The sequence below is a fragment of the Streptomyces sp. NPDC088817 genome (assembly GCF_044750345.1).
GTDB lineage: Bacteria > Actinomycetota > Actinomycetes > Streptomycetales > Streptomycetaceae > Streptomyces.
The window spans coordinates 279,790-336,994 of record NZ_JBIVJN010000005.1; the positions used below are offsets into that span (position 1 = coordinate 279,790).

Here is a 57,205-nt window from a genome sequence, read left to right on the forward strand (position 1 = left end):
GCGGGGTCGAGCGAGGTGACGGCATGGCCGAGCGCCGGACCGCTGATCTTGACGAGCATCAGGCCCAGGCGGTCGGCGACGTACTCCATCAGCGTGGTCTTGCCGTAGCCGGGCGGCGAGACGAGCAGCAGCAGGCCGCCGGTGTCGGTGCGCTTGGTCTCGCCCGCGGTGCCGAGCTGGCGGGCGAGGCTGTCGCCGACGAGGGGCAGGTAGACCTCGTCGATGAGGCGGTTGCGGACGAAGGCCGCCATGGAGCGCGGGCGGTGGTCGTCCAGGCGCAGCCGGGCGCGTTCGGCGTCGACCAGGGCGGTGCGGCGGCGCTGGTAGGCGCGGAAGGCGGGGGCGTCCCACGTCTCGAAGCGTTCGGTACGGGCCAGGAACTCGTCGATGCGCAGGGTGAGGGTGCGGTTCTCGATGCGCGGGTGGGTGCCGAGCAGGCCCTCGACCGTGGTCACCGGGGAGACCTCGGACTCGTAGCGGGGCAGGTCCGGGCACAGCTCGGCGGCGACCGCCTCGGCCAGGTCGGCGGCGGTGATCTCGGTACCGGTGGAGGTGACGTACGCCGACAGCCACGCCTCGGCGAGCTGGCGGCGCGCGGCGAGGTCGTCGAGCGCGGCCAGGTCCTCGTCGTAGGCGGAACTGCCCACGGTGTGGCGGAACTTGTCGAGCAGGGTGCGGGTGGCGACGCTGATGACGAACCCGTCGGACCCGCTCGTCAACTCCTCGAAGAGGTACGCGGCGGCGGCAGGCGCGAGCTCGCCCGCGCCGAGGGGGGCGGGCCCCCGGCGGCCCGGGGCGGCTGCCCCACGGCCGCCCACCAGGGCCGGCCCGTGGCCGCCGGCGGAGCCCGCCTGGCGGCCGCCGCCGGCCGACGCGGTCCGGTGATCGCCGGACGCCGACCCGAAGCCGCCCGCCCAGGCCGCCCCGCGGCCGGCTCCGGACCCCGGCCCATAGCCGGCCGCCCCTGCCGCGTGGCCATCCCCTGACGCCGTACCGAAGCCGCCGGCCGAGGTCGCCCCGCGGCCGGTTCCGGCCCCCGGCCCATAGCCGTTCGCCGCTGCCGCGTGGCCTTCCCCGGACGCCGGGCCGAAGCCGCCCGTCGGGGCGGGAGCGCCGGTGGGCGGCGGCCAGGTTTCCAGGGATGTCGCGAGTTCCGCGATGAGTTCGGGGATGGCGGGGGACGGGCCGAAGGTGTCGCGGGCGCGGGCCAGGGAGGCGGCGCGGCGGGTCCAGGCCGTGCGGGCCTCGGGGGTCGTGCCGTGCGCCCAGAACAGCTGGGCGGCGGCACGCGCCGCGGGCTCGTGGCGCAGGGGTCCGGCCTGCTCGTACAGGGGAAGCAGGGCGGCGAGGATCGCCGTCGCGTCGTGGTCGTGGACTCCGCGCTCGTAGCCCTCGTCGTACGCCTCCTCCGCGGCCCCCCGCACCAGGGCCGGCAGGTCGGCCAGGGCGGGCGCGGCCGCGCCGTGGCGGCGCAGCAGGCGGGCGGCGAGGTGTTCGGCGCGGTAGACCTCGGGCGACTCGGACGGCAGCCGCCGGTCCCAGTACGGGCGGGTGTCCCCGAAGGCCGGGTCGGTGACGGGGGCACGGTAGTCGGTGCCGGACAGGGCGAAGGCGAGGCCGTCGCCATGCGGGACCAGGGTGAGGTCGAGCGGCCGGGTGGTGACGGCGAAGCGGTGGGTGCCCAGGCGGAGGGTGCGGCCGCCGTCGGCGTACAGGTCGGTGCGGTCGCGCAGCGCGCGGGCCGCCTCCTGGCGGGCGGACTTCAGCCGGCCGTCCAGTTCCTCGGCCCGTACGGGGTCGCCGAGTTCGCGCAGTTCCTCGGCGGTGCGGCGGGCCTTGGCGACCAGCGGGTCGGAGGCGAAGAAGGTGCTGACGGCGTCGGTGTCGGCGAGCGTGGCCGCGCGCCGGGCGATCGTCTCCAGCACCCGCCCGGCGGAGGCGGCGAGTTGTTCGGCGCGGCGGGCGCGGGCGTCCAGGAGGCCCTGCTTGCGGCCGGAGAAGGCCTCGTAGATCTCGGTGCGCCGGTCGGCCAGTTCGCCGAGGAAGTCGTCGAACTCCGCGAAGCGGGACTCCAGGTTCTCCAGCCGCACCAGCAGGGAGGCGAGTTGCTCGTCGCAGGCGTCCGGGTCGTCCGCGGCCGCGAGCGCGCCGGTGACGGCCTGGCCGAGCAGCGCGAACTCGGCGGCGAACTCGGCGCGTCCCTCCCGGTCGCGCAGTTCGCGGCGGCGGGCGTCGAGCAGGGCGCGGGCGCGGTTGACGCCGCCGAGCACCTCGGCGATGCGTTCCAGGACGGAGGTGCGCACGGTGGCGTCGCCGATGTCGAGGCCGGCGACGACCTCGGTGACCGTGCGCAGCGTGCCGGCGAGGTCGTCGAGCCGGCCGGCGACCGGCGCCGACTCGGCGACGCTGCCGATCGCCTCGGCGTCGGCGGCGAGGGCTTCGACCTCCTCGTGGTGGTCGGCGAAGGCGTCCTCGCGGGCCAGGAAGGCGACCGCCCGCTGCCCGAACGTGACGAGGTCGGCCTCCGCCTCGGCGGCGAGTTCGTCGATACGGGCGGTGTCCGCGTACCGCATCTCCTTCAGGGTCAGCAAGTGGCCCTGGGCCTGCCGCAGTTCGCTGAGGCCACCGACCCAGGCGGCGGCGCCGCGCGGTGCCTCGCCGCGCAGCCGGCGCACCACCGCGGCGAGCCGGCCCGCGGCCGCTTCGAGCGCGTCGGCGGCCTGCCGGGTCAGCGTCTGTACGGTACGGAACTCCTCCAGCACCTGCTCGGCGGTGGCCCGTACGGCGTCCAGCGGGGTGCGCAGGTCGCCCAGTTCCTCCTCGCCCAGCCAGTGGTGGGTGTCGAGGGCGCGGACGCAGGCGGCGGCCAGCGCCTCGTACACCTCGACGGTCGGTGTGGTCTCGGCGACGGCGCGGCCGATGGACAGGCAGTCGGAGATGCCGCGTACGAGGTCGGCGTTGCCGATCCGCCCGAGGGGCCCGGTGCCCGTGGCGCCGGCGTGGGTGTCGGAGACGTAGGGGGAGCTCCACAGCTGGAGGGGGTGCACGCGGCCCGGCTCGTCGGGTCCGGCCGAGGGGTCCGTGCGCAGCGCCATCAGCGTGCCGTCGTCGAACAGCGCCCAGCCGTGGCAGGACAGCGGGGTGGCGACCTCCTCGCGGATGGTGTTGTACGACAGCAGCAGGCTGCGTCCCTCGGCGGGCGCGTGGAAGGCGTACAGCACGTCCTCGCCGTAGGGCGAACGCACCTCACGCTCGAACTCCATGCTTGAGCTGTCGAGTTCGTAGGTCTTGTGGGCGCCGGTGGCCAGGCAGTAGCCGCCGGGGAACACGATGCCCTGGTCGTCGGGCAGGCGGCGGCAGGCCTGCCCGACGCCGTCGACGCGGATCACGGTCCTCGTGAGGGTGTGGAAGACGAGGTGGCGGTGGGCCTGCTCCTTGTAGGGGCGGATCCGCAGCAGGATCAGCGGGCCCACGCTCGCGTACGCGATGTCGGCGTCGGCGAGGGCCTGCAACGGCTCGTCGACCGGCTCGCTGTGGATGCCCTCGCCGGTCTCGGTGTCGTCCTCCGTCTTGACGGTGAGGCGGCCGCCGACGGTGGAGACGAAGACCTCGCCGCGCACGGAGACGTGCGGGTGGCGGCCCAGGACGTGGTCCTCGCGGCCGGTCGCGGTCCACTCGAAGCCGTGGGAGGGCGGCGGGACGTGGTCGCGTTCGCCGCGCCCGTCCAGGAACGCCGCCCGGCCGTCGGCGGTGAGCGTCCAGCGCAGCACCCGGATGTCGGCGGCCTTCTCACCGGTCCGGAAGACGGCGAGGAGGCGGCCCTCGACGCGGCGCAGGCTCAGCAGCCGGGCCTGCCGGTAGTAGCGGTGCAGGGCCTCGAACTCCCGCACGAAGGCGGGGTCGTCGAGGAGTCCGGGCACCGCGTCCTCGGGGAGCCGGTTCAGCTCCCGGTCGTGCAGTGCGAGGACGTCGCCGACCCGGGGTTCGGGCAGGTGGCCGTTGTATCCGAACAGCAGGCGGTCGCCGACGGCCACGACGTCGCGGGGCACGCTGGGGTGCTCGGTGCGCAGCCGGCCGGTGCCGGTGAGGTCCAGGCGCGTGGCGCCGAACTCCTCGGCCCGTCGGGCGTTGAGTCGCTCGGCACCGCGGGCGAGCTCGGCGGCCTGCGCGGTCAGCCGGTCGCGCAGCACCTCGTACGTTCCGGTGTCCACGGAGTCGTACGAACCCGTCTCCAGGGCGGTGGCCATGGGTGGTGCGTCCCTTCGCGAAGAGGTGGGCCCGGGGCCGGCCCGTCCGGTGGATCAGGCCGGGCCCCGTCGGCGGGGCCGGGTTCCCGGCCCCGCGGTTGCGGCGTGAGCCGCGGGGGTGAGTCGCAGGGGTGAGCCCCAACCGCCCTTTGACGGCGTTTGCTTGGGGCCATCCCGCGAGTCGTCAGGCCCGGGCGGTGCCGTTGAGGGCGGTGCCGTTGAGGGCGGTGCCGTTGAGAGCGGTGAGCGGGATGTCGGCGAGGCCCAGCTCACCGGCGCGGTCGAGGAGTTGCTGGAGCTGACCGGCGTTCGTGCCGCCCGTCTGCATCATCTTCATCAGCAGCGCGGAGACCGTCAGGTTCTTGACGTCGGCCGAGCCCAACTGGCCGAGGATCCGCCCGAGGTCGTCGGTGAAGTTCGACGAGCCGTCCAGCCAGGGCGCGGCAAGCGCCTGCGCGGTGCGGGAGTTCTCCACGAACCCGTCGACGCCCTTGCCGAACGAGATCGCGCTCATCAGCCGGTCGAAGAAGATCGACTCACCGCCGACGATGTCGATGTCGGCGTGCTCCAGACCGGTCGCGAGGACCGTGGCCTGCGCCTCGGCGACCTGCCGCTGCGCCTCCAGGCCGGCCAGCCGGATCTCCTTCTCCGCCTGGAGCCGCAGCCGGTACTCCTCGTGCTCGCGGGAGGCCTCGTCCAGCGCGGCCATCGCCGCCGCCTTCTCGGTCAGACCCGCCGCCTCGGCCTTCAGCTTCTCGCCGATCGCGGCAGCCTCCGCCAGCGCCTTGGCCTGGGCGCCCTCGGCCTCCGCGCGCAGCCGGGCCTCGGTGCCCTGGGCCTCGGCCAGTGCCCTGGCCTGCAGCGCCTCGGCCTCGGCGCGGCCGGCCTTCTCGATGACCTCGGCCTCCTGCTCGCGGACCTTGACGGCGGCCAGGCCCTCCGCGGCGGCCTCGGCCTGGATGGCCTCCGCCAGGCGCAGCTTGGCGCGGGCGTCGAGGTCGGCGGTCTTCAACCGGGCCTCGGCGAGGGTGAGTTCCTCGGCGGCGCGGTGGGTGGCGGCCTGCTCGGCGGCCTCGGCGGCCTTGATGTCCTTGACCAGCTTCTCCTGCGCCTCCGCCTCGGCGGCGATGATCACGGCCTGGCGCTCGCGCTCCGCCTCCTCCACGGCGCGCAGCTTCTTGATGGACTCCTCCTGCTCGGCGACCGTGCGGTCCACCGCGACCCGCTCGCGGACGACCTCGGCGATCTCCCGCTTCTCCGCCTCGACCTCCTTGTCGGCGGAGATCCGGGTGAGCTGGGTCTCCCGCTCCCGGGCGATGACCTCGAGGAGGCGGTCCTTCTCGATGCGCTCGTTCTCGATGGCGATGACCCGCTCGCGGTTCTTCGCGGCGACCGCGACCTCACGGGCCTGGTTCTCGCGCTGGACACCGAGCTCCTCCTCGGTGCGCAGGAAGGCGCTCTGCGCGCGCAGCCGCTCCTCCTCCACCACGCGGGCGGTCTCGGCCTCCTCGCGGGCGCGGGAGGTGTCGATCTCCCGCCTCTGCTTGATCTCGGCGTCCGCCTGGCGGCGCTCCAGCTCCAGGATGGCCTCGCGCGCGTCCACGTTCTGCCGGGTGATCTCCTTCTGCTCGGTGCGCTGCGCCTCGTTGGTGCGCACGTGCTCCACGGCCGTCAGCTCGGTGATCTTCCGGATGCCCTGGGCGTCGAGGACGTTGCCGGGGTCGAGCTGGGTCAGCGGCGTCTGCTCCAGGTAGTCGATCGCCGCGTCCTCGAGGTGGTAGCCGTTGAGGTCGACACCGATGACCTCGATGATCTGGAACCGCAGTTCCTCACGCTTGGTGTAGAGGTCGGTGAAGTCCATCTGCTTGCCGACGGTCTTCAGCGCCTCGGAGAACTTGGCGTGGAACAGCTCCTGCAACGTGTCCCGGTCGCTGGCGCGGGCGGTGCCGACGGCCTGGGCGACCCGGACGACGTCCTCGACGGTCTTGTTGACCCGTACGAAGAACGTGATGCGGATGTCGGCGCGGATGTTGTCCCGGCAGATGAGCCCCTCGCGGCCGGTGCGCGTGATCTCGATCGCCTTCACCGAGATGTCCATGACCTCGGCCTTGTGCAGCACCGGCAGGACGACCTGGCCGGTGAAGGTCACGTCGACCTTGCGCATCTTGGAGACGATCAGGGCCTTGCCCTGCTCCACCTTGCGGAACAGCCGGGAGAAGAGGAACAGCAGGAGGAGAACGACGAGCAGGCAGCCCGCGACAAGCGCGCCGATGACATCCATGGCATACGTCCTTGACGGTAAGGAACGGTGAGTAAGGGAGAGACCGGGTGGCCGGGTGCGGCCCCCCACGCCGTCCCGGCGGCTCGGGCGCCGGAAGACGGCGGGAGGCGGGTGCGCCGCGGATTCGTGAGCCCCCTGTTCCCCCTGCGACGCACCGGGCGGCGGTACTTCCCCCCTGCCGGTTCCGGGTACCGGACATCTGCCGGTGTCCGGCACCGGAACCGTCCGCGGTGCTCCCCTCACGAGATGATGCCCGACCGGTCCGACCTCGCACATTGCCGGTTTCCGGCAGTGTTCGGGGGTGCTTCCATGCCGGGGAGCTGACAGTGCATCATCAAGATCGGCCGGGCCTGGCGGCGGCACTCCGGGAGATCACGGGGAGGGCGTCCAGCCGGGTGCGGTGCGGGCCCAGGCGCTGTCCCAGGCGGCCAGGTTGCGACGGCGGAGCAGCAGCCCGGCGGCGCCGTACAGCGCGGCGCCGGTGACCGGTACGGCCAGGGCGGCGAGGATCGCCCAGCCCTTGCTGTGGCTGCGCACCTGGGCGGTGCTCAGGGGCGGCTCGGTGATCCGTCCGTCGGTGTCGGCCCACACGTCGACGGGGCTGCCCGCCGGCAGTCCGGGCTCGACGTCGGTGCTCGCGGTGCGGGCGAGCCCGCCCGGGTCGGTGAAGCGCACCGGTACCGGGTAGCGGGTGTTCCTCGCCTCCTCGGAGCCCGGCTCGGGATGGCGGGGAGCGTCGTGCAGGAGGACCGCGGTGGTCTGCCACCGTGTCCTCTCCTGGTGCTCGGCCGCGCGCTCGTAGTGGCGCAGGGCGGTGTCCCCGACGAGGAACAGGGCCACGGGCGTGCCGGCCAGTACGGCCAGCAGTATGCCGAGGCCGATCCAGGCCTGGGCCAGGTCGCTGGGGCGGCGCATCGGATTGCGGCGCAGGCGCCAGAACGTGCGGCGGGGGAGTTCGTCGGGGAACGGGTCGTCGGGTGACAGTCCTTCGGGGGGCGGCTGTGCCCGAGGAATGCCGCCGGCCATGGCGCGGCCCTCCTTCGTGTCCTCGTCGTCCTCGTGGCGGGGTGGGGACGGGGGCGGTTTCTACGGGGCGGGTGCTCGCCCGCTTCTACGAGGCGGGGGACTCGTCCGCTTCACGATGCGGGGTGCTCGTCCGCTTCTACGGTGCGGAGGACTCCTCCGCACCTACGAGGCGGGGTGCTCGTCCGCTTCTACGGTGCGGGCGGCTCGTCCGCCGGGTCCGCGGGGTGGTCGTGCGCGGAACGCAGCAGGGTGGCGGCCCCGCGGACGGCGGCGGTGTGCGGCGCCGCCACGGCCCTGAGGGGCGCGTGCAGCCTGCCGGTGAGGTGGTAGGTGATCTCCGGGCGCAGGGCACCGCCCCCGGCCAGCAGCGCGCCCCGGCGCAGCGCGTCCACGGTGAGCGACGTGCGGTCCTGCCGCAGCATCGCGGTCACCATGGTGGCCACCGCCTCGCAGATCTGCACCGGCGAGGCCGTGTCGAGGTCGCTGGTGCCCAGCGCGGTGCGGCGCGCGTCGACGACGGCGCCCTCCGACAGCAGCACCACCTCGGTCAGATGCGCGCCGATGTCCACCACGAGCAGCGGACGGGCCAGGTCCGCGCCCGCGGCCAGGGCGACGGCCCGCGCGCTGGGAATGGTCAGCACCTCGCGCGGGCGGAGCACCTCCACCGCCGTACGGGCGTCGTTGCGGAAGGCCACCCCGTCCAGGACCGGGGCGGTGAGGACGACCAGGGGGCGGGAGAAGCGGGGCAGGCGGTTGCCGAGCAGACGGTCGAGCATCCGGGCCGTGCCCGCGGTGTCGATGATCGTGCCGCGCTGGATCGGGTACACCGCCCCGGAGCCGGGGAACGTCACCGTGGGGACGTCGAGGACGAGTCCCCGCCCGGCGACCCAGGCGCGGGTGCGGGCGCTGCCCATGTCGAGGGCGACGCCCCAGCCCTGCCTGCCCAGCGGCCACGACCGGTGCCGGGTGGCCGCGGCGGCACGCGAACGCTGGGTGACGGTCATCGCCCCGCCTCCCTGACCTGCTGGCAGCGCGCGCAGTAGCGGGCCTGCGGCACTATCTCGAGGCGTTCCCGCGCGATGGGACGCCGGCACAGGTGGCAGGTGCCGTAGCCGCCCTCGTCCATGCGCGCCAGGGCCGCCTCGACGTCGGCGAGGACCATGCGGGCCGAGGCCGCGAGTTTCACGCGGACCTCCACCTGCGAGGCGGCCTGCTGCTGGAGCAGGTCGTCCGCGCGGGAGCTCGCGGCGGCCGAGATCTGCTCCAGCTGCTCCTGGCGGAACAGGCGCTGCTCGTCGAGGTTCGCGCGCAGCGCGGCGAGGTCCTCGGCCGTCAGGTGCGTGGCGCGGTCGCCGATGATCTGGTTGTTCACCGTTTCACCCCTCGGGCAGGGCGGAGGACGAAGGCAGGGACGGACGGGCGGACGGGGTCAGGCGGTACGGCGCCGGCAGCCGACGCAGTGCCCCGTGTACGGCAGGATCTCCAGGCGCTCCGCGGGCACCGGCTTGCCGCATTCCAGGCAGGACCCGTAGGTGCCGTCCTCGACGCGGGCGAACGCCTCGTCGATCTCCTTCAGCACCCGCAGGATGGCCTCACGCTGGGAGGACATCAGGTGGTCGTCCGCCGTCTGCCCGGTCTCACCGAGGGCTTCGAGCTGGACCAGCCGGGTGCCGCGGGCGTGTTCAAGGCGCCGGCGGGCCTCCTGAGCGGACAGGCGCTCGCGGGGTTCGGTCCGGGCGGCGTCGAGCGACATCGTCAGTGCCTTTCGTAGTGCAACGGGGGACGGGGGTCGGTCACACCTCCACCCTGGTCGAACCGGACGCGCTTTCCCATCGGGTCCAGAACCCATTTGCGGCCGGTCGGGGGATCCACTCGACCCGTGCATGGGTAGGCCGCACCGGGCGAAATGGGGACCGGGCCCCATCGCTCCCGGGGCCGGCGGACGGCACACTGGCGGCAGGCCCGGTCGGGACCACAGGGGCCGCGGCTCGTCCGGGATGCGCGATGCCCGACAGTAGAAGCAGACCGCATCGCGTAAGGAGGCGTGACCCTGGTGTCCCTGTTCTGGCGGATCTTCGGGCTCAACGCCGTGGTGCTGGGCTCGGCCACCGCGCTGCTGCTGTGGGCCCCGGTGACCGTCTCGGTGCCGGTCGTGCTGACCGAGGCCGTCATCCTGGTGGGCGGCCTGGCCGTCATGCTGGTCGCCAACGCCGCCCTGCTGCGCTGGGGACTGGCCCCGCTGGACCGGGTGACGAAGCTGATGACCACCGTGGACCTGCTGCGCCCCGGCCAGCGGCTGCCCGAGCAGGGCGGCGGCGAGGTGGCGGAGCTGATCCGCACGTTCAACGCCATGCTCGACCGGCTGGAGAACGAGCGGGCCACGAGCAGCGCCCGGGTCCTGCTCGCCCAGGAGGCCGAGCGGCGCCGTATCGCGCAGGAACTGCACGACGAGGTGGGCCAGAGCATGACCGCGATCCTGCTCGCGCTCAAGCGGGCCGCGGACGAGGCGGCCCCGCCGCTGCGCGACGAGCTGCACCAGGCGCAGGAGATCACCCGGTCGAGCCTGGACGAGGTCCGCCGGCTGGTGCGCCGGCTGCGGCCCGGCGTCCTGGACGACCTCGGTCTGGTCGCCGCGCTGACCTCGCTGACCCATGACTTCGCCACCCACACCGGGCTCCAGGTGGTACGGCGCTTCGACACCGACCTGCCCGCCCTGGAGCCGGAGACCGAGCTGGTCCTCTACCGTGTCGCCCAGGAGAGCCTGACCAACGTGGCCCGGCACGCGGACGCCGAGCGGATCGAGGTCAGCCTGCGGCGCACCGACGACGCCGTGGTGCTGGCCATCACCGACGACGGCCACGGCATCAAGGCCGCGTGCGAGGGCGCCGGCATACGCGGCATGCGCGAGCGGGCCCTGCTCATCGGGGCCGGTCTCGACGTCGCCCCCGCCCCCGCGGCCGGAACCGAGGTCCGGCTCACCGCGCCCGTCGTCCCCAGGAAGCAGACCTGACCATGTCCGACCCGACCCCGATCCGCATCCTGCTCGCCGACGACCACGCGCTGGTACGCCGGGGAGTGCGGCTGATCCTCGACCAGGAACCGGACCTGGAGGTGGTCGCCGAGGCCGGTGACGGCGCGGAGGCCATCGAGATGGCCCGCACCCACGACATCGACCTGGCCGTGCTGGACATCGCGATGCCCCGCCTGACCGGGCTCCAGGCCACCCGCGAACTGGTCGCGCTCAAGCCTGACCTGCGCATCCTGATGCTCACCATGCACGACAACGAGCAGTACTTCTTCCAGGCGCTCAAGGCCGGTGCCAGCGGGTACGTGCTGAAGTCCGTCGCCGACCAGGACCTCGTGGCCGCCTGCCGGGCGGCGATGCGGGACGAGCCGTTCCTGTACCCGGGCGCGGTGACCGCGCTCATCCGCAACTACCTGGACCGGGTCCGCCACGGCGAGGAGACCCCGGACCAGGTCCTGACGCCCCGCGAGGAGGAGGTCCTGAAGCTGGTCGCGGAGGGGCACTCCTCGAAGGAGATCGGCGAGATCCTCTTCATCAGCATCAAGACCGTCCAGCGGCACCGCGCCAACCTGCTCCAGAAGCTCGGGCTGCGCGACCGCCTGGAGCTCACCCGCTACGCCATCCGGGCCGGTCTGATCGAGCCCTGACCGCCCGCCCACGACCACCCGGGGTCCCGGCTGTCCACTCCCCGGCCGGGGTCCCGGGTACGACACCCGCGTCCGTTCAGTCCGTTCACGAGTGCCACACGAAAGGGGACGGTGCATGCACCCGGCGCCGAGCACCGCCCCCGCCTCCCGTGCCCTGGCCTTCCTGACGGCCGCGCTGCTCACCCTCCTGACGGTCTTCACCACCGGCAGCCCCCCGCCACTGCCCGCCCCCACGGCGGCGACCTCGGCCACGAGCCCCGCACCCACCGGCAACGGGAACCCCGGAACATCCGCGGACCGCGACCCCGGGGGTCGTCAGCCGGATGCTCCGTACGCCGGGCAGGGGTGCACCGTCGTGTGCTCGGCGCAGGACGGGACCCGGCAGCAGTTCCACGGGGAGCGGCCCGTCGCGCACGGGCAGTTCGCCACCACCGAGGACGTCACGGACGTCCCCCTCCCCGCCCCCGGGCGGACGCGTCCGGTCCCGGTGACCGTGGCCGCCCGCACGGTGCACGTGGTGCAGGACGGCGGCCGGGCGCCGCCGCGGGCCTTCGGCATCTGACGTCCCCCGTTCGCCCCTCGACCGCCGTGACCGCGTCGGCCGCAGTCGCGGCGTGCCTGCCGGAGGCCCCCTTTGACCCCCAAGACACGCACGAAACGCACCAACCGCACATCCCGGGTGAGAGCGCTGTTCGCCCTCGCCGTGATCGCCCTGTCCGTGTACATCACCGCCACCGTTCCCGTCCGGCTCGGACTCGACCTGCGGGGCGGCACCCAGATCGTCCTGGAGACCCGCTCCACCGCGACCACCAAGGCCGACCGCGAGGCCACCGACCGCTCCCTGGAAGTGCTGCGCGGCCGGGTCGACGCGCTCGGCGTCGCCGAACCGACCCTCGTCCGCTCCGGAAACAACCGGATCATCGTCGAACTGCCCGGCGTACAGGACCCGAAGAAGGCGGCCGACGTGCTCGGCCGTACCGCCCAGATGACCTTCCACCCGGTGCTCGGCGTGGCCGACGCCACCGAGGACACCGTCAAGCCCAAGCCCGGGGAGTCGAAGGAACCCGTTCTCCCCGACGAGTCGGGGCAGAAGCTGCGCCTGCAGAAGACCGCCATGACCGGCAAGGACGTCAAGGGCGCCGACGCCCGCTTCGACCAGGAGAGGGGCGCCGGCTGGCACGTCACCATCGACTTCACCAAGGAAGGACGCAACGGCTGGGCCAAGCTGACCGGTGAGGCCGCCTGCAAGCCGGTGGGCGACCCCGCGCGCCGCGTCGCCATCGTGCTCGACGACCGGATCATCTCCTCCCCGCAGGTCGACCCGTCGGTTCCCTGCGGAACGGGCATCGACGGCGGCTCCACGCAGATCACCGGCTCCTTCGGCGACGCCGAGGCCCGCGAGCTGGCCCTGCTGATCAGCGGCGGCGCCCTGCCCGTGCCGGTCGAGACGGTCGAACAGCACACCATCGGCCCGACCCTGGGCGCCGGCGCCATCAAGGCCACCGCCCTGGCGGCGGTGATCGGCACCGCGCTGACCGCGCTGTTCATCACCTCCGTCTACCGGCTCACCGGCTTCCTCGCGATCGTGGCCCTGGTCTGCTACGGCGTGATCTCCTACGCCGCCCTGGCCGGCCTCGGCGCCACCCTGACCCTGCCGGGCCTGGCCGGTTTCGTGCTGGCGATCGGCATGGCCGTGGACGCCAACGTGCTCGTCTTCGAACGAGCCCGCGAGGAGTACGCCTCCATGCACCGGCCCAGCACCCGCTCGGCCCTCACCGCCGGCTTCCGCAACGCCTTCAGCGCGATCGCCGACTCCAACATCACTACGCTGATCGCGGCCGGCCTGCTGTTCTTCCTGTCCACCGGCCCGGTGCGCGGCTTCGCCGTCACCCTCGCCATCGGTGTGATCGCCTCCATGTTCAGCGCCCTGGTGGTCACCCGTGTGCTCGCCGAGTTCGCCGTGTCCCGGGCGTCGGTGCGCCGCCGTCCTCTGATCACCGGCCTCGCGAACACCGGCTGGATCCGCAACCTCGTCTCGCGCCGCGACCCGCAGCTGATGCGCCACCCGCGCCGCTGGCTGGCCGCCGCCGCGGTCGTGCTCGTGCTCGCCGGATCGGGCATCGTGGCCCGGGGCCTGAACTTCGGCCTGGAGTTCACCGGCGGCCGGCTGATCGAGTACAGCACCAGCACCTCCGTGGACCCCGACCGGGCCCGCACCGCCCTCGCCGACGCCGGCTTCCCCGGCGCGCTCGTGCAGGCCTCCGGCGACAACGGACTGACCGTGCGCACCGAGGACCTGACTGACGCCGAGGCGGCCAGGGTCACCGACGCCGTCAGCGGTCTCGGCGGTGAGACGGAGAAGGTCCGCGACGAGCAGATCGGCCCGAGCATGGGCGAGGAACTGCGCCGCAACGCGCTCATCGCGCTCGCCATGGCCCTGGGCGCCCAGCTGCTGTACCTCGCCGCCCGCTTCCGCTGGCTGTGGGGCAGCGCCGCGGTCATCGCACTGGCGCACGACGTCGTCATCCTCGTCGGCGTCTTCGCGTGGCTGGGCAAGCCCATCGACGGTGTGTTCCTGGCCTCCCTGCTCACCGTCATCGGCTACTCGGTCAACGACTCGGTCGTCCTCTTCGACCGCATCAGGGAACTGCTCGGACGCGACCGCAGGACGCCGCTGCCGCAGCTCGCCAACCAGGGGATCCAGCAGACGCTGCCCCGTACGATCAACACCGGCATGGGCGCCCTGCTGATCCTCGTCTCCCTGGCGGTGTTCGGCGGGGACTCGCTGACCGACTTCGCACTCGCGCTGCTCATCGGTCTCGTGGTCGGCACCTACTCCTCGGTGTTCACCGCCACCCCGCTCGCCGTCGAGATGAACCGCCGGCGGAGCCGCGCCCCGAGCCGCCCGCAGCGCCGCAAGCCGACGGCCCGCCGGCCCGCACAGGGCGCGCAGGTCTGACGCGCCGTTTCCGGTGGGCGGTGCACCCCGCCGCCCGCCGGAAATGGGTACTGCGACCGATGGCCGCTGCTTCCGCGCGCGGCCACGCTGGAGGGTCAGGAGGGGGGCCGTACGTCACCGCGGCCCCCCTTGTCACCGGCTCTTTTGCCAGAAGGGACCGTATCGCCGATGTCGTGGGAGACCACCAGCAGTGCCTCCGCGGCCGAGCGCCTGAGCGCGCACGATGCCCGGCAGCACCTCGAACACGAGCGCAACGCCCGCCTCGCCCAGCTGCGGGCCGTCGAGGAGAGCGAGGACGGCGGTCAGGAGGCCGGCGACCTCCTGACCGCGCAGAAGAACGCCCTGAAGCGGGCGCTGAAGGACATCGAGGCCGCCTTCGCGCGGCTGGACGGCGGCTCCTACGGGAACTGCGAGGACTGCGCCAAGCCCATCCCGGTGGAGCGCCTGGAGATCCTCCCGTACGCACGCTGCTGCGTGCCCTGCCAGCAGCGCGCCGGCTGATCCGTCCCCCGCGCCGCCGTCCCGCACCGGGCCCGCCGCCGCCCCTGCCGCCGCCGTGAGGCCGTCTGTGGCAACGCGGCGGCCTGGATTACGGTCCATACGGTTGTGCGCACGGGGTGGGGGAACTGCTAAGGAGCCGGACAGCGGTGCAGCAGCACAGCGGTGTGAGGGACACGAGGGAACGGACGGGACGTCCGGAGCATCCGGGACGTCCGGGGAGACCAGAGCGTCCGGGGAGACCAGAAGTTCCGGGGAGACCAGAAGGTCCGGGGGGACCGGGGGACGGCGAGCGGCGGCACCGCGCGGAGCGGAACGCCCGGCCGCCGAACCGCGCACCGGCGGTGAGCGGGCCCGCGGTCGGCGCACCGGGCGGCGGCGGACCGGTGCGGGTGCGTGATGTGGTGGCGCGGTTCGCGCGGTTCACCGTGCGGACGCTGCGCGCCGAGTGGCACGGCATCGTCGTCGACCCCGTACGGCGGCTGGCGCACCGGGGACTGTCCGGCCTTGTGCTGGCCTTCGTGGCGGCCTTCGGCGTGGTCTTCTTCCACGCGGTGGCGCAGCGGCCGGCCGGGGAGGCGGTGGTACGGATCGCCGGCGGCGTCCAGGCCGACCTGCCGCTGTGGCTGGCCCTGCTGCGCACCCCGGTGTCCCTGTACGTCCCGGCGCTCGACCTGCCGGTGTGGGCCGGCATCACCCAGCTGTTCCTGGCCTTCGCGCTGGCCGAACTCACCCTGGGCCGGCGCCGGACGCTGTTCATCTCGTACGCGACCACCCTGGCCGGCACCCTCACCGTGCGGCTGATGATCGCGATCGGGCCCGGCTGGTGGGGGCTGGGGCTGCCGCCCGAGACCGGCCGGATCCTCGACACCGGGCCGTCGGCCGCGGTGGTGGGCCTGTTCACCTACCTGTCCGTGGTGCGGCGCGCCCCGGTCGTGTTCTTCCTGACCGGCGGCTCGATGGTGGTGGAGTCGGTGGTCAAGCCCAACCTGGCCGGGCGCGAGCACCTGATCGCGGTGGCCGCGGCGGTCGTCCTCGCGCTCTTCCACGGCCGCGGCCCGGGCTGGCTGCCGCGCCGGGCTGCCGCACTGGTCCCATGGCGGCGGATCCCGGCTCCGGCGGCCGCCCCGGCGGGTGCGGGTGAGGGTGCGGGCGCGGGTGCCGCGACGGGCCCGTATCCGCTCCCCCGGCCGCCGCGTCCGCGACGCCACCCGGCCCTGCCGGGCGCGAACGTCAGGGATTCCTCCTAAAATCACGAGGAACTCCACGGGGGGAAGGGTGAGGGCCGATGGGCTGGATCTGGTGGGTGCTGATCGTCTTCTGGACCGGCGGTTTCGCCTGGCTCGGGGACAACATCCGCACCGCGCTGCGCAACCGGCACGAGCGCAAGCTCGAACTGATGGAGGCGGCGAAGGCGGAGCGGCTGGCCGTCGAGGCGGCGCACAAGCCGCCGGAGCCGGTGTGCGGGTGCACCCACCATCTGGCCAAGCACGACAAGAGCGGCCGGTGCCACGAGCGCGTCGAGGTGCCGACGGCCTGGGACGAGAACAAGAAGCCGCTGCGCTTCGAGCCGGGGCAGTGCAACTGCCAGCAGTACGTGGGTCCGCAGCCGCTGTCGCAGGTGTACGCGGACGAGCTGACCGACCGGGCCTGACGGGCCGGCCGGTCGGGGTGCCGGGAATCCGTGCAGGAGCGTCACACAGGCTGCACACAGTCCGTCGCGGGCCTTGTTAGCGTGACTGGCCGCTCGGCAGGCCTAGTCAGGAAGACCGGATGGACTACTGCTCCACGTGCCGTAGGCACCTCAACGGCGCCCTGGTGTGCCCCGGCTGCGGTGCGTACGCGCCGGACATAGCACCGGACGTCACGGCGCCCCTCACGACCGACACAGCGACCGAAACCACGGCCGGTACAGCGGCCGGTACGGCGACCGGCGCCGCGGCCTTTTCCGCGCCGGCTCCCGGAGCCGGCGTCGCGGCGGGCGGGGCCGCGGGCTCCGTTCCGGGTGCCGCGCCCGTCGGCACCCCCGCCGACGGCCCCGGCGACACGCCCGCCGGCCTTCCCGCCGACGTGCCGGACGCGCCGTCACCCCGGCAGCGGCCCGGCCGGGCGGCGCGGCGCCGCCAGCTGGCCCGCTGGAAGAAGACCCAGCGCAGGGCCCTGGTGGCCACCGCCGTGGCCCTCGTCGGGGGCGGCCTCACCGTCGCCTCGATGGACCGGCACTCCACCGACCGCACGCAGGCGGCCCCGGCACCGGAGGCCCCGCACACGGGCACTGTGGGGGACAGCCGCCCCGCGCAGCCCGGCGACCCCACCGCGACGCCCTCGGACGCCGGGCAGACCTCGCCCGCGGCCGGTGCCCGGCACCAGCGGTCGGCTCCGCGCGGCACCACGCCGCAGGACGTACGCCCGGACGCCACCGTTCCCCGTACGGCGCAGGCCCCGTCGGCGCCCTCCGACGTGCCCGCGGCGCCGGCCCGGACGGAGCAGTCCGCCCCGCAGCAGGGCACCACGGCACCGGACGCCGGCAGCTCCGCCTCCGCCGACCGGTCGGCCCAGTCGGTTCCGGAAGACGGCTCGGCCCGGTCCGGCCGGTCGGCCTCCCGTTCCTCCTCGACGGCGACCCAGCGGACGGCACCGGGCTCCAGCGCGTCCACCCCGTCCGACGGCACCGCCCAGCAGACCCCGCAGACGAGCCCCACGAACACGCCCACGTCCCCGTCCCACCTCTGCCTGCTGGTGGTCTGCCTGGGCTAGGACTCTCCGGAGTCGTCGAAGCTCGCGAAGTACGCCGCGGCCATGTCCTCGTCGGCGTGGCCCCGCGCGGCGGCGCGAGCGAAGCGTTCGGCGCTCGCGGCGGCCACGTCGAGGCGGACGCCGTGGGCCTCGCCCGCCTGGACGATCAGGCGGGCGTCCTTCTCCGCGGTGGCCACCGCGAAGCTCGGGGGCAGGTACGCGTTGTCGAGGATGACGCCGGCCTTGGCGTGCAGGTAGCCCATGTCGAGCGGACCGTCGGCGATGAGGTCGAAGAAGCCCTGGGGGTCCACGCCGAGCCCCTTGGCCAGGGCGAGCGCCTCCCCGGTCGCCGTGGTCGCCGCGACGACCCAGCTGTTGGCCACCAGCTTCAGCCGGGTGGCGGTGGCCGCCGCGGCGTCCTCCCCGGTCCACACCGTGCGGGAGCCGACCGCCTCGAACACCGGCGTCACCGTCTCCCGGCCCTCGGCGGGCCCCGCCGCCAGCACGGTCAGCCGGCCCGCCTCGGCGGGCTGCCGGGTGCCGAGCACCGGGGCGTCGTAGAGGACCAGGCCGTGCTCGCGGGCGAGGGCGGCCAGCTCACCGGCCGCCTCCAGGCCGACCGTGGTCGACTGCGCCCAGACCGTGCCCCGGCCCAGCGCGGGGGCGGCCTCGCGCATGACCCGGAGCACCGTGCCGCCGTCGTAGAGCATCGTCAGGACCACGTCGGCGTCGCGGACCGCCTCGGCGGGGGTGCCGGCGACGTGCGCGCCGTCGGCGGCGAGGGGCTCGGCCTTGGCCCGGGTGCGGTTCCACACCCGGACGGTGTGTCCGGCCTTCGCGAGGTTGCGGGCCATCGCGGAGCCCATGATCCCGGTGCCCAGGACGCCCACGGTACGGGTGTCGGTCATGTCGTCCTCCTCCTGGCTCCTCCTGGTCGGCGCGGCGGGTGCCACGAAGGGGCGGGTACCCGTACCCGGCGGTTCGTTTCCGGCCACCGCCCGTACCCGTACGCCGCCGGGATCAGGCCATCCAGAAGAAGACCGCCGTCATGCGCTTGTCCTCCAGGCTCGCGCCGCAGTAGCCGGTCGCGCTGTGCACGAGGTTGGCGTGGTAGAGGAGCAGCCGGTTGGCCTTGTGCGGCACGCGGACGTCCTCCTCGAAGGCGTCCGGCGCGACGAACCGCGTGCCGAGGGCCTCGACGAGGTTCTGGTGCGGGGGCTGCACGACGTTGCCGCCGAGCCGGTCGCCGGGCAGACGCTGCCGGTAGAAGCTGGTCCCGCAGTCCTTGGGCACCGTGGGGTTGAGGTAGAGGACGGCGGCGTACCGGCACAGCGCCCGCGAGTCGGTGTGCGGCCTCGGTTCGCTCTCGCCCTCGCCCACCACCTGGACGCAGTTGTGGTTGAGGGTGCCGCCGCCCGGCGCCTGCTGCACCCACAGTTCCTTCGCCCCGGTCGCTTTCTTCACCAGCCGTTCGACGCGGGCGAGTTCGGACGGTTCGAGACCTGGCATGGTCCGCAGTCCGGGCCAGGTCTCGGAGGTGTACGGGTAGCCCTTCACCCAGTCGTCCTTGGCCAGGCAGCGCTGCCGCACGGCGTCCGCGTCGGGCAGGACGTCGTCCAGTACCCAGTAGTCACGGCCCTTGGTGGGCTTGCGGTAGGGCAGGACGGGGAGCGCGGCGGGCACACCGCGGGGCTGTGGGGGCATGCGGCCGAATGTAGGGCGGGCTTTCCCCAGGGCTCTCCCCGCAACGGGTCAACGTTTCGTCAACCTTGCGGTATGAAGGGGGCCTTGGCCACGACAGCCGTCGGTGGTGGCCGAACTGCTCACCCTCGTGAGCAGTCTCACGTCGTGTTCGATATTTTTTACCCAATCAAAAGGTTCTTCGGGCTTCCCGGCCCGTACATGTGGGTGTTCGAACCGCCCCACGGCGGGACCACGACCGGGCAGGAGGCACGGTGCGCTTTTCGCGGAACGCGACGGGAACTCTTTTCGTGGGCGGGGCGCTCAGTCTGACCCTGGTCGCGCTCGCCTACCCGAGCATGCTGGGCCTGGAGAAGGTCACCAGCGACGGCACCCGGGTCATCTCCCAGACCCAGTGGGGTCCGCTGACGGAGGCGGACCGGGACTTCGTGGTCAAGGTGCGCGCGGCCGGGCTGTGGGAGTACCCCGTCGGCGAGATGGCGGTGAAGAAGGGGACCACCAAGGAGGTCGTCAGGGCCGGCGAGCACCTGATCGACGGGCACGCGGCGCTGGACGTGAGCTGCCGCAGGATCGCGCCCCTGCTCAACATCACGCTGCCGAACGTGGCCAGCCCCCAGCAGCAGGGCTTCGTCACCCAGCTCGCCGGGGACGACGGCAAGCAGTTCGACTCCGACATGGCCAACATCCTGCGCGTGACGCACGGCGCGATCTTCAACACCATCGCGAAGATCCGCTCCACCACCAAGAACGACCTGGTCCGCGAGCTCGCCAACCAGGCCAACGCCACCGTCCTGGACCACATCACGGTCATGGAGGACACCGGCCTGGTCAACTTCGACCAGGTGCTCTTCATGCAGACGACCCCGCCCAAGCTGCCCAACTCGGACCTGACCCCGCCGCCCCCCTCCGGCGGACAGCCCGAGGTCGTGCTCACCCCGCCGCCGAACGCCACGTCGAGCCCGCTCGTGCTGCCCGGCGACCCGAGCCCCAGCCCGGCGGCGGGCTGAGCCGGAACCCGCGCGTGGGTGGAAGCCCGCGCGCGGGGACCTACGCGAGCCACACGGTGGTGTCCGGGTCCAGCCGGCGGCCCGTCAGGGGCGAACTGCTCAGCAGCACCTCCCCCGGCGGCAGCGGCACGGCCCGCTCCGACAGGTTGGTGACGCACCGCCGGCCGCCGGTACGGGCGAACGCCAGCACCCCGGCCGGGCCGTCCTCCACCCAGGTCAGCGACTCGCCCTCCAGCAGCTTGCGGCGCAGCCGCAGCGCCGAGCGGTACAGCTCCAGGGTCGAGCCCTCCACTCCGTCCTGCGCCTCGGCGGCGTACGCGGCGAACCCCGGCGGCTGCGGCAGCCAGGCGGCGCCGGGACCGAAACCGTACGACTGTCCGGTGCTGGTCCACGGCAGCGGCACCCGGCAGCCGTCGCGGCCCTTGCGGGCGTGGCCGGTCTGCTCCCACACCGGGTCCTGGAGGACCCCGGCGGGCAGGTCGGCGACCTCCGGCAGCCCCAGTTCCTCGCCCTGGTAGAGGTAGGCGGAGCCGGGCAGCGCCAGCATCAGCAGCGTCGCCGCGCGGGCGCGCCGCAGCCCCGCGGCCTCGTCGACGGCCGGGACGCGGCCGCCGGACAGCAGCCAGGCGTTCTCGTCGGTGCCGGGCGGGAGCATCAGGCGCGAGGTGTGCCGTACGACGTCGTGGTTGGACAGCACCCAGGTGGCCGAGGCCCCCGCGGCCCGCGCGGCGGCCAGGGACTCGGTGATGACCTGCCGCAGCTGCCCGGCGTCCCAGCCGGCTTGCAGGTACTCGAAGTTGAAGGCCTGGCCCAGTTCGTCGGGCCGGGCGTACAGCACGCGCCGGGCGCCCGGCACCCAGGCCTCGGCGACCGCCGTGCGCGGCGGGGAGTAGGAGTCGAGGATCCGCCGCCAGTCGCGGTAGATCTCGTGCACCTCGTCCCGGTCGTAGTACGGATGGCTGCCGGGCGGTACGAGCAGCAGCGCGTCCTCGCCGGTGGCGCCGATGTCCCCGACGTCCCGCAGCGGCTCGTCGAGGTCCTTGGCCAGGGCGTGCGCCACGTCGACGCGGAAGCCGTCGACGCCGCGGTCGGCCCAGAACCGCAGCGTGGCGCGGAAGTCGGCGCGCACCTCCTCCCTGCCCCAGTTCAGGTCCGGCTGCTCGGGCGCGAACAGATGCAGGTACCACTGGCCGTCCGGCACCCGCCGCCAGGCGCTGCCGCCGAAGACGGACGGCCAGTCGGTGGGCGGGAGTTCGCCGTGCGCGCCGCGGCCGTCGCGGAACACGTAGCGGTCGCGGGCCGGGGATCCCGGGCCGGACCGCAGCGCCTCCCGGAACCAGGGGTGCAGGTGGGAGGTGTGGTTGGGGACGAGGTCCACGATCACCTTCAGGCCCAGGCGGTGCGCCTCGGCGGTCAGGGCGGCGAAGTCGTCCAGGGTGCCCAGGCGCGGGTCGACGTCGCGGTGGTCGGCGATGTCGTAGCCCCCGTCGGCCAGTTCGGAGGGGTAGAAGGGGCTGAGCCAGACGGCGTCCACGCCGAGGGCGGCGAGGTGCGACAGCCGCCCGGTGATGCCGCGGAGGTCGCCCAGCCCGTCCCCGTCGGAGTCGGCGAAGCTGCGGGGGTAGACCTGGTGGACGACGGCCTGCCGCCACCAGTCCGGGTTCCTGGACGACAGGTCGGACGCGGTGTCCTGCGGGTTGTCCTGCGGGGAGTCGTGCGTGGTGGGGTGATCGGTCACGCGGTCTCCTCTTCGGTGCGTACGCGGACGTACGGACGACTGCGGGCGGACGAGAACTCTGTCCACAACTCTGCAAGTCTGTCCACATCACCCGAAAAGCGAACCCCCGGCCGCGCGACGGAACGAGTCGCCCCCTATGTGACACAAGCGTGATGAAGGCGTGAAGTCCCTTTGTGGAACCGGCAGATTGACAGGCTCAGTCGCACACACGAGCATGACCTCACACTGTGGCGCATGTGACCGATGGGCCCGCTGTCCTCTTCGGCCTTCCGTCGGCCCGTCCTGGTCCGTGCCGTTGCCCCGCGACCAGCCACCTCGCGCACGAGCAAGATGGGATCCGTATGTCCATAGCCAGTCGTGTCTCCGCCGCCCGCCTGCTGGGAACGGGCGTCGCGACGCTCGCCCTGTGCGCCGCCTCCGTCGCCGCCGCCTCCGGTGCCTGGGCCCACAGCGCGCCCGGCGGCGAGGGCTGGAAGGACGGCGGCCGCTACCAGCCCGGCACCGGCGCCGGCACGGTCACCGAGAGCGACCGCTGCCAGTTCTCGCTGGACGGCAAGAACTTCTTCGACGCCGTCAAGGTCGACGACCAGAACCTGCGGCCCACCGAGGACGGCAAGGTCCACATCAAGGTCCGCACCGCCCACGACGCCACGACCTGCACCGCCTCCCTGGCCTCCTACCTCGCCCACGGCGCGACCTTCGCCGGCTCCGGCGAGCAGGTGTTCGTCGACTTCGACACGGTGACGGTCAAGCGGGGCCAGACCGACTCCCTCGACATCGCCGTCCCGGACGCGGGCTGCTTCGCCCAGGTCGACCTGTACCGCGGCGCGGTCAAGTTCGACGGCAAGAAGGACGCGAACGACGGCTTCGAGCACGGCGACCTGCCCAAGGGCCCGGACCGCCCGGTCATCAAGGACAAGCTGATCGCGGCCTGGAACGGCGGCACCAAGGACTGCACGGCCGCCGAGGAGCAGCCCACGTCCACGCCGTCCACGCCGGCCCCGTCCGACACCGAGTCCGCCGAGCCGTCGTCCCCGGCCGAGGAGCCGACGACTCCGGCCACCGAGAGCCCCGCCGAGACGGAGAGCCCGTCGTCGGCCCCGGCGACGCCGTCGGACGAGGCCCCGGCCCCGTCGGCCTCCGAGTCCACCACCGCGCCGGCCCCGGCCCCGAACGGCGGCAGCGGCGACCTCGCCGAGACCGGCGGCGGCAGCGGCACCGGCCTCATCGCGGCGGGTGCGGCCGTGCTGCTGGCGGGCGGCGCGGCGCTCGTCGTCGTCACCCGGCGCCGGGCGGCGAAGCAGGCCTCCTGACCCCCGCACGACGGCTCGCCCGAGGCCGGCCACCATCGCTCGCCGACGGTGGCCGGCGTCAGGGCAGTCGATGACCTAGGCACCGTCCCCGGTGCCCTCGACGGTGGCCAGGTACAGCCGGACGTACCGCTCGGCGTCGATGTCCAACGCCACGTCCACCAGGGTCTGTTCGCGGGCCTCACCGTGCAGTTCCGCCTCGCCCGGACGCGGGCGGCGGTCGACGACCGTCTGTCCGCGGGCCGGGCCCGGCGCGAGGTTCACCTCCACCGGCAGCCGGTGCGTGGTCAGGCCCTCCGGGTCGGCCACCGCGCACACGGTGCCCGCGTCGCCGAGCCCGCCGAACGGGACGTCGTCGCCGGTGACCGGGTAGCGGTGGGACAGCAGCCGTCCGGCCAGCCGGGCGCCGGGCTCCTCGCGCCCGCACAGCCGCCGTACGTCCGCCTCCGGCACGAGCACCCGCTCGAACACGTCGAGCCCGTACATCGTGATCGGCACCCGCGCGGTGAGCAGGACGGCGGCGGCCTCCGGATCGTGCCAGACGTTGAACTCCGCGACGGGCGTGGCGTTTCCGGTGCCCACCGCGCCGCCCATGAACACGATCCGCTCGATGTTGCGGGTGACCTCCGGGTGGATGCGCAGCAGCAGGGCGATGTTCGTCAGCGGTGCCGTCGGGACCAGGGTGACCGGGCGGTCGCAGGCCAGGATCTCGCGGTGGAGCAGCGTCACGGCGTCCACGTCGACGGCCCGGCGGGTCGGCGCGGGCAGCCCGAGGTCGCCCATGCCGTCCTCGCCGTGAACATGGTGGGCGGTGCGCAGCGGTTCGAGCAGCGGCCGCTCGGCGCCCCGCGCGACCGGCACGTCGGGAGCGCCCGCCTGCTCCAGGACGGTCAGCGTGTTCCGCACCACCTGGTCGACGTCCGTGTTCCCGGCCACGCAGGAGACCGCGCGCAGGTCGAGACCCGGGTGGCGGACGGCGAACAGCAGGGCGAGCGCGTCGTCGACGCCGGTGTCGCAGTCGATGATCACGGGCACGGGCCGCGGGGTCACAGCGCGCTCCTTCCGTCGTACGGGCTGCGTCGTACGGGCTGCGTCGTACGGGCTGCGTCGCGCGGACTGCGTCGCACGTTCCCTCGCAACGGTCGGCCGTACGGGGCTTTCACCATCGTCACGTCTCCGGCCCGCCCCCGCGCGCCCGCCCCCGGTGACGCCGCTCACCCGGACGGACCGGCGCGCTGGTGGCCGGGGCCGCCCGGTGGTGCCGTGGGAGGAGCGCCGCCGCCCGGACGCCAGGTCCGCAGTGCGGGTCCCGTCCGTCTGGAGGCCTCCCCATGTCCCGTACCCCGGCCCGTGTCCTGGCCGCCTCCGCGCTCTGCGCGGCCGCCCTGCTGACCGGGGCCGCCTGCACCGCCGGGCAGTCCGGCCGGACCGTCCGCGTCCCCGCGCCGATGGCCACCCGTCAGCCCGGCGCCGCCGCGGCACCGGCCGCGGCGCTCACACCGGACCAGGCGCACACCGCGCTGCTGACCGAGGCCGACCTCGGAGCGGGCTGGGCGCCGACCCAGGGCGCGGCCACCTGGCGGGACGGCATGCTCAAGGCGCAGGCCGACAGCTCCGAGTGCGGGCGGCTCCTCGACGCCCTCTACACCGAGGAACCCCTCGGCGCCCCCTCGGGCGCGCACGCGGTGGCCGCCTACGACGACGGCGAGGCCAGGGCCCAGCTGCGCCACCAGGTGCTCGCGCTGCACGCCCCGGACGTGGACCGCGTCCTCGCCTGGCTCCGGACGATGCCGCAGACCTGCGCGGCCTTCTCCGCCACGACCGCCAACTCCGGCGTCCTGGACGTACGGGTCACGAACCTCGCCCTGCCGGACACCGGCGACGCCCGCCAGGGCCTGCGCGTCACCGTCACCGACGAGTCGCCCGACACGCTCACCCTGGACCTCGCCACGGTACGCGTCGGCGACGACGCGATCGTCCTCACCAACGGCACCCTCGGCATGCCCGTGCGGAACGCCACCGAACAGGCGGTCCAGCATGCCGTGGACCGCCTGACGGCGGTGCAGCGCAAGGCCCGGGCCCAGGCCTGAACCGCGGTCCCAAGCCCTTCTAGTCCTGGTCGAATCTCATCCGGTGCGTGATCACCTCGTGTGCCGCGTCGAGTGCCGTGCGGCCCTGCGCGAAGGCGTGGGCGCGCAGCAGCGCGAGCGCCTCGTCGGCGCCGACGCCGAGCTGGGCCATGATCATGCCGATGGCCTGGTAGACCTCGTCCTGCTCGGCGGCGACCACGCTCAGCCAGGACGCCTCCATGGCGGCGTCGGCGTCCTCGGCGTCCTCGTCGTCCGCGTCCAGGGGCAGGGACATCAGGGCCAGCGTCATCACACCGGCCACCAGCCGCGCGGTGTGCAGTTCCCGCCCGCTGAGCTCGTGCGGGGCGTCGCCGTACAGGTCGAGCGTGCCCACGCAGACGGCGTCGTCGCCCAGCGGAACGGAGTACACGGCCCGGACGCCGGCCTCGGCCGCCTGCTGGGCGAACACCGGCCAGCGCCGGGCGTCGCGGCCCGCGGTCAGGTCGGAGGCCAGCACGGGCGCACCGGCCCGGGCCGCGTACAGCGAGGGGCCGTCGCCCAGGGTGGCCTGGATCTCGGCCAGGCGGGCGGCCGCCGGGTCGCTGGCGCCCATCCGCACGGGCATGCCGTTGCCGCGCAGCGAGACGCTCGCGCCGGTCACCGGCAGCAGTTCCACCGCGACCGCGCACAGCCGGCGCGGGATCTCGACGGCCGGTACGCCCCGCACGCCCTCGGCGATCACGTCGGCGACATCCAGGGGGCCGCCCGTACGGTCCTGTTCGCGTGGCGTCCCGCCGGCGCGTTCCGGGTGGCCCTCGTCCCGGCCGGGTTCCTCGTCCGGGACGCCGAGGCCGTCGTCCCTGGACCGCACGGCCACCGCCTCCTCACGTCATCGGCGCGGCCGTAGACGTCCGTCCGCGCACCTCGCCAGGACCGGACGCACCCGCACGCGCCGAACGGGGAGAACCGCGCATACGCCGCGTCCCCGGCCCGGGCACGCGGCGGGTACCCCCGGCCCATACCGGGAAACCGCCCCGGAGTGCGCCCCCGGAAAGCACGCGTTCCTCCCGGCCAAGGCCGTCACAGCGGCGGCTGCGCCGGGGCCGGGCCCAGGGTCGTGGTGCCGGGAGCGGTGCGGTGGCCGAGGCCGGTGCGGTAGGCGTCCAGGGCCGCCTCCACACGGCCGGTGCGGCGCAGCAGGTCGCCGAGGAGGCGGCACAGGTCGGCCAGGTCTCCGGCGGCGCCCGCCCGCTCCAGCAGGCTCAGCGCCCGTACGTAGTGCTCCTCGGCGGCCTCGGTGTCGCGGGCGTCCTCGGCGATGATGCCGAGCAGCCGGTGCGCGGCGGCGGCGTGCACGGCGCCCCGCTCGGGGGAGAGGTCGCCCAGCACGTTCCGCAGGAGTTCGGCCGCCTCCTCCGACTTGCCGCGCCGGTGCAGCACGTCGGCCAGCTCGACCGCGACCTGGCTGGTGTAGAGCGCGGCCCGCTTGGCGGACAGCATGGCCTGGGCGGCTCTCAACTCCTGCTCGGCCCGCTCCAGTTCGCCGTTCTGGGCGCAGACGTAGCCGCGCATCCAGTGGCAGTTGGCGAGTTCCGTGCGCAGCTGGAGGGTCCGGTACATCTCGGCGGCCTTGGCGAGCGAGGCGTCGGCCTCGGCTATGCGGCCCTCGGCGAGCAGGGTGCGGGCCACCGACCGGTGCATCCGGGCCACCAGCGCGGGATCGCCGGCCTGCGGGGCCAGCGCGAGCGCGAACTCCGCGGCCTGGGCCGCCCGCGCGTGCGCCCCCATGTCCATGTACGGCCCGATGACACCGGCGTAGAGCAGCAGCAGGGCGTCCGGGTCGTGCAGTCCGCCCCGGTTGAGTTCGTCGAGGGCGGACTCCATCAGGTAGACGGCGTACCGCAGCTCCCCCGCCAGGTAGTGGGAGACGGCGCGGCCGCGCAGGGCGGGGACGCGGGCGGGCAGCGGCGCGTCGGCGAGGGCCTGCTCGGAGCGTTCGAAGAACTGGCGGCCGCTCTCCAGCTCGCCGGTCTCCAGGGCGCATTCGCCGAGCCCGAGCAGCGCCTCGGCCTGGACGTCGACGAGTTCGTGCTCCTCGGCCTCCCCCAGCAGCAGGGTGTACTGCTCGGCCGCCTTCTCGGACTCCCCGGTGGCCAGCGTGCGCCGGGCCTCGGTCAGCCTCAGACGCAGGTCGGTGGCGAGATGGGCGGGGCGTCCGGTGGCGAGCTCGTCGAAGGCGATCCCGAGCCGCTCGGCGACGTGCTTGAGCGCCTCGTCGGAGGGCCGGACCCGGCCCGCCTCAAGCGTGGAGATGTACGCGGGGGTGTACGCCGGCTCCGCCAACTGCCGCTGGGTCAGTCCCTGTTCTCGCCGTAGCCGCTGCACCCTGCGCCCGATGGTCTCCGGGTCGTCCCGCTTCGCCATGCGCTTCATCATGCCAGTAAGCGGCCTGATGACGAGCCGTGTCGGACTGACCCGGGGTCAGCACCGGACCTTACGCCCAGCGGCCCCCAACTCACCCTGACGGCCTTTTCGTTCGGCCTTCTCACCCCCTACGTTGGAGACAGCGTTAAACGCGCTTAATCCATCACTGTCGTTGCGAGGTCGGTTGCCGTGCTCGGACGCACTGTCGCGCGCCAAGGACACTTCTCCGCACGTTGCGCCAGGGGATTCGGCGCGGCCCTCATCGCGGTGGCCGCCCTGATCGCGGCGGCCAACGCCGGACCGGTGGCCTCGACGACCGACCCGGTCCCGGCCCCGCAGGCCGTGCAGAGCCGCTAGTGCCCCAGGCGGGCGGTTTGCTCGCGCTCAGCCCGGCAGCGCCCGGCGCAAGGCCTCGTCCAGCCGGCCGGCCAGCACCGCGTCACTGGGCGGATCGTCGGTGAACAGGGCGCCCAGCTCGGCCGTGAAGGTCTGCGTGAACGCCCCGTAGAGCGGGGTGCGCGGGCGGGAGACCGCCCGCTGGAGGGCGGGCAGCAGGATGCCGCGGGCGTAGCCGGGACGGCCGGCCGTGTCGCGGGGCACGCGGTCGGTGCTCTCACCGGTGGGCGAAGCCGACGGCGCACCGCCCGAGCCCGAGGAGGCCTCGCAGCGGACGCGGTCGTCGGTGTACGCCGAGGTACGGGTCGCGGCGAAGCCCGCGTCCAGCAGGCAGCGTTCGCTCTGGGGGCTGGTGAGGAACGTGATCAGCTCGGCCGCCTTCCCGGCCCGCTGCGAGGACCGGGTCACCGCCAGGTTCTGCCCGCCGAGCACCGCCCGGCCGGGCAGCCGGGCCACGCCGAGCTGCGCCTCGGTGAAACTCTGGTGCAGCGTGCCGTAGGCGTACGGCCACTGCCGCAGGAAGGCGGTGCGGCCGTCCTCGAAGTCGCTGAGCGAGGACGCCTCGTCGGAGCTCAGGGCGCTGTCCAGGGTGTACGGCTTGTCGGTGCGCCGGCGCAGCTCCGCGATGCCGTCGGTCAGCTCCCGCAGATCGCCGGTGTAGCGGCCGGAGCCGTCGGTGAGCGCGAAGTCGTCGGTCGCCGAGGCGAACGCCTCCACGGCGTTGACCGTACGGCCCTCGTAGGGGGCCAGTTGCGTGGTCCAGAGCTTCTCGTACCCCTTGGGCGGGCGCGCGTCGAGGGTGTCGCCGAGCCCGAGCAGGTCGTGCCAGGTGCGGATCGCGTCCGGGCCGGTGCGCTGGACGCCCGCCCCGCTCAGATAGTCGCGCCGGTAGTAGAGCAGCCCGACGTCGCTGTTGAACGGCACCGCGTACACCTTGTCCTTCCAGCGGGCGGTGCCGGCCACGGACGCGATGACGTCGCCGTCGACGGCCTCGTCGGGCAACTGCCTGACCAACTCCGCCTCGGCGAACTCCGGCACCCAGGTGACGTCCAGGTTGACCACGTCGTAATGGGCGCTGCCCGACTGGAGCGCGCCCAGCAGCTGGCTGCGCTGCTGGTCGGCGGAGCCCGGCAGTTCCACGAGGCGGGCGTGGTAGCCGGAGTCCTGCTGCTCCTGCTGCCGGTTCCAGGCGTCGATGAGCTGCTGGCGGACGCCGTTCTTGCCGGTCACGTCCCGCCCGCTGGCCACCACGATGTCCCCGGGCACGTCGGCGGCCGGCGTCTGCCCGTCCCGTGGCCCGCCCCCGGTGCAGGCGGTGGCCGCGAGCAGCGGCGGCACCAGCAGCCGGGCGAGCGTCACGGCCGGTCGTCGTGCCATCAGTGCTCCCCCGTCCCCACTCGGGCGACCTCGTCGCGCAGGCCCCGGCCGGGATCGTCGCCCGCGTCCAGGCAGCGGCCGCCGCTCGCCTCGGCGATCCGGGCGTCCGCCCGGTCCGCGTCGCAGGAGCCGCTGATCAGGGACACCATGTCCACCGGCACCTTCGTCTTCCGCGCCCGGGCCAGCACCTCGTCCAGGTTCTTGCCGGTCAGCCGGTTGTTGTCCTCGTCGTCGGTGATGTAGACGATCAGCTGCGGCCGCTGGTCGTCGGCGCCGCGCCCGGCCATGTGGTCCAGCGCGTCGAGCAGCGCCGCGTGCGGGTCGGCCTCGGCGTCGCGCACCCGCGCCCCGGCGTCGACGACGTGCTCGGCATCGGCGCGGCGGTGGTGCCCGTAGGGAAGCAGCTCCTGGTGGGACCCGTCGCCGTCGGTGCCGTAGACCGCCCACACCCCGTAGTCGTCCTGGGCGCCGAGCCCGCCCAGCGACTGCTTCAGGATGCCGGGGCCGCCGCTGGGCCCCAGCCACCGCGTGTTCATCGAACCGGAGCTGTCGAGGAGGTAGAGGACCCGGCCGGGGCCGTGGGCGCTGCGGTACCGCGTGAGGGCCTCCTCCATCGCCGTCCGGCGGGCCGCGCCGGGCAGCGGGCTGGGGCCCCGCAGCACGCCCGTGCCGACATGGTCCGTGTCGAGCAGCCGGTGGCCGGATTCCGTCGCCGACCGGAAGCCGGCGGCGGCGAACGCGGCCAGGCCCTCCTCTCCGCCGAGCCAGGCGCGGAAGCGGCCGACGGCGTCGTCCCGCGCCGCCGCGTCCCGGTCGCCGCCCTCCCAGCGGACCCGCACGAAGGTGGGCGTCAGCGCCGGTACGTCGACGGGGTACTCGGCGGTCCGCGGCACACGGGTCGTCCGCGCGCAGCCCACCCCGCTCCTGAGCAGGAACTCCGGGACGAGCACGGCGATGCGGTCGTCCGCGGCGCGGTCGGCCGGCAGCGCGCACAGCAGCGCGGCGGCGGTCGGCGAGGGCGGTCCCGCGGGGCGTACGCGCTGCTCGGCGGCGCGCGAGTCGGTGGAGGAGCCGTACAGGCCGATGGTCGCCAGCAGCGCGGAGTCGGTGAACTCCGGGTCGGGCCGCAGCACTCCGGCGTTCCGGTCCTGCTCCGTCAGGTTCTCGGTCAGCCGGGACAGCGGCAGCCCGACCCGCTCGTCCAGTCCGGCCCCGGCGAGGTTCTGCGGAACGGCCAGCACGACGGGCGAGTAGACGAACGGCGCGCCGTCCGGCTGGAGTTCGACGTAGCTGCGGGTGGTCCAGTCGGTGGTGACCCGGGCCGCGTCGGTGCCCGAGGCGGGGATCCACATGTCCGGCTGCGGCCCGACGTCCCGCTGCGGGTTGGTGTCCTCCACGCGCGGCTCCTGCCAGGCGTCGCTCTGCCGGCGCAGCGCGGTGACCGCGGCGGTGGCGCCCGCGCTGTAGACGGTGATGCCGCTGCGGCGGCAGCCGTGCCCGGTGGTGTTGGCCCCCGAGGTCAGATAGGCGTCCGCGGCGGCCCGGACCGTCGGCTCCAGGTCGGGGTCGGTCAGCAGGCGCAGTTCGAGCGGCGGCGCGCAGGCGTGACCGCCGCCGGGGCCCGCGAGTTCGTAGCCGCCGGCGCCGAGCCCTGAGAGCGCGAGCGCCAGCAGCGCGCACACCAGGATCCGGGCCCTGACGCGCAGCCCGAGGAACCAGTCGATCACGGCACGCGCCCGGGCGCGCAGCGCGGCGAGCAGGGCCACCAGGAAGCGGACCGGGCTCCCCGCACCGTCCGCCGGCCCGGAGCCGGACCGCCCGCCCGGCGGCTCGGTGCGCGGCGGCTGTTCGGAGGACTGCGCCGACGGCGCGGGCTGCTCGGACGACTGCGCCGGGTCCGATGGGAGCGGGGACGGCTCCTCCGGCCCGTCCTCCTGTTCCCGCTCGCCCTTCTGCCCGTCCTCCCGCGCCGTCAGCAGCACGTCCGCACCCGGCTCGGCGGCGGACTGCGGCTCCCACAGGTCCCCGAGCGGGGTCCTGCGGCCCGCTTCGGCCATCTGCCCGCGCAGCTGGTCGAACAGCTCCACAAAAGACAACTCCTCGTCGATGTCGAGGAGTTGCACGAGCTCTTCGGTGAACGGGGTGGCTCTCGTGCCGTCGCCGGAGTCGACGAGCCGGTTGGCCTGCACGCTCATCAGCAGCAGGATCCGGTGCCGGCGGTCGGCGAAGTCGTGCCACACCTTGGCGGCGTTACCCGCGTAGCAGCAGTCGAGGATCACCACGATCCGCTCGGCCTGGCTCCCGGCGAGCACGGTGAGCACCCCGGTGAACGCGTCCGCGCCCGGGAACACGGCCCGGCCGCCGGCGACCACGCGCGCGTTGCGCATCTGGAGGAACAGCTCGTTGCCCGCGCTCGGCACGGCGCCGTGCCCGGCGAAGTAGCACAGCAGCAGCCCCTCGGCGTCCTGGGCGGCGGTGCGCAGCGCCTCGCTGAACTGGTCCAGGGACGGCGAGCGCAGGACGGTGATCTCCTCGCGCCCGTCGGCGTCCTGCTGCCCGCCGCCGCACTGCCCGTCGCCGTCGCCGCCGCCGTTCCGCGTGCCGAAGATCCCGCCCCGGCGCAGCACGTCCTCCAGCCGTCTCAAGTTGTGCCGGACGGCGGGCAGCTGGCCGGGCACGCCCTCCGGATCGTCCGGCTGCGTGTGCTCGTACTCCTCCACACCGACCAGCAGCGCCCGGTTCACCCGCCCCCGCGGGTCGAAACGGTCCACGGGGCTACCCCTCGTCGTGGTGCACCGGATCGACGTGGGTCTCGGGTGGGTCGCCGGACTCCACCCGGCGGCGGTTCTCCAGCCAGGCCGCCACGGCCCGCCTGGTCTGCGCCACCAGCTCGTCGAACACGGCTTCGGCGCCCGCGCCGAGCAGGAACAGCAGGATCTCCATGCCGGCGCCCATGCGCCCGGGCGGCACGTCCGAGCGCGGCCGCTCGTCGATCCGCAGCCGCCCCTGCCGGACCAGCTCCTCCAGCGGTTTCTCCCGCTCCAGCCACGCCTTCAGCGCGCCGACGTCCTTGCTGCTCGCACTACCGTCCAGCCGGACCCGTACACCTCGGCCGGCCACGCCATCCCCCTCAGCCATAGCTCACTATTCTGACACCGGGGCACAACTCCCCGGGAGGGCGCATTTCGGCCACACCGGACCCGCCCCCTCCACGGCGGGTCCGGGGCCGGGACCGGACCGCGTCGCCCCGGGTACGAGAGCCGCCTCAGGCCTGCGTCTGCAACTGGCTGAGCTGACGGCGCACATGGTCGAGCGCGCCCTGCCGCCGGCCCGGCACCCGGCCGCGCAACTCGGCCAGCACCGAACCGAGTTCGCGGGCACGTCCGGGGTCGTGGATCAGCCCCCACTGGTGGTGGGCGCGGTCGACGGCAGTCTCGACCGCCACGGCGTCGGCGGCCTGGCCCATGTCCAGGCGGGTGGCGGCCACCGTCAGCCAGGCCCGGCAGCTGCGGGCGGCGTCGCCCGCGAACATCGCCAGGTCCGCGCGGACCTCGGCCCAGTGCAGCGCGTCCTCGGAGGCCGCTCCGTGCGCGAGGGCGGCGGCCCGCTCCCAGCGGGCGGCGAGCGCGTCGGCGTCGCCGTGCCGGCCGGACTGCACGCAGGCCGCGATGGCCGTGTGCGGGTCGGCCGGCGCCGGGCCGGGCGCGGTGATTACGAGGCCGGGGCGGCCGTCCTCCTCGGTGAGCCGCGACAGCGCCTGCTCGTGCAGCTCCGCAGGCGGCGGCCGGTGCCCGCTGCGCAGGATCGTCGCCACCGCCCTCATGTACGCCGGTGCCGCCACCGTGCGCCGGGCCGGCGGCGGTGCGACCCGGCCGTACAGGGCGATGTTGCGCCCGCAGTCCAGGGGGTGCCCGCGCAGCAGCGCCCAGCTCTCCGCGTCCGCGTGCAGATCGGCCACGACCGTGGTCGTGCCGTCCGGGCGCAGCCGCAGTTCCTCGCGCAGCCAGTGCCAGGGCAGGGCCGTGTAGCGGACGGTCGCCGGCGCGGTGCGGGCGAGCGCCAGATGGAGCAGGTGCTGGCGGCGGTCGAGCTGGAGCTGTCCTGCGAGGAACACGGTCAGCGGGCCGGGCGCCGCCGCGGCCGCGCGCAGCCGGGTGAGCACGGCCTGTGGCTCCAGCGGATCGGCGAGCTCCACCACGGTCGCGGTGTCCGTGCCGGACAGCACGGAGGGCGCCACGGCGGCCAGCACCGGCAGCACGGACGCGGCGTCCACCAGACGCCCCCGGCCCACGGGCGCGGCCGCGAGCAGCAGCACGGTTCCGGGCATCGTCCCCCCGTGTCGTGATCCGGTCGGTCGCTTACGCCAGCACGGTAACGGCTCCACCGACTTGCCAGGGCCCCTTCCCCGGTGTGCTCTGGTATGCGGGGGCGAGGAGAGAGAGGAGCGCTCTCATGGCTCACATGGCACCCGCGTCCGGCATCACCACCCGCACCACCCGCCCGCCCAACCTGTTCAGCGCCCGCGCCCATGCCGTCGGCCGGCTGGCGGGACCGCTCGCGCTGGGGCTCGTCTACGGCTACTGGACCGCGGCGGACCGTCGCCACGGCGGGCCGATCACGGGCTGGAACGTGCTGTTCGGCTTCGTGACCACGATCGTGTTCACGGTGCTCCTGGCGGCCGTCCTCATGGTGGGCCCCCGGTTGCGGCGGGAGCAGCACGCCGCACTGTGGTTCGCCTTCATCGGCGCGGCGTTCGGCTTTCTCTACAGCCAGAGCGGCCACGCGATCGTGTCGGTGGTCGGCCTGTCCCTGGGGATCGGCATCGTCGCGGGCCTCTTCTGCTTCTACTGGTTCTACACGCACGAGGACGCGGTGGGCCGTCGCGTCAGTTGACCCGCTGACCCGCTGACGCACGCCGGCCGGCGCCCGGCCGCCCGGCCCCGCCCTCCCTCCCGCTCACCCGAATGCCGCCCGTCCGCTCGCGGAGGCGCGGGCGACGGCCTTGGCTGAGAACGTGTCCCGACGTATGCGAAGCGGCCTGTCGGCCGTGCTCATCGCGCTCTCGTGCCTGCTCGTGCCGTTCGGCGCGCTGTCGGCCTGGGCGGCGTACGGGCTCTCCGACACCGGCCGCTACGTCACCACGATGGCGCCGCTCGCCGACGACCCGGACGTGCGCGACGCCGTCGCGGACACCGTCGGGAACGGGATCGTCCAGGAGTACGGACACCAACTGGACGCCTACGTGCGCCGCGGCACCATCACCCCCTTCGTGCACGACGCGGTGCGCTCGTTCACCCGGACCGAGGCCTTCCGCACGGCGTGGAACGAGGGCAACCGGGCCGCCCACGACGCCGTCCTGCGGGCCCTGCGCGACGAACGCGACCGACGCGAACGCCCGGTCACCGTCGATCTCGCGCCCGTCACCGCCCAGGTCAAGGCCCAGCTCGCCCAGGACCACGTACCGCTCGCGAACCGCATCCCCGTTCAGCACACCGAGGTCGACCTGCTTCCGGCCCAGCAACTGGGCCGCCTCCGGAAGGGGTTCCACGTGCTCGAAGTCGCCGGTTTCTGGCTGCCGATCGCGGCCGTCGCGTTCGCCGTGGCGGGCCTCGCCCTGGCCGCCCGCCGCCGTCGTGCGCTGACCGCCACCGCGCTCGGCACCGCCCTGGGCGGGGCGATGCTCGCCCTCGCTGTCGCCGTCGGGCGCAGCCTGACCCTCGCCGACCTGCCCGCCGAGGTCTCCCAGCCGGCCGTCGGCGCCGTCTACGACGCCCTCACCTCCACCCTGCGCACCGCCTCGTGGATCCTCGTCGCCCTCGGTCTGACGGTGGCCGCCCTGACCTGGCTCACCCGCCGCCCGCGCCTGCCCTTCCGCCGCCGGACGCCCACGCCCCCCACTACCCAGAGCCGCCCCGAGCAGCCGCCGCCGCGCGTACGCGTCTGACCCGGCGGACGGGCCCGCGAGCGGGACGCCCGGGGCCCGTGCCGACCCCGTAGGCTCGTCGTCGTGACCAAGCAGGGGGGACGGTTCGCGAGCTGGTGCGCCGGGCTGTTGTTCGCCGGGGTGAGCGTCGTCGTCGGGTGCCGGATCGCCGACAGCGACGGCATCACGCCCGTACCGCAGCTCCTCGCCTTCCTGCCGTGGCTGCTCGTGCCGACCGGACTCGGCCTGGCGTTCACGCTGCGCGGCCGCTGGTGGACGGGGGCGGTGTGGGGCGTGGCCCTGCTCGGGCTGCTGGCCTGGTACATCGAGCCGTACGGCAGGGTCTCCGCACCGGCCGGCCGGGCCGTGGCCGGGATTCGGGTGCTGACCTCGAACGTGCAGTTCGGGCGCGGTGCCCCGGCCCTCGTCACGGTCATCCGCCGCGAGCGGCCCGACATCGTCTTCGTCGAGGAGTGCGAGTACACCTGCCAGTCGACGCTGGAGCGGGAGGCCGGCGGCGACTACCCCTACCGGCAGGCGGTCCGGGCGGGCGGTTCGGAGGGGTCCCTGATCCTCAGCCGCTACGCCCTGCGCGGCACCGCCGGGGTGCGCGGCACGATGGGCATGCCGGGCGCGGTCGCCGACGTGCGCGGGCACGCGGTGCGCCTCCAGCTCGCCCACCCCATGCCGCCGCTGCCCGGTCAGGTCGCGCTCTGGCACCGGGAACTCGCCCGGCTGCGGGCCTTCGCGGCGGCGGACCGTACGACGCCGACCGTGCTGGCCGGCGACTTCAACGCCTCCCAGGACCACGCGGCCTTCCGCCGCGTCATCGACACCGGTCTGCGGGACGCGGCCCGGCTGTCCGGCGCGGAACGCGACCCGAGCTGGCCGTCTCGGACGACGCCCGTCCTCGGCGCGCAGATCGACCATGTGCTGGTCTCACCGGACTTCTCCGCGACCGGCGCCCGCTTCCTCGCCGTGGCCGGCACCGACCACCGCGCGCTGCTCGTCGACGTCACGCTGCACGACGGCCGAGGAGCGCATTGACAGAAGCCGCCCGCGGGTGCTTGCCCCTGCCCAAGATCACTACAGAGGGCCGCTAACCTTACGTGTCCGTCCTGGCCAGGGATTGACGGGCATCAACTCACGAAGGGTTGCGCACATGGGCATTCTCACTCTCCTGCGGAACGCGTTCGGCCGACCACGCAAGGGGCCCAAGGCCGAGGCAGAGGGTGCGGAACAGGCTCCCGCCCAGGAGCCGACACCCACCGCTGCCCAGCAGCCGGAACCGAAGGTCCCGGCCCAGCCGTCCGCGGACGACGAACACGAACTGGTCTCGGCCGCCTTCGACAACATCACGGTCCCCAAACCGGCGACCCCCGCGGAAGCCGAGCCGACCGCCGCGGAGCGGGAGTCGGAGCCCGAGGCGGCACCCGCCCCCGAGCCCACCCCGGAACCGGCGTCCGAGGAACCGACCCCGGAACCCGAACCGACGGCCGCCGCACCGGAGCCTGAGGCCGACCCGGCCAAGGAACCGGCAGCACAGGAGCCGACGCCGGAGCCGGAGACCGAGGCGGAGGCCAAGCCCGAAGCCGAGCCGGAGACCGAGGCCGAGACGGAGGCCGAGGCGGCCGAAGCGGAGCCCGAGGCCGAGGCCGAGACGCAGACCGAGGCCGAGGCCGAGACGACCAAGGTCGAGGCGGAGCCGGAGGCCGTGCCTCAGGCCGAGGCCGAGGTGGAGCCTGAGACCGAGGTGACCGAGGTGACCGAGGCGGCCAAGACGGCCGAGGCGGAGCCTGAGGCGGACGCTCCGCAAGCCGCCGATGGCGAGGAAGCCCCGCAGGGGCCACCGGCACCCGACAACGAGACCCGCACGGGTGGTGCGGGTGGGAACACCCCGGCCGAAGGCGAAGCCGAGGCCGAACATCCGACGACGGAACCGGAACCGGAACCGGAGCCCGCGGCACAGGAGCCGACCCCTGAGGCGGAGCCTCAGACCGAGGCGGAGCCTCAGACCGAGGCGGAGCCGGCCACCGAACCCGAGCCGGCCGCCGAGGCCGACACCGGCACCGCCGCAGACCCCGCCGCACCCGCCACCCCCCTCACCCAGCTCAACGACCACGCCCCCACCCTCACCACCGCCTACCACGCCGCCGCATCCGCCCTCGCGAAGTACGACCTCACCGGCACCCGCGCCAAGGTCTACCTCGTCCTCGACCGCTCCGCCTCCATGCGCCCGTACTACAAGGACGGCTCCGCGCAGGCCCTCGGCGAGCAGACCCTCGCCCTCGCGGCCCACCTCGACCCCGAGGCGACGGTCCGGATCGTGTTCTTCTCCACGGAGGTGGACGGCACCGGCGAGCTGACCCTCGCCGAGCACGAGGACCGCGTAGACGACCTGCACGGCTCCCTCGGCCGCATGGGCCGCACGAGCTACCACGCCGCCGTGGACGCCGTACTGGCCCACCGCGCGGAGTCCGGCGACCCGGCGGCCCCCGCCCTGGTGATCTTCCAGACGGACGGCGCGCCGGACGCCAAGACCCCCGCCACCCAGTCCCTCACCGACGCCGCCGAGAAGCACCCCTCCGTCTTCTTCTCCTTCGTCGCCTTCGGTGAGCACGACAACAAGGCCTTCGACTACCTCCGCAAGCTGAAGACCGACACCTCGTCCTTCTTCCACGCCGGTCCCACCCCCCGCGAGCTGACCGACCAGGAGCTCTACGAGGGCGTACTGGCCAACTGGCGCCCGTAACCCACGGGACCCGCACACGCACCAGGGCCGCCCCTTCCCACCCCTCAAAACGGGAAGCGGGCGGCCCACCCGTGTCGGCTACGATTTCAAGGTTCCGTAGACGACCCGCACCCCACGAGATCGTCACCCCACGTAGCGACTTGGGAGCAGCCCGCGATGGCTCGACACCTCATCACCAGCGCCCTTCCGTACATCAACGGGATCAAGCACCTGGGCAACATGGTGGGGTCCATGCTCCCGGCGGACGTGTACTCCCGCTATCTGCGCCAGCGCGGCCACGACGTGCTGTACATCTGCGCGACGGACGAGCACGGCACCCCGGCGGAGCTCGCGGCCAAGGAGCAGGGCCTCCCGGTCGACGAGTTCTGCGCGCAGGCGCACGACGCGCAGAAGGCGGTCTACGACGGCTTCTCGCTCGCGTTCGACTACTTCGGCCGCAGCTCGTCCCCGCAGAACCGCGAGATCACGCAGGAGATCGCCCGCGAGCTCAAGGCGAATGGGTTCATCGAGGAGCGGGCCATCCGCCAGGTGTACTCCAACACCGACGGCCGCTTCCTGCCCGACCGGTACATCATCGGCACCTGCCCGCACTGCGGCTACGACAAGGCGCGCGGCGACCAGTGCGAGAACTGCACCCGGGTCCTGGACCCGACCGACCTGATCGAGCCGCGCTCCGCCATCAGCGGCAGCAGCGACCTGGAGGTCCGCGAGACCAAGCACCTCTTCCTCCTCCAGTCCGTACTGGCCGGCGAGGTCGAGGCATGGGTCGACGAGCGCGCCGACAACTGGCCGGTGCTGGCCTCCTCGATCGCCCGCAAGTGGCTCACCGAGGGCCTGCACGACCGGGCGATCACCCGTGACCTGGACTGGGGCGTCCCGGTCCCGGCCGACACCTGGCCGGAGCTGGCCGCCGAGGGCAAGGTCTTCTACGTCTGGTTCGACGCCCCGATCGAGTACATCGGCGCCACGAAGGAGTGGGCCGACCAGGACCCGGAGAACCGGGACTGGCGCTCGTGGTGGTGGGAGTCGGACGCGGACGTCCACTACACGCAGTTCATGGGCAAGGACAACGTGCCCTTCCACAGCGTGATGTTCCCGGCGACCCAGCTGGGCACCCGCGCGCCGTGGAAGAAGGTCGATGTCATCAAGGCCTTCAACTGGCTCAACTACTACGGCGGCAAGTTCTCCACCTCGCAGCGGCGCGGTGTCTTCACGCACGACGCGCTGGAGATCCTCCCGGCCGACTACTGGCGCTACTTCATGATGGCGAACGCGCCGGAGTCCGACGACTCGTCCTTCACCTGGGAGCACTTCACGGCCACGGTGAACAAGGACCTGGCGGACACGCTGGGCAACTTCGTCAACCGGGTGCTGTCCTTCTCCCGCAAGCGCTTCGGCGACGCGGTCCCGGAGGGCGGCGAGCCGGGCGAGGCCGAGGCGCGGCTCGGTGAGGAGATCGCCCGCCTCCTCGCGGAGTACGAGGAGCACATGGAGGCCATCCAGTTCCGCAAGGCGGCGGCCGCCCTGCGCGCCCTGTGGTCGGCGGGCAACTCCTACCTGGAGGAGAAGTCCCCCTGGCTGGAGATCAAGACCGACAAGGACGGCGCAGCCCTCACCCTGCGCACGGCGATGAACCTGATCCACCTCTACTCGGTGGTCTCGGAGCCGTTCATCCCCACCTCGTCGGCGGCCATGCGCGCGGCGTTCTCCCTGGACGGCGACACGGCGACCTGGGTGACCCCCGCCGAGGCGGCCTCCCTGACCACCGTCCCCGCCGGCACCCCGTTCACGGTCCCCCCGGTCCTCTTCGCCAAGCTCACGGACGACGACCTGGAGACGTACAAGGAGCGCTTCGGCGGCGAGCCCGCGTAAAGCGGAAGAGCACCGAGCACCACGACTCCCCGCGACGGACGCCCGGTCGCGGGGAGTCGCTTCTCATGCTCCGGGACCGTGAAAAGAGATGGAAAATTCCTGGTAAAGTCCGCCCACTTGAGCGAGGGCAGGGGACCCTCGCCGGGAGGGAACCTCACGTGGGCAGACATGCCCTAAGACGGGGCGGACTGGCCGCCACCGTCACCACACTCGCGGTCGCCGTCGCGGCCGCGTCCGTCACCGTCCTCGCCGGGGGCGGTGACCCCGCCCAGGCCGCGGGCGCGCAGAGCGCGGCCGGCACCACCGAGATCACACTCACCGCCCCGGCCTCGACCCAGCCACGCAGCGAACGACTGTTCGCGGCTGGCCCCAACGGCTTCCTGCACCGGCAGTCGGAAGTCCCCGGACTGCTGTGGACGAGCCACGCCGACGGCACCACCGTCGGGGTGCGGACCCCGGACGGCGTCTACACGCAGACGGCGCCGTGCAAAGACCTCGGCTCGACGTGCCGGGAGGCCTGGTACGGCTCGGGCGGCGACCTAGTCGCCCTGCCGTCGAGCACGTCCGACACCACCGTCACCCTGTGGGATCCGGCCACAGATAAGACGTCGACCGTGGCGTCCCAGTACCCCTACCGGGCGCTGGCCGGGAACACCGTCGTCACCAGCCACACCCTCATCGACACCGTGGACGGCGAGCGCCGTGAACGCCGCTTCACGCCGGCCGGGGTGACCGTCAACAACGGCTACGTCATGGCCGCCGACTCGGCCGGAGTGCTGCTCAAGTGGGGCACCAGCCTGTACTACATCGACATCGAGTCGGCCACCGTCACCGAGGCGTTCAGCCGCGTCTCCGCCACCGCCACCGCAGTCCTGAGCCAGGGCCGGATCGGCTGGTACGACAGCAACAGCCTGCACTTCAAGCCGCGCACCGACCCTGGCGGCGACGAGCAGTTCGTCGACCTGCCCTTCTTCGGCTTCGGCGTCTACTCGGACTACAAGCCGGTTCTGACCGGTGACTGGCTGCTGCTGCCCCTGCACACGGGCACCGGCACCAGCAGGCTGACGGCTGTCTCTCTCACCGACGGCTCGTCCCGCACCCTGCTGGAGAAGGCCGACAAGTTCACGGTCCACGGACCCGGCGACACGGCTCTCGTCACCGGCGGCGGGGGCGCCACCGACTGGTGGGTGCAGCGTGTGAGCCTGAGCGCGGACGGCACGCCGAAGCTGACGAAGCTGTACCAGGTGCCCGCAAAGGAGAACGACAAGACGGGCATCGCCCTCAGCCGTGGCAGCCTGCGGGTCGCGGAGCGCAACCCCAAGGACACCAGCGGCTTCAGCGCCACCTCCGTACGGACCCTGACGACCAACGGCGGTACGGCGCTCACAGCGTCCGCCGTCACCGAGAGCGTCAGGATCCTCCCGAAATGCCCCTCCCCGGACACCCCGTGCCCGGCGCTGTGGGGCAACATGGTCACCTCGCCCCGAGACGTCTTCCTGGAGGAGCCCTGGAGCGGCAACGCGCCGCCCGACTCGGACCAGTTGGCCTCGATCGGCCACCAACCCCTGTGGTTCAAGACCACGGGCGGCAGCATCGTCGACGTCTCCGACGACTACGCGGTCTACAACTCCGGCGGTGCCGCCCCGGCCCAGTACGTCGGCCGGTTCGGCTACGGCCAGTTGCTGAAGCGCCCGGTCCAGACGGCCGCCCTCAACGGCCCAGTGCTGTGGAGCGCCACCACCACCGCCGGCCGGATCACCTCCTACAGCCTGACGGAGAAGAAGACCCTCAGCACGGTCACCGTCCCGGGCGCGCGCTGCGTCCCGAGCGAGCTGCAGGCGGCGGGCCGCTGGTTGTACTGGGCCTGCGGCACCGCCTCGGCGGGCGTGTACGACACCAAGGCCGGCACCTCCCGCGCCGTCACCCCGGGTGACGTACTGCTCGGCGACGGCTTCACGGTCCGCCACGACCACGCGGCCGACACCCTCGTCCTGACCGACGCGGCCACCGGCGCCACCCGCGTACTGGCCTCCGAGGTGCCGGACACCGGCCTGGCCGCCGACCGCCGCCACCGCTGGGCCGTGGACAAGTACACGGGCCTGGTCGCCTGGTTCGACCTCCATGAGCGCACCCGCGTCGCCACGACCGGCTTCACACCGTCGGCCCCGACCGCGTTCGAAACGGACACCGACACCTGGACCGACCTGACCACCTCGACGCCCTGGACCGGCACCTGGCTGCTGTCCCGCCCCGTCACCTCCTGGTCGCTGACGTTCACGTCGGTGGAGAGCGGCGAGACCGGCAAGGCCACCCGCACCCTCACCGGCGGCGCGGCCATCGCACAGGTGGCGGCGAAATGGGACCGCAAAACAGCGGGTGGCGTGCGCTTCCCCAACGGGCAGTACAAGTGGACCCTCAAGGCGACCGGCCTCGGCACCTCCACGGCCGTGACCGTCGGCAGCGGCTCCGGCTCGCTGACCGGAGGCTCGCCCGTACGCCACGACTACGGCTCTCCGGACGGCGTCGACGGCGTCGGCGACCTGCTCACCATGAACTCCACGGGCTCCCTGACCATCCACCGGGGCACGGGCAAGGGCACCCTCTCGTCCAAGGTGAGCGGCACCGGCTGGCCGAAGGGGACCACGGTCGTGCCGTTCGGCGACCTGAGCGGCAACCGCTGCAACGATCTCGTCGTTCGGCCGGGCAACGGCTCGCTGCGGCTGTACAAGCCGAAGTGCGGGGCCGCGCTGAAGGCGTCGACGCCGTACACCACGCTCGGCAAGAGCGGCTGGAACCAGTACGACGTCATGGTCTCGACCGGTGACATCACCGGGGACGGACGCCCGGACCTGATCGCCCGCCAGGCGTCCACCGGGGACTTGTACCTCTTCAAGGCCACCAGTGCGGGCAAGCTCTCCGCCCGCGTGAAGATCGCGAGCAACTGGAAGAAGTACAAGAAGATCGTCGCCGTCGGCGACATCACCGGTGACGGCATCGGCGACCTGATCGCCCAGGACAAGTCCAACAACCTCTACCGCTACGACGGCAAGCGCACCGGCGCCTTCAAGGCCGGCGTCAAGATCGCCACCAAGTGGGGGGCCTCGTACAACGCCTGCGTCGGCGTGGGCGACCTCAACCGCGACGGCATCGGCGACCTGATCTGCCGGGACACCTCCGGCAAGCTGTTCCGCCTCTACGGCAACGGCAAGGGCGGCTTCGGCGCGCGGACGCAGATCGGCACCGGCTGGGGCGGCTACAAGGCCCTGTACTGACCCTGCCCGAACAGAAGGAAGCGGCTCGGAACCGGACACCGGTCCCGAGCCGCTTCCCTGCGCGTGCGGTTGGGTCAGCGTTCCGAGGCGTAGCTCACGAAGCCCGTCCAGGCGTCGCGCGTGAGCGCGAGCTGGGGGCCTTCGGTGTTCTTGGAGTCGCGGACGTGGACGACGCCGAGGCTCGTGGCGATCTCGACGCATGACTCGCCATCGGTGCCGTCGCTGTAGCTGCTCTTGAACCACGCCAGTTCGGAGGCGTCACCGGCGGAGGCCTTGCGAATCATTTTTCTCCCAGCAGTAGTTGCTCGATGGAGGTCAGCGACTCCCGGGGCGTGAGAGCCTGCGCCCGGATGGTGCTGTACCGCAGCTCAAGGATGCGCAGTTGCTTGGGGTCGGAAGTCGGCCGACCGTTGAACGCGCCGTCGGAGTGTCCCACCGCCTTCCCGTCCGCGAATTTCAGCACCTCAATCCTGCCGTCCACCCCGGGGTGAGCATCGGTCTTCGTCGGCATCACCTGAAGTGTGACGTGGTGCAACCGCCCCACCTCCAGCAGACGTTCGAGCTGTTGACGCCACACCATTGTGCCTCCGACCTCCCGTCGCAGCGTTGCCTCTTCCAGCACGAAGCTGACAGAGGGGGCCGGGTCCCGTTCGAAGATCGACCGCCGCGCCATGCGAGCAGCCACCATGCGCTCCACATCATCCGGCGAGTAAGGCGGCTGCGCGGCCTGGAAGAGCGACCGCGCATGATCCGGCGTCTGCAACAACGCTGATGCTGTTGCACACGTACAGCCCGATCTCGACCGCCTGCGCCTCCAGCTTCGCGATGTCCCGAACCGTCTTCGGATACCGGACCTTCTTCACGTCCTCCCAGGTCGCCGCGATGAGCCCACCCGCACGCAACACCTCGTCGGCCTTGTCCAGGTACTCCTGCCGGGGAATCCTCTTCCCACCCTCGATCTTGTAGACCAGGTCCTCCCCGTACCCCATCGCCATCCCGAACTCGGCGGCCCGCATCCCGACTGCCTCCCGCCGCAGCCGCAACTGACGCCCCACGGTGGTGATGACGGCGACTCCCCACTCGTCGTCCGGGTCCACCTCCCACCCCGGCTCGTCCGCCTCTTCCCCGAGCCGTACCGCCTCGCCGTTGACCGACATGCCGCACCCCTCCGTAGTCCCGCGCCGTACCGCGACGCCCTACAACGCCGGGTGGACACCCTTCTGCGCCTCGACAGCGCGGAACACGGCGCCTTCCTGCTCGCCATCGAGGCCCAGGGCAAGAAGGACCCGGCCAAGCCCGCGAGCTGGGCGTACTACACCGCTTACCTGTGGACCAAATACCGACTGCCCACGGCTCTCATGGTCGTGGTCCAGGACCGTTCCACCGCCGAGTGGGCCCAGCGACCGGTGGCCGGCGGGCCGCCCCAGATGCCGACACTCGTCCTCAGGCCCGTCGTGGCGGGCCCGCACAACATGCCCGTCATCACCGACCCGGCCGAGGCCCGCGACGACCTCGTGCTGGCCGCCCTCGCCGCCATCACGCACGCGGGTGAACCGGACATCGATGCCATACTGAAAGCCCTGTCCACCGCTCTGCGGGGTGTTCCCGAAGACATCGCCGACCCGATCATCGAATTCACCGCACAGGGCCTGGCCAAGCGCCCGGCCAGCGGAAGACATCTTTACGGACGAGTAGCCCCACGGACCGGTAGAGAGGCCGGCTCAGGTGAACAGCGCAGATCCGTGCACCCAGTTGAGGCCAGAGCAGGGCTCAGAAGCCATTCCCCACCCCGCTAAAGCGGGGCGTCCCCTGGCTAGGTACTGATGGAGAGGACTGCAGAAGATGGTCGCTACTTACTTCCCCGGCCGGGGAACCCTCTTCGAGGAGACGTACTTGAAGGGGAAGGCGGAAGGCGAGGCCAAGGGCGTCCTGCGCGTCCTCGAAGTGCGCGGTCTCCCCGTCTCCGACGACATCCGCGAGCGCATCACCTCCTGCACCGATCTCGACCGCCTGGCCGACTGGCTGGACCGGTCCGGCACGGTCGAGCGCACGGAAGACCTGTTCGTCGGGAATCCGGAGATCTCCGAGGGCGGCCCCGGCAATGCCTGAGCCCCCGCACATCCCACTTCCGCGACGGTGACCTCATACAGACGGAGCGGCCCGGAACCTGTCCGGATCCGGGCCGCTCCGTCTCCATAGGTCCTTGCGTCAGCTCGCCGTGCCCGACGGTGACTGCGACGCGGTCGGCCTCGGGCCTTCCTGGCCGTCGTTGGTCGCGCTCGGGTCGACGCCCAGGGTCAGTTGGGCGCGGACGCCGCGGGCGATGTGCTTCGTGTCGTACCGGAGGTGGAGCAGGCCGGCCTCAGGGCCGTTGCCCGGGTAGATCCCGTCCTCGTCGAGGGTCGTACGGGTCACGGTATTGGTGGAGTACGGCTCCACCGACTCCGTGAGCGACACCGAACCCTCGTCGAAGAACAACTGACCGGTGTGGCAGGTACGGCCACCCTCGTAGCCGGAGTCCGTCCACTTGCCGTCCACGTGGACCTTGACGTGGATGTGCACGCAGCGGCCCTGGTACCAGCCGGGGAAGACCGTGCGGAAGGTGACCTGGCCGTTCCCGTCCGTGTGCCAGGTGCCGCGCAGGAAGCGCTCGTCGTCCGTCGGCTCCTGGTGCCCGCCGCCCTGGCCAGGACCGTCGGTCGGCGGCTCGCCGGTGGGCATGCCCGAAGGCGGCGGGCCCGTGGGGGCCGGACCCCCGCCGCCGTTGCCGCTGTCCCCGTAACCCGAGTAGACGCCCACCGCGTTGCAGTGCCAGATGTCGACGGCCGCGTTCCGCAGGGGCTTGCAGCTCTCGGCGTCGATCACCTTGAGCGTGAGGGTCAGCGGGATGCCGTCCTGGTCCTCGGTGATGTCCCGTCGGAGCTTGTCGGCGTCGATGTAGTAGGGGCCCTCGACCAGCTCCGAGGTGAGCATGTAGCAGCTCTCGACCGTGGTGGCCTTGGTGGCCGCAGCCGCCTCGCCCGCTGCGGCGTTCAGTGCCGACGAGCCGGCCAGGCCCACCGCGGTCACCGCCGCACCGCCCGCCAGAAGCACCTTGCGGCGCGTCAGGTCCGAATGGGATGAGGGAACTTTGCTGTCCGTCATGGCCCGCGAAGCTAGGCAGGAATCCTGTCAGCCGGATGAGAAAACGGCACTTGCCCGCCAAGCACGAACGAGAAGGCTCGAAACCGACGCCGGTTTCGAGCCTTCCCGCCCGCTGAGGACTACTTCGGCTGCGGCTTGCGTACCGACAGGTGGAGTTCCCTCAGACGCGACTCGTCCAGCTCGGTCGGGGCGCCCATCATCAGGTCCTGGGCGTTGCCGTTGAGCGGGAAGGCGATGGTCTCGCGGATGTTGGGCTCGTCCGCGAGGAGCATCACGATGCGGTCGACGCCCGGCGCGATGCCGCCGTGCGGCGGGGCGCCGAAGCGGAACGCGCGGAGCATGCCGGCGAACTTGTCCTCGACGGTCTCACGGTCGTAGCCCGCGATCTCGAAGGCCTTGAGCATGATGTCCGGCTCGTGGTTCCGGATGGCGCCGGAGGACAGCTCGACACCGTTGCAGACGATGTCGTACTGCCAGCCCAGGATGTCCAGCGGGTCCTGCGTCTCCAGGGCCTCAAGACCGCCCTGCGGCATGGAGAACGGGTTGTGGGAGAAGTCGATCCCGCCCGTCTCCTCGTCCTTCTCGTACATCGGGAAGTCGACGATCCAGCAGAAGCGGAAGACGTTCTCCTCGAACTGGCCGGCACGCCTGGCGGTCTCCACCCGCACCGCGCCCATGATCTTCGAGACCTCGTCGAACTCGCCCGCGCCGAAGAACACCGCGTGGCCGGGGGCCAGCGAGAGCCGCTTGGTCAGCTCCGCGACGTTCTCCTCGGTGAGGAACTTCGCGATCGGGCCGGTCAGCGCGCCGTCCTCGCCGACCCGCACCCAGGCCAGGCCCTTCGCGCCCTGCTCCACCGCGTACTCGCCGAGCTGGTCGAAGAACTTCCGCGGCTGACCCGCGGTGTCCGGCACCGCCAGCGCGCGCACGTGCTTGCCCGCGAACGCCTTGAACTCCGAGCCCTCGAAGATGTCGGTGATGTCGACGAGCTCCAGCTTGGCGCGCAGGTCCGGCTTGTCGGAGCCGTACTTCAGCATCGCCTCGCGGAATGGGATCCGCGGGAAGGGCGAGGTGACGTGGCGGCCGCCGCCGAACTCCTCGAAGAGCTCCGTCATGAGCTTCTCGATCGGCTGGAAGACGTCCTCCTGCTCGACAAAGCTCATCTCGACGTCGAGCTGGTAGAACTCGCCCGGCGAACGGTCCGCGCGGGCGTCCTCGTCACGGAAGCAGGGCGCGATCTGGAAGTAGCGGTCGAAGCCCGAGATCATCAGCAGCTGCTTGAACTGCTGGGGCGCCTGCGGGAGGGCGTAGAAGCGGCCCGGGTGGACCCGCGAGGGGACCACGTAGTCGCGCGCGCCCTCGGGGGAGGTGGCGGACAGGATCGGCGTCGCCATCTCGTTGAAGTTCATCGCCGACATCTTCTGGCGGATGGCGGAGATGACCGCCGTGCGCAGCAGGATGTTGCGGTGCATGCGCTCACGGCGCAGGTCCAGGAAGCGGTACTCCAGGCGCCGCTCCTCGTTGACCCCGTCCTCGGTGTTGATCGTGAAGGGGAGGGGCTGAGCCGCGCCGAGCAGCTCGACCTCGGTCACCTCGACCTCGATCTCGCCGGTCGGCAGGTCCGGGTTCACGTTCTCTGTTCCACGTGAAACAACGGCGCCGTCGACGCGGACCGTGGACTCCTTGGAGAGCTTGTCCAGGGCCTCGTACGCAGGCGTGCCCGGGCGGGCCACGAGCTGCGTGATGCCGTAGTGGTCGCGCAGATCGATGAAGAGGATGCCGCCCAGGTCGCGCCGATTGTGCAGCCAGCCACTCAGCCGGACGTCGGTGCCGACGTCAGAGGCGCGGAGCTCGCCGCAGGTGTGGGACCTGTACCGATGCATCGTCGTTCATCCAGTCTTCGCGGATCGGGGATCACCGGGCGGGCACGGCCCGGACCTACCAAGCGTACCGGGCGGCTCAAGATCGGCTCCCCCCAATAAGGATGCGGTCCCGGGCGGCTACGGGAGCGTAAGGCCGTACGCCATCGGTGGCAGTGTCCGATCGCCTCTTCTTACAGTGGGGCAATGCGCACTGGTCAGCCCCTGCCCGCCGTGGGGGAGGTACTCGCCTCCCTCGCGACCGGGACGTGGCACTGGGACACGGCCACGGGCCTGGTCTCGGTCGACGCCGAGGCGGCCCGGCTGCTCGGGCTGCCTCCCGAGAAGACCACGCTCACGGAAGCCCAGGTGCGCGCCCGCCTCCACCCGGTCGACTGGAACGAGATCACCGGCGTCGTGCGGCTCGCCGCAGCCGAGGACAGCCTCGCCGAGGTGCGCATCCGCGTCATGGACGAGCACAACCGGATCATCCGCGTCGTGCGCAGCCGCTCCAAGCCGGCCTTCGACGCCCGCAAGAGGGCGTACAGGCTGATCGGCACCCTTCAGGAGGTCGCCGAGCCGGCACCGGGCTCCCCCGCGGGGCGGCGGGCGGTCACCGGCGACTGGCGGCGCTCCCGGGAGGCCTTCCTGCTGGACGCCGGCCGGGCGCTGGCCGAGGCCCGCTCCACGGCCGAGGTACTGCGGGTGGCGGCCGCCCTGTCGATGCCGGGGTTCTCGCCGGACGGCCTGGCGGTCTTCGGCGTCCAGGGCGACCGGCTGACGATCATCGGCCACCACGGGCAGCGGCCCGGCGACGAGGCTCCGTTCCTGAACATGGCGCTGGAGACGGACTACCCGGCCGCCGAGGTGGTCCGCAGCGGGCGGGCCGTCTACCTCTCGTCCCCGGGGCAGTACCAGTCCCGGTATCCGCTCACCTGGCCGCTCGCCGAGCGCTTCCACCGCCACTCCTGGGCGTTCCTGCCGCTGACCGTCGCCGGCCGCACGATGGGCGCCTGGCTGGCCGCCTTCACCTACCCGGTGGCCTTCACCCCCGACGAGCGCTCGGTGCTGACCACGGTGGCCCGCATGCTCGCCCAGGCCCTGTCCCGGGCCGAGACCGCCGAGAGCGAGCGGGAGCTGAGCCAGGGCCTGCAGCGCGCGATGATGCCCACGCTGGGCCCGGAGGTCCCCGGCATGGACATAGCCGCCCGCTACGTGCCCACCGGCGGGGGCCTCCAGGTCGGCGGCGACTGGTACGACATGATCCCGCTGCCCGGCGCCACCTCACGGTCGCGCACGTCCTCCGGATCGGGGCGCTTCGCCCTGGTCATGGGCGACGTCCAGGGTCACGACGTGCGTGCCGCGGGGCTGATGGGCCAGTTGCGCATCGCCCTGCGCGCCTACGCCTCCGAGGGGCACCGCCCGGACGCGGTGCTCTCGCGCGCCTCCCGCTTCCTGCACGGCATGCTCACCGGCGGCGACGGCGACGGCCGCGACGACGGTGACGGCAGCGACGACAGGGTGCCCGACCTGCGCTTCGCGACCTGTCTGTACGCCGAGGTCGACCCGCGGACCGGGGTCCTGGAGGTGGCCCGCGCGGGACACCCGGACCCGGTGATCCGGATGGCGGACGGCACGGTGCTGCAACGGCTGACGGCGGGCGGGCTGCCGCTGGGGATCGACCCGGACTCCGACTACCCGACGACCCGGTTCACGCTGGAGCCGGGCGAGACGATGATGATCTGCACGGACGGCCTGATCGAGACCGGCGGCCACGACCTGGACACCGGCTGGCAGCGGATCCGCACGATCCTGGAGCGGCACGGCGGCGACGCCGAGGAACTCGCCGACGCGCTGGTGCAGGCCGTGCACGGGCCGTCCTCGCACCACACCACCGGGCCCCTGGCCGACCGCCGGGAGGACGACATCGCCGTGCTGCTGCTCGGCCGGCACCGCGACGGCCGCGCGGCCCGCCCCAGAGTGCGGCACACCCTGATGACGGTCGCCCAGGCCGAACCCGAGCGGGTCTCCGTGGCCCGCAGGCAACTGCGGGAGCTGCTGCACGACTGGCCGGACGAGGAGCATGTGGACTCGGCGGTGCTGCTGCTGTCGGAGACCCTCGCGAACGTCCTGCTGCACACCGACGTCGACGCGCTGGTGCTGGCCGAGGTCAGTGGGGAGAAGGGGGAGCGGCGGCTGCGGGTGGAGGTCACCGACGCCGGTGACGACCTGCCGCACAAGCGCCGGCCCGGTGAGCTCGCCTCCTCCGGGCGCGGGCTGGTGCTGATCGAACTGCTCGCGGACGCCTGGGGCGTCGTGCCGCGCGGCAAGGGCAAGAGCATCTGGTTCGAGCTGTACGAGTCCTCGGCGGCCAGGTGAGCCGCTCCGCCGAGTGAGCCCTACGGCGCGGTCGCGTACCGTTCCCGCAGTTCGTGGGCGGTCCCGAAGGCCGCCGCCGTCAGCGGCACCGCCAGCAGCATCCCCACGATCCCGGCGACCGACGCGCCCCCGGTGATCGCCAGCAGCACCGCGGCCGGGTGCATCTGCACGGTCCGGCTCTGGATCACCGGCTGGAGCACGTGCCCCTCCAGCACCTGGACCGCAAGCACCACCCCGAGCGCCCACAGCCCGACGACGAGGCCGCGGTCGGCGAGGGCGACCAGCACGGACACCGTGCCGGAGAGGAAGGCGCCCAGGTAGGGGAGGTAGCCGCCGACGAAGACCAGCGCGCCGAGCCCGAGCGCGCCGGGCACCCTCAGCAGGAGCAGGCCGACGGTGATGCACGTGGCGTCGATCAGCGCGATGAGCGTCGTACCGCGCATGAAGCCCTCCACGGCCGCGAAGGCCCGCCGTGCCATGGCCTCCGCGGTGTCACCGCTCCCGCGCGGGGCGAGCGTGCGCAGCACGGCGGCGGCCTTGTGCGAGTCGCGCAGGAAGAAGAACACGAGCAGCAGGGCCAGTACGGCCATGGCGATCGACTCGCCGACCACGCTGACCCCGCTGATGACGTTGGAGGCGGCCGTCCCGGCGAACTTCTCCAGCAGCCGCCTGCCGTTGGAGGCGAGGTCGTCCAGCGAGGTCCCGGCCGCCCCGAAGTGGGTGGCGAGCCACTGCGCGGCCTTCCTGAGCGAGGCGACGATCTGGTCCCCGCTGTCGATCAGGGCGGCCACCACGATGTACACCACCCCGCCGACGACCACGACGACCGCCGCACAGGTGATCCCGGCGGCGAGCGACCGGTTCATCCCCGTGACCGCGAGCCGCCGGAAGAGCGGCCGCAGCAGCGCCGTGCCGAGCAGCGCCAGCAGCACGGGGATCACCGCGGTCCGGAAGACCACGCACAGCTCGACCCCGATCCACACCACCCCGGACACCAGCAGAAAGACGGCGCACCAGGCGGCGAGACGCCGGACGGGCTCGGGCAGCAGCGGGGCGGGGGCCTGCACGCCTCCAGGCGACCACACCCCGGACGGGCTGTCCTGCACGGACGGCCCATCCGGGTGACACGGCGTCAGTTACGGACGCCACGCGGGCCGCCCGGCGCGGGGGCCGGGCGACCCGTCAGCCGGGAGAGACCTACAGCCCGCCGTCGCTCATCCCGTGAACTGCCGGGATCGTGCCGAGGCGGCCCTTCTTGAAGTCCTCGAAGGCCTCCATGAGCTCGTCCCGGGTGTTCATGACGAAGGGGCCGTAGTGGGCCATCGGCTCCCGGATCGGCTGCCCGCCGAGGAGGACGACCTCCAGGTCGGGCGTGTGGGAGTCCTGCCGCTCGTCCGCGCGGACGGTCAGCGAGGAACCGGCGCCGAAGACCGCGGTCTGGCCAAGGTGGATCGGCCGGCGCTCGGCGCCCACGGTGCCGCGTCCCGCCATCACGTACGCCAGGCCGTTGAAGTCCTCCCGCCAGGGCAGGGTGACCTCAGCGCCGGGCGCCACCGTCGCGTGGATCATCGTGATCGGCGTGTGCGTGATGCCGGGGCCCGCGTGGCCGTCCAGCTCACCGGCGATGACCCGCAGCAGCGCGCCACCGTCGGGGGAGGTGAGGAGCTGGACGCTGCCGCCGCGGATGTCCTGGTAGCGCGGCGCCATCATCTTGTCCCTGGCCGGCAGGTTCACCCACAGCTGGAGGCCGTGGAAGAGGCCGCCGGACACCACCAGCGACTCCGGCGGGGCCTCGATGTGCAGCAGTCCGCTGCCCGCCGTCATCCACTGGGTGTCACCGTTGGTGATGGTGCCGCCACCGCCGTTGGAGTCCTGGTGGTCGAAGGTCCCGTCGATGATGTAGGTGACGGTCTCGAAGCCCCGGTGCGGGTGCCAGGGGGTGCCCTTGGGCTCGCCCGGCGCGTACTCCACCTCACCCATCTGGTCCATCATGATGAACGGGTCGAGGTGGCGGTAGTTGATCCCCGCGAACGCCCGGCGCACCGGGAAGCCCTCGCCCTCGAAGCCGCTCGGCGCGGTCGTGACGGTGAGCACGGGACGTGCCACGGCGTCCGCGGCCGCTGCCACACGGGGCAGCGTCAGCGGGTTCTCGACGGTCACTGCAGGCATGTCGGTTCCTCCTTGTGCGACCACTTTAGTTGAGCGTTGAACTTTCTGCCAGCCCCAACAGAAGAAGCCCGGAGGGCATTCCCTCCGGGCTTCTGCGCGGCGGCACCCACGCACCGGCTCCTAGCCGTACATCCGGCGCATCGCGAAGTCGACCATCTGCTCGACCGCCTTGGCGTCGAACACCATCCGGTGCTCGCCCTCCATGTCGACCACGAAGCCGTAGCCGGTCGGCAGCAGGTCGATCACCTCGGCGCCGGTGATCACGAAGTACTTGGACTCCTTGCCCGCGTACCGGCGCAGCTCCTTGAGCGAGCTGAACATCGGGATCACCGGCTGCTGGGTGTTGTGCAGCGCCAGGAACCCGGGGTTGTCACCGCGCGGGCAGTACACCTTGGAGGTCGCGAAGATCTGCTGGAAGTCCTCGGCGGCCATCTGCCCCGTGGTGAAGGCGCGCACCGCCTCCGCGAGCGAGGGCGGCGAGGGTTCCGGGTAGGCCGGTGCCTGCTGGCCGTACCCGCCGACACCGCCGGGCATCTGCTGCTGCGGAGGGACGTACCCCTGCTGTGCCGCCCCACTGTCCATCGGCTGGCCGTATCCGTACATGAGCCACAGCGTACTGACCCGCACGAGGGCTCGGTCACACATGGCGGGATCGGGGTTGCGTCTTATTACCGACGGGTAGCATCATCGGAGCTACTAGTTGGTACGTGAACAAGTTGCGAGGAGCCAGTGCCTCGCCGAGTCCTCGACGGGAGCCGTGGCCATGGGGCACTACAAGCCGAACCTCCGCGACATCGAGTTCAACCTCTTCGAAGTGCTCGGACGCGACAAGCTGTACGGCACCGGTCCGTTCGAGGAGATGGACGCCGACACCGCCAGGAGCGTCCTGGAGGAGCTGACCCGCCTGGCGGAGAACGAGCTGGCGGAGTCCTTCGTCGACGCCGACCGCAACCCGCCGGTGTTCGACCCCGAGACGAACACCGCGCCGGTTCCGGCGTCCTTCAAGAAGAGCTACAAGGCCTTCATGGACTCCGAGTACTGGCGGCTCGGCCTGCCCGAGGAGATCGGCGGCACCACCGCTCCGCCGTCCCTGATCTGGGCCTACGCGGAGCTGATCCTCGGCGCCAACCCGGCGATCTGGATGTACTCCTCCGGCCCGGCGTTCGCCCGCATCCTCTTCGAGGAGGGCACCGAGGAGCAGAAGAAGGCCGCCTCGATCGCAGTCGAGAAGACCTGGGGCTCCACCATGGTGCTCACCGAGCCCGACGCCGGCTCGGACGTCGGCGCCGGCCGCACCAGGGCGGTCCGGCAGGAGGACGGCTCCTGGCACATCGAGGGCGTGAAGCGCTTCATCACCTCGGGTGAGCACGACATGGAGGAGAACATCCTCCACTACGTCCTCGCCCGCCCCGAGGGCGCGGGACCCGGCACCAAGGGCCTGTCCCTCTTCCTCGTCCCGAAGTACCTCTTCGACTTCGAGACCGGCGAACTCGGCGAGCGCAACGGCGTCTACGCCACCAACGTCGAGCACAAGATGGGCCTGAAGGCCTCCAACACCTGCGAGATGACCTTCGGCGACCGCCACCCCGCCAAGGGCTGGCTGATCGGCGACAAGCACGACGGCATCCGCCAGATGTTCCGCATCATCGAGTTCGCCCGCATGATGGTCGGCACGAAGGCGATCTCCACGCTGTCCACCGGCTACCTCAACGCGCTGGAGTACGCCAAGGAGCGCGTCCAGGGCCCCGACCTGGCGAACTTCATGGACAAGTCCGCGCCCAAGGTCACCATCACCCACCACCCCGACGTGCGCCGCTCGCTGATGACGCAGAAGGCGTACGCGGAGGGCATGCGCGCCCTCGTGCTGCACACCGCCGCCGTCCAGGACACCATCGCGGTCAAGGAGGCGAACGGCGAGGACGCCTCGGCCGAGCACGCGCTCAACGACCTGCTCCTGCCGATCGTCAAGGGCTACGGCTCCGAGAAGGGCTACGAGCAGCTCGCCCAGTCGCTCCAGACCTTCGGCGGCTCCGGCTTCCTCCAGGAGTACCCGGTCGAGCAGTACATCCGGGACGCCAAGATCGACACCCTGTACGAGGGCACCACGGCCATCCAGGGCCAGGACTTCTTCTTCCGGAAGATCGTCCGCAACCAGGGAGCCGCGCTGAACTCGATCGCCGAGGACATCAAGGAGTTCCTGGCCCTCGGCACCGGCGGCGAGGAACTGGCCGGCGCCCGCGAGCACCTCGCCAGGGCCGCCTCCGAGCTGGAGGGCCTCGTCGGCCTGATGCTGACCGACCTCGCGGCGACCGAGAAGGACGTCAAGAGCATCTACAAGGTGGGCCTGAACACCACCCGCCTGCTGCTCGCCTCCGGTGACGTGATCGTCGGCCACCTGCTGCTCAAGGGCGCCGCGATCGCCGCGGAGAAGCTCGAGACGGCCTCCACGAAGGACAGGGCGTTCTACCAGGGCAAGATCGCGGCGGCGAAGTTCTTCGCGGCCAACGTCCTGCCGGGCGTCACCCTGGCCCGCAAGGTCGCCCAGAACGTCGACCTGGACCTGATGGAGCTGGACGAGGCCGCCTTCTAGGACGGGCCCGGCCCCGGCGCGGCTCCCCACCCCGGCCGCGCCGGCCCCCGCCTCCACCTGCGCCGGCCCCCACCCCCCACCTGCGTCAGCTCCCACCCCCCACCTGCACCGCGGCCCCCACCCCCCCACCTGCACCGGCCCCCACCCCCCACCCAACGAGGGTCCGCTCCCGACACCGGGAGCGGACCCTCGTGACGTCGTTAAGGTGAACCCATGAGTACAAGCCAGCGCTTCGACCGCGGCCACACCGACGACCTGATGTCCTTCCTGGCGGCAAGCCCGTCGCCGTACCACGCCGTGGCGAACACGGCCGAGCGGCTGGAGAAGGCCGGCTTCCGCCAGGTCTCGGAGACGGACGCGTGGGACGGCACGGCGGGCGGAAAGTACGTGCTGCGCGGCGGGGCGATCGTGGCCTGGTACGTCCCCGAGGGCGCGGCGCCGCACACCCCCTTCCGCATCGTCGGCGCGCACACCGACTCCCCCAACCTGCGCGTGAAGCCGCTGCCCGACACCGGGGCGCACGGCTGGCGCCAGGTCGCCGTGGAGATCTACGGCGGCCCGCTGATGAACTCCTGGCTCGACCGCGACCTGGGCCTGGCCGGCCGGCTCACCCTGCGCGACGGCTCCACCCGCCTGGTCAACGTCGACCGTCCGCTGCTGCGCGTCCCCCAGCTCGCGATCCACCTGGACCGCCAGGTCTCGGCGGAGGGCCTCAAGCTGGACAAGCAGCGGCATCTGCAGCCGGTGTGGGGCCTGGGCGACGACGTCCGCGACGGCGATCTGATCGCCTTCCTGGAGGCGGAGGCGGGGCTCGCCGCGGGCGAGGTGGCCGGCTGGGACCTGATGACGCACTCCGTGGAGCCCCCCGCCTACCTGGGCCGGGACCGGGAGCTGATGGCCGGGCCCCGGATGGACAACCTGCTGTCGGTGCACGCCGGCGCCGCTGCGCTCGCGGCCGTCGCGACGGGGGCGCCGGAGCTGCCGTACATCCCGGTGCTGGCCGCCTTCGACCACGAGGAAAACGGCTCCCAGTCGGACACCGGCGCGGACGGCCCGCTGCTCGGAGGTGTGCTGGAGCGCTCGGTGTTCGCGCGCGGAGGGTCGTACGAGGACCGGGCGCGCGCCTTCGCCGGCACGGTCTGCCTGTCCTCCGACACCGGCCACGCCGTCCACCCCAACTACGCCGAGCGGCACGACCCGACCCACCACCCGCGCGCGGGCGGCGGCCCCATTCTCAAGGTCAACGTCAACAACCGCTACGCGACGGACGGTTCGGGGCGCGCGGTGTGGGTGGCGGCCTGCGAGAAGGCCGGTGTCCCCTTCCAGTCCTTCGTCTCCAACAACTCCATGCCGTGCGGCACGACCATCGGCCCGATCACCGCGGCCCGGCACGGCATCCGCACCGTCGACATCGGCGTGGCCATCCTGTCGATGCACAGCGCCCGCGAACTGTGCGCCGCCGACGACCCGTTCCTGCTGGCGAACGCGCTGGTGGCGTTCCTGGAGGGCTGAGCGGCACGGCCTCCCCGCCCCATGAGGCGCCGCCTCCGCATGGTCACCCGGCTTGCGGGTACCCGGAGTTGACCGGAAGGGTCCGGCACGGCCCGGACCCGCCGGATCCGACACCGGACAGGGAGGCGACACTCATGGGCCTCGGCGGCTGCATCATCCTCATCGCCGTGGGAGCCATCCTCACATTCGCGACCGACTGGCACATGCAGGGCGTCAACCTGCACATGGTCGGCGTGATCCTGATGATCGTCGGCCTGATCGGCGTCACGACGTTCAGCAGCATCTACCGCCG

At 72.8% G+C, this 57,205-nt stretch carries 46 protein-coding genes and 1 pseudogene (2 of these 47 running past the window's edge); 24 read left to right on the forward strand and 23 right to left on the reverse strand.

What is annotated here, in order from left to right; all coding sequences use genetic code 11:
* The 6 genes from ACIP4X_RS11935 to ACIP4X_RS11960 all read right to left on the reverse strand — a co-directional run.
* Positions 1 to 4,247, reverse strand: the 5' portion of a protein-coding gene (locus tag ACIP4X_RS11935; protein ID WP_391459392.1) for a DNA repair ATPase. The gene continues 997 nt to the left of window position 1, outside the view; only the first 4,247 of its 5,244 coding nucleotides appear in the window; it begins with the start codon at positions 4,245 to 4,247; its stop codon lies beyond the left edge, outside the window.
* A 184-nt stretch (positions 4,248 to 4,431) separates the two neighbouring features.
* Positions 4,432 to 6,528, reverse strand: a complete 2,097-nt coding sequence (locus ACIP4X_RS11940) for an SPFH domain-containing protein (RefSeq protein WP_391459390.1) — start codon at positions 6,526 to 6,528, stop codon at positions 4,432 to 4,434.
* A gap of 372 nt (positions 6,529 to 6,900) precedes the next feature.
* Positions 6,901 to 7,554: a hypothetical protein gene (locus ACIP4X_RS11945; protein ID WP_358733102.1), complete on the reverse strand. Its 654-nt coding sequence runs from the start codon at positions 7,552 to 7,554 to the stop codon at positions 6,901 to 6,903.
* Between the two features lie 188 nt (positions 7,555 to 7,742).
* Positions 7,743 to 8,558 carry a rod shape-determining protein gene (locus ACIP4X_RS11950; RefSeq protein ID WP_391459388.1) on the reverse strand — a complete coding sequence of 272 codons (816 nt, stop codon included), beginning with the start codon at positions 8,556 to 8,558 and terminating at the stop codon, positions 7,743 to 7,745.
* Positions 8,555 to 8,926, reverse strand: coding sequence for a TraR/DksA C4-type zinc finger protein (locus tag ACIP4X_RS11955; protein WP_358733105.1), 372 nt, complete (start codon positions 8,924 to 8,926; stop codon positions 8,555 to 8,557). Before ACIP4X_RS11955 ends, ACIP4X_RS11950 begins: the two co-directional genes overlap by 4 nt.
* A 57-nt stretch (positions 8,927 to 8,983) precedes the next feature.
* Complete coding sequence (locus ACIP4X_RS11960; protein ID WP_358733107.1) at positions 8,984 to 9,307, reverse strand: TraR/DksA C4-type zinc finger protein; 324 nt, start codon at positions 9,305 to 9,307, stop codon at positions 8,984 to 8,986.
* A 300-nt stretch (positions 9,308 to 9,607) separates the two neighbouring features.
* On the opposite strand from ACIP4X_RS11960, the gene ACIP4X_RS11965 reads away from it, so the two are divergent.
* From ACIP4X_RS11965 to ACIP4X_RS12000, 8 genes are all read left to right on the forward strand, one after another.
* On the forward strand, positions 9,608 to 10,564 hold the full coding sequence (locus ACIP4X_RS11965) for a HAMP domain-containing sensor histidine kinase (protein WP_358733301.1): 957 nt from the start codon (positions 9,608 to 9,610) through the stop codon (positions 10,562 to 10,564).
* A 2-nt stretch (positions 10,565 to 10,566) separates the two neighbouring features.
* Complete coding sequence (locus tag ACIP4X_RS11970; RefSeq protein ID WP_358733109.1) at positions 10,567 to 11,226, forward strand: response regulator transcription factor; 660 nt, start codon at positions 10,567 to 10,569, stop codon at positions 11,224 to 11,226.
* A gap of 115 nt (positions 11,227 to 11,341) precedes the next feature.
* The gene (locus ACIP4X_RS11975) at positions 11,342 to 11,788 is read left to right on the forward strand and encodes a hypothetical protein (RefSeq protein WP_391459385.1); all 447 of its coding nucleotides are present in this window, start codon (positions 11,342 to 11,344) and stop codon (positions 11,786 to 11,788) included.
* Positions 11,789 to 11,905: 117 nt separating this feature from the next.
* Positions 11,906 to 14,185 carry a protein translocase subunit SecD gene (secD, locus tag ACIP4X_RS11980; protein ID WP_391459383.1) on the forward strand — a complete coding sequence of 760 codons (2,280 nt, stop codon included), beginning with the start codon at positions 11,906 to 11,908 and terminating at the stop codon, positions 14,183 to 14,185.
* 168 nt (positions 14,186 to 14,353) lie between these two features.
* On the forward strand, positions 14,354 to 14,686 hold the full coding sequence (locus ACIP4X_RS11985) for a TraR/DksA C4-type zinc finger protein (RefSeq protein ID WP_358733114.1): 333 nt from the start codon (positions 14,354 to 14,356) through the stop codon (positions 14,684 to 14,686).
* A gap of 341 nt (positions 14,687 to 15,027) precedes the next feature.
* A complete protein-coding gene (locus tag ACIP4X_RS11990; RefSeq protein WP_391459381.1) occupies positions 15,028 to 15,933 on the forward strand; it encodes a hypothetical protein in 906 nt (301 codons plus the stop codon).
* 38 nt (positions 15,934 to 15,971) lie between these two features.
* On the forward strand, positions 15,972 to 16,337 hold the full coding sequence (locus tag ACIP4X_RS11995) for a hypothetical protein (protein ID WP_100568357.1): 366 nt from the start codon (positions 15,972 to 15,974) through the stop codon (positions 16,335 to 16,337).
* Between the two features lie 119 nt (positions 16,338 to 16,456).
* Positions 16,457 to 17,440: a hypothetical protein gene (locus ACIP4X_RS12000; protein WP_358733116.1), complete on the forward strand. Its 984-nt coding sequence runs from the start codon at positions 16,457 to 16,459 to the stop codon at positions 17,438 to 17,440.
* Here the strand turns inward: ACIP4X_RS12000 and ACIP4X_RS12005 are convergent.
* Entirely contained in the window at positions 17,437 to 18,327 is an 891-nt protein-coding gene (locus ACIP4X_RS12005) for an NAD(P)-dependent oxidoreductase (RefSeq protein ID WP_358733118.1), read from the reverse strand. The two genes, ACIP4X_RS12000 and ACIP4X_RS12005, sit on opposite strands and share 4 nt — an antisense overlap.
* Before the next feature lie 112 nt (positions 18,328 to 18,439).
* Positions 18,440 to 19,123, reverse strand: a complete 684-nt coding sequence (locus ACIP4X_RS12010; RefSeq protein WP_358733120.1) for a DUF6445 family protein — start codon at positions 19,121 to 19,123, stop codon at positions 18,440 to 18,442.
* 287 nt (positions 19,124 to 19,410) lie between these two features.
* Between ACIP4X_RS12010 and ACIP4X_RS12015 the strand changes: the two genes are divergently transcribed.
* Positions 19,411 to 20,127 (forward strand): DUF4142 domain-containing protein, encoded by a 717-nt coding sequence (locus tag ACIP4X_RS12015; RefSeq protein ID WP_358733122.1) that lies wholly within the window; start codon positions 19,411 to 19,413, stop codon positions 20,125 to 20,127.
* Between the two features lie 40 nt (positions 20,128 to 20,167).
* On the opposite strand, the gene ACIP4X_RS12020 is transcribed toward ACIP4X_RS12015, so the two are convergent.
* Positions 20,168 to 21,865 (reverse strand): alpha-amylase family glycosyl hydrolase, encoded by a 1,698-nt coding sequence (locus ACIP4X_RS12020; RefSeq protein WP_391459377.1) that lies wholly within the window; start codon positions 21,863 to 21,865, stop codon positions 20,168 to 20,170.
* A gap of 341 nt (positions 21,866 to 22,206) precedes the next feature.
* Between ACIP4X_RS12020 and ACIP4X_RS12025 the strand changes: the two genes are divergently transcribed.
* Positions 22,207 to 23,178: an LAETG motif-containing sortase-dependent surface protein gene (locus tag ACIP4X_RS12025; RefSeq protein WP_358733126.1), complete on the forward strand. Its 972-nt coding sequence runs from the start codon at positions 22,207 to 22,209 to the stop codon at positions 23,176 to 23,178.
* 75 nt (positions 23,179 to 23,253) lie between these two features.
* Here ACIP4X_RS12025 and ACIP4X_RS12030 read toward each other — a convergent pair whose 3' ends face one another.
* Positions 23,254 to 24,225, reverse strand: coding sequence for a nucleoside hydrolase (locus ACIP4X_RS12030; RefSeq protein WP_391459375.1), 972 nt, complete (start codon positions 24,223 to 24,225; stop codon positions 23,254 to 23,256).
* A 281-nt stretch (positions 24,226 to 24,506) separates the two neighbouring features.
* Between ACIP4X_RS12030 and ACIP4X_RS12035 the strand changes: the two genes are divergently transcribed.
* Positions 24,507 to 25,265, forward strand: coding sequence for a hypothetical protein (locus tag ACIP4X_RS12035; protein ID WP_401348014.1), 759 nt, complete (start codon positions 24,507 to 24,509; stop codon positions 25,263 to 25,265).
* Between the two features lie 19 nt (positions 25,266 to 25,284).
* Here the strand turns inward: ACIP4X_RS12035 and ACIP4X_RS12040 are convergent, their stop codons facing one another.
* Entirely contained in the window at positions 25,285 to 26,115 is an 831-nt protein-coding gene (locus ACIP4X_RS12040) for a GAF domain-containing protein (protein ID WP_391459371.1), read from the reverse strand.
* A gap of 209 nt (positions 26,116 to 26,324) precedes the next feature.
* On the reverse strand, positions 26,325 to 27,668 hold the full coding sequence (locus ACIP4X_RS12045) for a tetratricopeptide repeat protein (RefSeq protein ID WP_391459369.1): 1,344 nt from the start codon (positions 27,666 to 27,668) through the stop codon (positions 26,325 to 26,327).
* A gap of 189 nt (positions 27,669 to 27,857) precedes the next feature.
* Between ACIP4X_RS12045 and ACIP4X_RS12050 the strand changes: the two genes are divergently transcribed.
* Positions 27,858 to 28,025: a hypothetical protein gene (locus ACIP4X_RS12050; RefSeq protein WP_358733134.1), complete on the forward strand. Its 168-nt coding sequence runs from the start codon at positions 27,858 to 27,860 to the stop codon at positions 28,023 to 28,025.
* A 27-nt stretch (positions 28,026 to 28,052) separates the two neighbouring features.
* On the opposite strand, the gene ACIP4X_RS12055 is transcribed toward ACIP4X_RS12050, so the two are convergent.
* From ACIP4X_RS12055 to ACIP4X_RS12070, 4 genes are all read right to left on the reverse strand, one after another.
* Entirely contained in the window at positions 28,053 to 29,441 is a 1,389-nt protein-coding gene (locus ACIP4X_RS12055) for an extracellular solute-binding protein (protein ID WP_358733136.1), read from the reverse strand.
* Positions 29,441 to 32,212, reverse strand: a complete 2,772-nt coding sequence (locus tag ACIP4X_RS12060) for a caspase family protein (RefSeq protein ID WP_391459365.1) — start codon at positions 32,210 to 32,212, stop codon at positions 29,441 to 29,443. Before ACIP4X_RS12060 ends, ACIP4X_RS12055 begins: the two co-directional genes overlap by 1 nt.
* Positions 32,213 to 32,216: 4 nt before the next feature.
* Positions 32,217 to 32,579, reverse strand: a complete 363-nt coding sequence (locus tag ACIP4X_RS12065; protein WP_401348020.1) for a hypothetical protein — start codon at positions 32,577 to 32,579, stop codon at positions 32,217 to 32,219.
* A 127-nt stretch (positions 32,580 to 32,706) separates the two neighbouring features.
* Complete coding sequence (locus tag ACIP4X_RS12070; protein ID WP_358733142.1) at positions 32,707 to 33,768, reverse strand: hypothetical protein; 1,062 nt, start codon at positions 33,766 to 33,768, stop codon at positions 32,707 to 32,709.
* 125 nt (positions 33,769 to 33,893) lie between these two features.
* Between ACIP4X_RS12070 and ACIP4X_RS12075 the strand changes: the two genes are divergently transcribed.
* The 6 genes from ACIP4X_RS12075 to ACIP4X_RS12100 all read left to right on the forward strand — a co-directional run bounded on the left by ACIP4X_RS12075 (position 33,894) and on the right by ACIP4X_RS12100 (position 43,260).
* Positions 33,894 to 34,334 (forward strand): hypothetical protein, encoded by a 441-nt coding sequence (locus ACIP4X_RS12075; protein ID WP_358733144.1) that lies wholly within the window; start codon positions 33,894 to 33,896, stop codon positions 34,332 to 34,334.
* Positions 34,335 to 34,455: 121 nt separating this feature from the next.
* Positions 34,456 to 35,385, forward strand: coding sequence for a hypothetical protein (locus ACIP4X_RS12080; RefSeq protein WP_391459362.1), 930 nt, complete (start codon positions 34,456 to 34,458; stop codon positions 35,383 to 35,385).
* A gap of 63 nt (positions 35,386 to 35,448) precedes the next feature.
* Positions 35,449 to 36,411 (forward strand): endonuclease/exonuclease/phosphatase family protein, encoded by a 963-nt coding sequence (locus ACIP4X_RS12085; RefSeq protein ID WP_391459360.1) that lies wholly within the window; start codon positions 35,449 to 35,451, stop codon positions 36,409 to 36,411.
* A gap of 115 nt (positions 36,412 to 36,526) precedes the next feature.
* A complete protein-coding gene (locus ACIP4X_RS12090; protein WP_401348024.1) occupies positions 36,527 to 38,116 on the forward strand; it encodes a VWA domain-containing protein in 1,590 nt (529 codons plus the stop codon).
* A gap of 156 nt (positions 38,117 to 38,272) precedes the next feature.
* Positions 38,273 to 39,988, forward strand: coding sequence for a methionine--tRNA ligase (gene metG / locus ACIP4X_RS12095; RefSeq protein ID WP_358733151.1), 1,716 nt, complete (start codon positions 38,273 to 38,275; stop codon positions 39,986 to 39,988).
* 158 nt (positions 39,989 to 40,146) lie between these two features.
* Positions 40,147 to 43,260 (forward strand): FG-GAP repeat domain-containing protein, encoded by a 3,114-nt coding sequence (locus ACIP4X_RS12100; protein WP_401348026.1) that lies wholly within the window; start codon positions 40,147 to 40,149, stop codon positions 43,258 to 43,260.
* Between the two features lie 74 nt (positions 43,261 to 43,334).
* Here ACIP4X_RS12100 and ACIP4X_RS12105 read toward each other — a convergent pair whose 3' ends face one another.
* Entirely contained in the window at positions 43,335 to 43,544 is a 210-nt protein-coding gene (locus ACIP4X_RS12105; protein WP_358733154.1) for a DUF397 domain-containing protein, read from the reverse strand.
* A pseudogene (locus tag ACIP4X_RS12110) lies at positions 43,541 to 44,417 on the reverse strand (helix-turn-helix domain-containing protein). The gene ACIP4X_RS12105 and the pseudogene ACIP4X_RS12110 overlap by 4 nt, the downstream one beginning before the upstream one ends.
* A gap of 51 nt (positions 44,418 to 44,468) precedes the next feature.
* On the opposite strand from ACIP4X_RS12110, the gene ACIP4X_RS12115 reads away from it, so the two are divergent.
* Both ACIP4X_RS12115 and ACIP4X_RS12120 read left to right on the forward strand, forming a co-directional pair.
* Entirely contained in the window at positions 44,469 to 45,056 is a 588-nt protein-coding gene (locus ACIP4X_RS12115) for a hypothetical protein (protein WP_391459353.1), read from the forward strand.
* Between the two features lie 46 nt (positions 45,057 to 45,102).
* Complete coding sequence (locus tag ACIP4X_RS12120; protein ID WP_391459351.1) at positions 45,103 to 45,369, forward strand: hypothetical protein; 267 nt, start codon at positions 45,103 to 45,105, stop codon at positions 45,367 to 45,369.
* A gap of 99 nt (positions 45,370 to 45,468) precedes the next feature.
* Here the strand turns inward: ACIP4X_RS12120 and ACIP4X_RS12125 are convergent, their stop codons facing one another.
* The gene (locus ACIP4X_RS12125) at positions 45,469 to 46,404 is read right to left on the reverse strand and encodes an intradiol ring-cleavage dioxygenase (RefSeq protein WP_391459349.1); all 936 of its coding nucleotides are present in this window, start codon (positions 46,402 to 46,404) and stop codon (positions 45,469 to 45,471) included.
* 119 nt (positions 46,405 to 46,523) lie between these two features.
* The gene (aspS, locus tag ACIP4X_RS12130) at positions 46,524 to 48,287 is read right to left on the reverse strand and encodes an aspartate--tRNA ligase (RefSeq protein WP_358733160.1); all 1,764 of its coding nucleotides are present in this window, start codon (positions 48,285 to 48,287) and stop codon (positions 46,524 to 46,526) included.
* A gap of 183 nt (positions 48,288 to 48,470) precedes the next feature.
* Between aspS and ACIP4X_RS12135 the strand changes: the two genes are divergently transcribed.
* On the forward strand, positions 48,471 to 50,642 hold the full coding sequence (locus ACIP4X_RS12135) for a SpoIIE family protein phosphatase (RefSeq protein ID WP_358733161.1): 2,172 nt from the start codon (positions 48,471 to 48,473) through the stop codon (positions 50,640 to 50,642).
* 20 nt (positions 50,643 to 50,662) lie between these two features.
* On the opposite strand, the gene ACIP4X_RS12140 is transcribed toward ACIP4X_RS12135, so the two are convergent.
* The 3 genes from ACIP4X_RS12140 to ACIP4X_RS12150 form a co-directional block, all read right to left on the reverse strand.
* Complete coding sequence (locus tag ACIP4X_RS12140; RefSeq protein WP_358733162.1) at positions 50,663 to 51,709, reverse strand: AI-2E family transporter; 1,047 nt, start codon at positions 51,707 to 51,709, stop codon at positions 50,663 to 50,665.
* Positions 51,710 to 51,839: 130 nt separating this feature from the next.
* Positions 51,840 to 52,811, reverse strand: a complete 972-nt coding sequence (locus tag ACIP4X_RS12145; protein WP_358733164.1) for a pirin family protein — start codon at positions 52,809 to 52,811, stop codon at positions 51,840 to 51,842.
* A 120-nt stretch (positions 52,812 to 52,931) separates the two neighbouring features.
* A complete protein-coding gene (locus ACIP4X_RS12150) occupies positions 52,932 to 53,414 on the reverse strand; it encodes an SseB family protein (protein WP_358733166.1) in 483 nt (160 codons plus the stop codon).
* Positions 53,415 to 53,574: 160 nt separating this feature from the next.
* On the opposite strand from ACIP4X_RS12150, the gene ACIP4X_RS12155 reads away from it, so the two are divergent.
* From ACIP4X_RS12155 to ACIP4X_RS12165, 3 genes are all read left to right on the forward strand, one after another.
* Positions 53,575 to 55,401, forward strand: coding sequence for an acyl-CoA dehydrogenase (locus ACIP4X_RS12155; RefSeq protein ID WP_358733168.1), 1,827 nt, complete (start codon positions 53,575 to 53,577; stop codon positions 55,399 to 55,401).
* A 213-nt stretch (positions 55,402 to 55,614) separates the two neighbouring features.
* The gene (locus tag ACIP4X_RS12160) at positions 55,615 to 56,913 is read left to right on the forward strand and encodes a M18 family aminopeptidase (RefSeq protein ID WP_358733170.1); all 1,299 of its coding nucleotides are present in this window, start codon (positions 55,615 to 55,617) and stop codon (positions 56,911 to 56,913) included.
* 134 nt (positions 56,914 to 57,047) lie between these two features.
* Positions 57,048 to 57,205, forward strand: the 5' portion of a protein-coding gene (locus ACIP4X_RS12165; protein WP_358733172.1) for a DUF6458 family protein. The gene runs 91 nt beyond the window's last position; the window shows 158 of its 249 coding nt (coding positions 1-158); its start codon is at positions 57,048 to 57,050; the stop codon falls past the right edge of the window.

Excerpts from the sequence above, each read along its gene's own strand:
- ACIP4X_RS12035 (WP_401348014.1), top strand. The coding sequence starts at position 24,507 with ATGTCCCGTACCCCGGCCCGTGTCCTGGCCGCCTCCGCGCTCTGCGCG.
- ACIP4X_RS12125 (WP_391459349.1), bottom strand. The coding sequence starts at position 46,404 with ATGACGGACAGCAAAGTTCCCTCATCCCATTCGGACCTGACGCGCCGC.
- ACIP4X_RS11960 (WP_358733107.1), bottom strand. The coding sequence starts at position 9,307 with ATGTCGCTCGACGCCGCCCGGACCGAACCCCGCGAGCGCCTGTCCGCT.
- ACIP4X_RS11970 (WP_358733109.1), top strand. The coding sequence starts at position 10,567 with ATGTCCGACCCGACCCCGATCCGCATCCTGCTCGCCGACGACCACGCG.
- ACIP4X_RS11995 (WP_100568357.1), top strand. The coding sequence starts at position 15,972 with ATGGGCTGGATCTGGTGGGTGCTGATCGTCTTCTGGACCGGCGGTTTC.
- ACIP4X_RS11985 (WP_358733114.1), top strand. The coding sequence starts at position 14,354 with ATGTCGTGGGAGACCACCAGCAGTGCCTCCGCGGCCGAGCGCCTGAGC.
- ACIP4X_RS12065 (WP_401348020.1), bottom strand. The coding sequence starts at position 32,579 with ATGGCTGAGGGGGATGGCGTGGCCGGCCGAGGTGTACGGGTCCGGCTG.
- ACIP4X_RS12145 (WP_358733164.1), bottom strand. The coding sequence starts at position 52,811 with ATGCCTGCAGTGACCGTCGAGAACCCGCTGACGCTGCCCCGTGTGGCA.
- ACIP4X_RS12010 (WP_358733120.1), bottom strand. The coding sequence starts at position 19,123 with ATGCCCCCACAGCCCCGCGGTGTGCCCGCCGCGCTCCCCGTCCTGCCC.
- ACIP4X_RS12025 (WP_358733126.1), top strand. The coding sequence starts at position 22,207 with ATGTCCATAGCCAGTCGTGTCTCCGCCGCCCGCCTGCTGGGAACGGGC.
- ACIP4X_RS12160 (WP_358733170.1), top strand. The coding sequence starts at position 55,615 with ATGAGTACAAGCCAGCGCTTCGACCGCGGCCACACCGACGACCTGATG.
- ACIP4X_RS12105 (WP_358733154.1), bottom strand. The coding sequence starts at position 43,544 with ATGATTCGCAAGGCCTCCGCCGGTGACGCCTCCGAACTGGCGTGGTTC.
- ACIP4X_RS11950 (WP_391459388.1), bottom strand. The coding sequence starts at position 8,558 with ATGACCGTCACCCAGCGTTCGCGTGCCGCCGCGGCCACCCGGCACCGG.
- ACIP4X_RS12055 (WP_358733136.1), bottom strand. The coding sequence starts at position 29,441 with ATGGCACGACGACCGGCCGTGACGCTCGCCCGGCTGCTGGTGCCGCCG.
- ACIP4X_RS12155 (WP_358733168.1), top strand. The coding sequence starts at position 53,575 with ATGGGGCACTACAAGCCGAACCTCCGCGACATCGAGTTCAACCTCTTC.
- ACIP4X_RS12135 (WP_358733161.1), top strand. The coding sequence starts at position 48,471 with ATGCGCACTGGTCAGCCCCTGCCCGCCGTGGGGGAGGTACTCGCCTCC.
- ACIP4X_RS12045 (WP_391459369.1), bottom strand. The coding sequence starts at position 27,668 with ATGGCGAAGCGGGACGACCCGGAGACCATCGGGCGCAGGGTGCAGCGG.
- ACIP4X_RS11940 (WP_391459390.1), bottom strand. The coding sequence starts at position 6,528 with ATGGATGTCATCGGCGCGCTTGTCGCGGGCTGCCTGCTCGTCGTTCTC.
- aspS (WP_358733160.1), bottom strand. The coding sequence starts at position 48,287 with ATGCATCGGTACAGGTCCCACACCTGCGGCGAGCTCCGCGCCTCTGAC.
- ACIP4X_RS12070 (WP_358733142.1), bottom strand. The coding sequence starts at position 33,768 with ATGCCCGGAACCGTGCTGCTGCTCGCGGCCGCGCCCGTGGGCCGGGGG.
- ACIP4X_RS11975 (WP_391459385.1), top strand. The coding sequence starts at position 11,342 with ATGCACCCGGCGCCGAGCACCGCCCCCGCCTCCCGTGCCCTGGCCTTC.
- ACIP4X_RS12075 (WP_358733144.1), top strand. The coding sequence starts at position 33,894 with ATGGCTCACATGGCACCCGCGTCCGGCATCACCACCCGCACCACCCGC.
- ACIP4X_RS12005 (WP_358733118.1), bottom strand. The coding sequence starts at position 18,327 with ATGACCGACACCCGTACCGTGGGCGTCCTGGGCACCGGGATCATGGGC.
- ACIP4X_RS11945 (WP_358733102.1), bottom strand. The coding sequence starts at position 7,554 with ATGGCCGGCGGCATTCCTCGGGCACAGCCGCCCCCCGAAGGACTGTCA.
- ACIP4X_RS12090 (WP_401348024.1), top strand. The coding sequence starts at position 36,527 with ATGGGCATTCTCACTCTCCTGCGGAACGCGTTCGGCCGACCACGCAAG.
- ACIP4X_RS12150 (WP_358733166.1), bottom strand. The coding sequence starts at position 53,414 with ATGTACGGATACGGCCAGCCGATGGACAGTGGGGCGGCACAGCAGGGG.
- metG (WP_358733151.1), top strand. The coding sequence starts at position 38,273 with ATGGCTCGACACCTCATCACCAGCGCCCTTCCGTACATCAACGGGATC.
- ACIP4X_RS12000 (WP_358733116.1), top strand. The coding sequence starts at position 16,457 with ATGGACTACTGCTCCACGTGCCGTAGGCACCTCAACGGCGCCCTGGTG.
- ACIP4X_RS12120 (WP_391459351.1), top strand. The coding sequence starts at position 45,103 with ATGGTCGCTACTTACTTCCCCGGCCGGGGAACCCTCTTCGAGGAGACG.